Annotated in this window: 43 protein-coding genes (2 of these 43 only partly in view); 21 read left to right on the top strand and 22 right to left on the bottom strand. The window is 50.0% G+C overall.

What is annotated here, in order from left to right; all coding sequences use genetic code 11:
* The 3 genes in view from H8L47_RS17180 to H8L47_RS17170 are tightly spaced (at most 36 nt apart) and all read right to left on the bottom strand, a layout consistent with a single transcriptional unit that may run on beyond the window.
* Positions 1-246, bottom strand: partial view of a LytR/AlgR family response regulator transcription factor gene (locus H8L47_RS17180; protein WP_186954820.1) — the 5' end (the start) only. The gene continues 540 nt to the left of window position 1, outside the view; only the first 246 of its 786 coding nucleotides appear in the window; the start codon lies at positions 244-246; its stop codon lies beyond the left edge, outside the window.
* Positions 247-282: 36 nt separating this feature from the next.
* Positions 283-1,407, bottom strand: coding sequence for a sensor histidine kinase (locus H8L47_RS17175; protein WP_186954819.1), 1,125 nt, complete (start codon positions 1,405-1,407; stop codon positions 283-285).
* 7 nt (positions 1,408-1,414) lie between these two features.
* A complete protein-coding gene (locus H8L47_RS17170; RefSeq protein WP_186954818.1) occupies positions 1,415-2,509 on the bottom strand; it encodes a histidine kinase in 1,095 nt (364 codons plus the stop codon).
* A 373-nt stretch (positions 2,510-2,882) separates the two neighbouring features.
* On the opposite strand from H8L47_RS17170, the gene H8L47_RS17165 reads away from it, so the two are divergent.
* The 4 genes from H8L47_RS17165 (at position 2,883) to H8L47_RS17150 (ending at position 8,786) form a co-directional block, all read left to right on the top strand.
* On the top strand, positions 2,883-3,053 hold the full coding sequence (locus H8L47_RS17165) for a hypothetical protein (protein ID WP_186954817.1): 171 nt from the start codon (positions 2,883-2,885) through the stop codon (positions 3,051-3,053).
* A 104-nt stretch (positions 3,054-3,157) separates the two neighbouring features.
* On the top strand, positions 3,158-5,587 hold the full coding sequence (gene nirB, locus H8L47_RS17160) for a nitrite reductase large subunit NirB (protein ID WP_186954816.1): 2,430 nt from the start codon (positions 3,158-3,160) through the stop codon (positions 5,585-5,587).
* A gap of 24 nt (positions 5,588-5,611) precedes the next feature.
* Complete coding sequence (gene nirD, locus H8L47_RS17155) at positions 5,612-5,956, top strand: nitrite reductase small subunit NirD (protein WP_186954815.1); 345 nt, start codon at positions 5,612-5,614, stop codon at positions 5,954-5,956.
* Positions 5,957-6,011: 55 nt separating this feature from the next.
* Positions 6,012-8,786 (top strand): nitrate reductase, encoded by a 2,775-nt coding sequence (locus tag H8L47_RS17150; RefSeq protein ID WP_186954814.1) that lies wholly within the window; start codon positions 6,012-6,014, stop codon positions 8,784-8,786.
* A 195-nt stretch (positions 8,787-8,981) separates the two neighbouring features.
* Here H8L47_RS17150 and H8L47_RS17145 read toward each other — a convergent pair whose 3' ends face one another.
* Together H8L47_RS17145 and H8L47_RS17140 are read right to left on the bottom strand one after the other, a co-directional pair.
* Complete coding sequence (locus tag H8L47_RS17145; protein ID WP_186954813.1) at positions 8,982-9,623, bottom strand: LysE family translocator; 642 nt, start codon at positions 9,621-9,623, stop codon at positions 8,982-8,984.
* A gap of 37 nt (positions 9,624-9,660) precedes the next feature.
* Positions 9,661-10,008: a GFA family protein gene (locus tag H8L47_RS17140; RefSeq protein WP_186954812.1), complete on the bottom strand. Its 348-nt coding sequence runs from the start codon at positions 10,006-10,008 to the stop codon at positions 9,661-9,663.
* 327 nt (positions 10,009-10,335) lie between these two features.
* On the opposite strand from H8L47_RS17140, the gene H8L47_RS17135 reads away from it, so the two are divergent.
* From H8L47_RS17135 to H8L47_RS17115, 5 genes are read left to right on the top strand one after another with little or no spacing between them, the layout of a single operon-like run.
* On the top strand, positions 10,336-11,991 hold the full coding sequence (locus H8L47_RS17135) for a ShlB/FhaC/HecB family hemolysin secretion/activation protein (RefSeq protein ID WP_186954811.1): 1,656 nt from the start codon (positions 10,336-10,338) through the stop codon (positions 11,989-11,991).
* Between the two features lie 17 nt (positions 11,992-12,008).
* Positions 12,009-14,333 (top strand): CHAT domain-containing protein, encoded by a 2,325-nt coding sequence (locus tag H8L47_RS17130; RefSeq protein ID WP_186954810.1) that lies wholly within the window; start codon positions 12,009-12,011, stop codon positions 14,331-14,333.
* The gene (locus H8L47_RS17125; RefSeq protein WP_186954809.1) at positions 14,330-17,521 is read left to right on the top strand and encodes a two-partner secretion domain-containing protein; all 3,192 of its coding nucleotides are present in this window, start codon (positions 14,330-14,332) and stop codon (positions 17,519-17,521) included. The genes H8L47_RS17130 and H8L47_RS17125 overlap by 4 nt, the downstream gene beginning before the upstream one ends.
* Before the next feature lie 21 nt (positions 17,522-17,542).
* The gene (locus H8L47_RS17120) at positions 17,543-19,369 is read left to right on the top strand and encodes a CHASE2 domain-containing protein (RefSeq protein WP_186954808.1); all 1,827 of its coding nucleotides are present in this window, start codon (positions 17,543-17,545) and stop codon (positions 19,367-19,369) included.
* Positions 19,370-19,389: 20 nt separating this feature from the next.
* Entirely contained in the window at positions 19,390-20,244 is an 855-nt protein-coding gene (locus tag H8L47_RS17115; protein WP_186954807.1) for a hypothetical protein, read from the top strand.
* Between the two features lie 35 nt (positions 20,245-20,279).
* On the opposite strand, the gene H8L47_RS17110 is transcribed toward H8L47_RS17115, so the two are convergent.
* The 5 genes from H8L47_RS17110 to H8L47_RS17090 form a co-directional block, all read right to left on the bottom strand.
* Positions 20,280-21,575, bottom strand: a complete 1,296-nt coding sequence (locus tag H8L47_RS17110) for a GspE/PulE/PilB domain-containing protein (RefSeq protein WP_186954806.1) — start codon at positions 21,573-21,575, stop codon at positions 20,280-20,282.
* Between the two features lie 200 nt (positions 21,576-21,775).
* Positions 21,776-23,851, bottom strand: coding sequence for a M13 family metallopeptidase (locus H8L47_RS17105; protein ID WP_186954805.1), 2,076 nt, complete (start codon positions 23,849-23,851; stop codon positions 21,776-21,778).
* A gap of 140 nt (positions 23,852-23,991) precedes the next feature.
* On the bottom strand, positions 23,992-24,456 hold the full coding sequence (locus H8L47_RS17100) for a GNAT family N-acetyltransferase (RefSeq protein WP_186954804.1): 465 nt from the start codon (positions 24,454-24,456) through the stop codon (positions 23,992-23,994).
* 23 nt (positions 24,457-24,479) lie between these two features.
* Positions 24,480-25,130, bottom strand: coding sequence for an FMN-binding negative transcriptional regulator (locus tag H8L47_RS17095; protein WP_186954803.1), 651 nt, complete (start codon positions 25,128-25,130; stop codon positions 24,480-24,482).
* 3 nt (positions 25,131-25,133) lie between these two features.
* Positions 25,134-25,595: an OsmC family protein gene (locus H8L47_RS17090; protein ID WP_186954802.1), complete on the bottom strand. Its 462-nt coding sequence runs from the start codon at positions 25,593-25,595 to the stop codon at positions 25,134-25,136.
* Between the two features lie 102 nt (positions 25,596-25,697).
* Here H8L47_RS17090 and pdxR point away from each other — a divergent pair, with 102 nt between their 5' ends.
* Positions 25,698-27,200, top strand: a complete 1,503-nt coding sequence (gene pdxR, locus H8L47_RS17085) for a MocR-like pyridoxine biosynthesis transcription factor PdxR (RefSeq protein ID WP_186954801.1) — start codon at positions 25,698-25,700, stop codon at positions 27,198-27,200.
* Here pdxR and leuA read toward each other — a convergent pair whose 3' ends face one another.
* From leuA to H8L47_RS17060, 5 genes are all read right to left on the bottom strand, one after another.
* Positions 27,201-28,913 carry a 2-isopropylmalate synthase gene (gene leuA / locus H8L47_RS17080; RefSeq protein WP_186954892.1) on the bottom strand — a complete coding sequence of 571 codons (1,713 nt, stop codon included), beginning with the start codon at positions 28,911-28,913 and terminating at the stop codon, positions 27,201-27,203.
* A 562-nt stretch (positions 28,914-29,475) separates the two neighbouring features.
* Complete coding sequence (locus H8L47_RS17075; RefSeq protein ID WP_186954800.1) at positions 29,476-30,222, bottom strand: substrate-binding periplasmic protein; 747 nt, start codon at positions 30,220-30,222, stop codon at positions 29,476-29,478.
* A 116-nt stretch (positions 30,223-30,338) separates the two neighbouring features.
* Positions 30,339-31,133 (bottom strand): prolipoprotein diacylglyceryl transferase, encoded by a 795-nt coding sequence (gene lgt / locus H8L47_RS17070; protein WP_186954799.1) that lies wholly within the window; start codon positions 31,131-31,133, stop codon positions 30,339-30,341.
* Positions 31,111-32,043, bottom strand: a complete 933-nt coding sequence (locus H8L47_RS17065; protein ID WP_186954798.1) for a LysR family transcriptional regulator — start codon at positions 32,041-32,043, stop codon at positions 31,111-31,113. The genes lgt and H8L47_RS17065 overlap by 23 nt, the downstream gene beginning before the upstream one ends.
* Before the next feature lie 53 nt (positions 32,044-32,096).
* The gene (locus tag H8L47_RS17060) at positions 32,097-32,330 is read right to left on the bottom strand and encodes a TIGR04438 family Trp-rich protein (protein ID WP_186954797.1); all 234 of its coding nucleotides are present in this window, start codon (positions 32,328-32,330) and stop codon (positions 32,097-32,099) included.
* 130 nt (positions 32,331-32,460) lie between these two features.
* Here H8L47_RS17060 and H8L47_RS17055 point away from each other — a divergent pair, with 130 nt between their 5' ends.
* Positions 32,461-32,769, top strand: a complete 309-nt coding sequence (locus H8L47_RS17055) for a c-type cytochrome (protein ID WP_186954796.1) — start codon at positions 32,461-32,463, stop codon at positions 32,767-32,769.
* Between the two features lie 128 nt (positions 32,770-32,897).
* On the opposite strand, the gene H8L47_RS17050 is transcribed toward H8L47_RS17055, so the two are convergent.
* Positions 32,898-34,043 (bottom strand): branched-chain amino acid ABC transporter substrate-binding protein, encoded by a 1,146-nt coding sequence (locus H8L47_RS17050; protein ID WP_186954795.1) that lies wholly within the window; start codon positions 34,041-34,043, stop codon positions 32,898-32,900.
* 146 nt (positions 34,044-34,189) lie between these two features.
* On the opposite strand from H8L47_RS17050, the gene H8L47_RS17045 reads away from it, so the two are divergent.
* Entirely contained in the window at positions 34,190-34,702 is a 513-nt protein-coding gene (locus tag H8L47_RS17045; protein ID WP_186954794.1) for an Lrp/AsnC family transcriptional regulator, read from the top strand.
* A gap of 198 nt (positions 34,703-34,900) precedes the next feature.
* On the opposite strand, the gene H8L47_RS17040 is transcribed toward H8L47_RS17045, so the two are convergent.
* The 6 genes from H8L47_RS17040 to folD form a co-directional block, all read right to left on the bottom strand.
* Positions 34,901-36,205, bottom strand: coding sequence for a D-amino acid dehydrogenase (locus tag H8L47_RS17040; RefSeq protein WP_186954793.1), 1,305 nt, complete (start codon positions 36,203-36,205; stop codon positions 34,901-34,903).
* 155 nt (positions 36,206-36,360) lie between these two features.
* Positions 36,361-36,759 carry a hypothetical protein gene (locus tag H8L47_RS17035; protein WP_186954792.1) on the bottom strand — a complete coding sequence of 133 codons (399 nt, stop codon included), beginning with the start codon at positions 36,757-36,759 and terminating at the stop codon, positions 36,361-36,363.
* 1 nt (position 36,760) lies between these two features.
* Positions 36,761-37,180 (bottom strand): DNA polymerase III subunit chi, encoded by a 420-nt coding sequence (locus H8L47_RS17030; RefSeq protein WP_186954791.1) that lies wholly within the window; start codon positions 37,178-37,180, stop codon positions 36,761-36,763.
* A 6-nt stretch (positions 37,181-37,186) separates the two neighbouring features.
* Entirely contained in the window at positions 37,187-37,786 is a 600-nt protein-coding gene (locus tag H8L47_RS17025; RefSeq protein WP_186954790.1) for a glutaredoxin family protein, read from the bottom strand.
* Between the two features lie 17 nt (positions 37,787-37,803).
* Complete coding sequence (locus H8L47_RS17020) at positions 37,804-39,867, bottom strand: M3 family metallopeptidase (RefSeq protein ID WP_186954789.1); 2,064 nt, start codon at positions 39,865-39,867, stop codon at positions 37,804-37,806.
* A gap of 1 nt (position 39,868) precedes the next feature.
* The gene (folD, locus tag H8L47_RS17015; RefSeq protein WP_186954788.1) at positions 39,869-40,714 is read right to left on the bottom strand and encodes a bifunctional methylenetetrahydrofolate dehydrogenase/methenyltetrahydrofolate cyclohydrolase FolD; all 846 of its coding nucleotides are present in this window, start codon (positions 40,712-40,714) and stop codon (positions 39,869-39,871) included.
* Positions 40,715-41,058: 344 nt separating this feature from the next.
* Here folD and H8L47_RS17010 point away from each other — a divergent pair, with 344 nt between their 5' ends.
* From H8L47_RS17010 to H8L47_RS16970, 9 genes are all read left to right on the top strand, one after another.
* Positions 41,059-43,848, top strand: a complete 2,790-nt coding sequence (locus H8L47_RS17010; RefSeq protein WP_230413794.1) for a TonB-dependent receptor — start codon at positions 41,059-41,061, stop codon at positions 43,846-43,848.
* 415 nt (positions 43,849-44,263) lie between these two features.
* Positions 44,264-46,960 carry a pyruvate dehydrogenase (acetyl-transferring), homodimeric type gene (gene aceE, locus H8L47_RS17005; RefSeq protein WP_186954787.1) on the top strand — a complete coding sequence of 899 codons (2,697 nt, stop codon included), beginning with the start codon at positions 44,264-44,266 and terminating at the stop codon, positions 46,958-46,960.
* Between the two features lie 135 nt (positions 46,961-47,095).
* On the top strand, positions 47,096-48,421 hold the full coding sequence (gene aceF, locus H8L47_RS17000; RefSeq protein WP_186954786.1) for a dihydrolipoyllysine-residue acetyltransferase: 1,326 nt from the start codon (positions 47,096-47,098) through the stop codon (positions 48,419-48,421).
* Positions 48,422-48,435: 14 nt separating this feature from the next.
* Positions 48,436-50,550, top strand: a complete 2,115-nt coding sequence (gene lpdA, locus H8L47_RS16995; RefSeq protein ID WP_186954785.1) for a dihydrolipoyl dehydrogenase — start codon at positions 48,436-48,438, stop codon at positions 50,548-50,550.
* A gap of 160 nt (positions 50,551-50,710) precedes the next feature.
* The gene (locus tag H8L47_RS16990; protein ID WP_230413793.1) at positions 50,711-53,599 is read left to right on the top strand and encodes a M16 family metallopeptidase; all 2,889 of its coding nucleotides are present in this window, start codon (positions 50,711-50,713) and stop codon (positions 53,597-53,599) included.
* 183 nt (positions 53,600-53,782) lie between these two features.
* The gene (locus H8L47_RS16985) at positions 53,783-54,871 is read left to right on the top strand and encodes a DKNYY domain-containing protein (RefSeq protein WP_186954784.1); all 1,089 of its coding nucleotides are present in this window, start codon (positions 53,783-53,785) and stop codon (positions 54,869-54,871) included.
* A 113-nt stretch (positions 54,872-54,984) separates the two neighbouring features.
* The gene (locus tag H8L47_RS16980) at positions 54,985-56,091 is read left to right on the top strand and encodes an HD-GYP domain-containing protein (RefSeq protein ID WP_186954783.1); all 1,107 of its coding nucleotides are present in this window, start codon (positions 54,985-54,987) and stop codon (positions 56,089-56,091) included.
* A 62-nt stretch (positions 56,092-56,153) separates the two neighbouring features.
* Positions 56,154-56,657, top strand: coding sequence for a GNAT family N-acetyltransferase (locus tag H8L47_RS16975; RefSeq protein ID WP_222616577.1), 504 nt, complete (start codon positions 56,154-56,156; stop codon positions 56,655-56,657).
* Between the two features lie 185 nt (positions 56,658-56,842).
* Positions 56,843-57,671 carry the 5' portion of a GGDEF domain-containing protein gene (locus H8L47_RS16970; RefSeq protein WP_186954782.1) on the top strand. 140 nt of this gene lie beyond the right edge of the window, so 829 of the gene's 969 nt are visible here — the first part of the coding sequence; its start codon is at positions 56,843-56,845; the stop codon falls past the right edge of the window.

Below are 57,671 nucleotides of genomic sequence, written 5' to 3'. Positions count from 1 at the left end.
GAAGACGATCAACGGTGCATCTGGCAAGTTGCATAGTTCACGCGCAAAATCCAGACCATTCTGGTCCGGCATTTCTATATCCAGCAATATCAAGTCTACATGCGTTTTTTGCATGAATTCCCTGGCGAGGGCAGTCGAATAGCAACTACCGACCAATTGCCAGTCAGGATTACCTGTCAAGACATATTGCATGTTGACGAGTGCTGGCAATTCATCGTCAACCAGTAGGACTTTTTTGAGGCTCATGTTTGTAATGAAGACAAAAGGTTCAGTTTGTATGTTTCATGCATGCTTTAAAAGAAGCAAAGGAAATTCCAGTATCGCTGTATAGCTATCTGTTGCTGCCGTGGTTTTTAGTGTTGCCCGTGATCCATAAAGAATGGCAAGCCTGTCCCGGCTAGCAGATAAACCCAGTCCGTGACCTTTCTTGTTGCATGTCTGTTTGAACAGTGGGTTGCTGATGCGAAATTCCAGCATATCGTTTTTTCTGGCAAGTTCAATTTGCAGGTGGCAAATTTCATGATTTTGTTCTACTCCGTGGTGTATGGCATTTTCCACTAGTGGTTGAAATAGTAAAGGTGGGCAGGCCAGGTCTTGCCAGGCTTCATTTGCCATATTCCAGCTCATACTGGCTCGCTCACCATAGCGTAGCATTTGCATATCGAGGTAGGCTTTGGTAAACGCGATTTCGTCGGCGACACTGAGCCATTCATGTTTTCCTGAATGAACCACGTAGCGCAACAGCTCACTGAGTTTTTCCAGTGCGCTGGATGCCAGTTGCCGGTCTGCGGTTCTGACAAGTGCGCTGATACTATTGAGTGCATTGAACAAAAAGTGGGGTTTTAGCTGACCCTGCAAAAGGCGCAGTCGCAATGCCAGACTCTCATTGTTTTGCTGAATATAGGCCAGATTTTCTGCCTGACTTTTTAGCCAGAATGCATAGGCGGCTTGCATCAGATAGGAGAACAGTAACAAAGCGGCATCGGTGAAGTAGAAAAAGCCAGGGCGCTTGCTGAGGGCTGCTTGCATGGTGTAGGCAGGATGATTGAGTGTTGTATCCATGAAAACCGCAAGGCCAGACAGTACCGGAAGCCCCAGTACTATAGTCAGGCATGCTGAAAGCAGCATGTCTTTGCTGCTCGGCCAGTTCTCATTTTTTGTTGAGAACGCGATGGCGAAGCCGCAGCTGATTGCAGCCAATAGAATATATCCAGGCAGTATGGTGATGTACTCAAAAGACATCTTCGCATCTGGGCGGGTACGCAATGTGTCTTTGTAAAAAGCCAGGCAATGCAGGCTGGCAATCAATAACCAGATCAACAATGTAAATGCCAAAGTAAGGTAAATGGCCTTGTTGCCAGGCTTATCACCGTGGATTTTCCGTACAGAGTTTGTGATGATACGCATGGGCTGCTTATCCATCCTGATACTCCCCAGCCGGAATGCACATACTGAGATCGATTTGCGCATTATTTTGCGTCATCTCAAGACTGGCCATACCTGCATACAGGATATCCAACCTCTCCCTGATAGCGGCGATTTGTGTCATATCGGGTTCTGCTATTGCAGTCTCCAGTGCGAGGCTGACGTGAAACAGAATCATGCCGGCATTTTGCCTCAGGTTCGCTTGCAAGAGATGGTTTTTCTGTTGAAACATGACTGACCAATGCAGGGCCAGGTCCAGTATTGCATGTAGCAATAAAGGAGGGCAAGAAACGGTGCACCAGTGATACTCAGATAATGTCCATTTGACTTGCAGATACTGGCCATGGCGTAATTCTTGCAAACTCAGGTAGGCTTTTGCAAAACCTAATTCGTCAGCCATTGATGGTTTTTCATCCCCGCTAAAGCGCAGGACATAGCGCAGTAAATCACTAAGGCGGGCCAGGGCCGTGGTCGCAAGACTGCGCTCTGCTACCCGGATAAGATTTCCTATGCCGTCTAGCGAGCTGAGCAGGAAATAAGGTTCAAGTTGACACTCCATCAGAGACAGGCGCAGCATCAGATTTTTTTGACGTAATTCCTGGGTACGCCTGGCTTGTTCCCGGCTGCGCTGCCAGAGAGTAGCCGCAACTTGCATGAAATAAGCAACACTGGCTTGAAAACCCAATAACCACCACCCCATGGCAGCCATGTTTGTCAACATCTGCAAAACAGATGGAGGAGTTTTTTTTCTTGCAAAATGATAATTGGTGCTAATTTCATAGCAAACTTCCAGCGGCAGAAAGATGCCTATCATCAGCACGTAGATGATCAATAAATGTGTTGCAGTCAGCCAGCGGCTGGGCAAATTTTCGAAGATGATCAGAAGGGTGGTACTCAGCAGGATGTAACTTAAGAATGACATCGCACTGAACTTCAACAAAGTACTAAACGCGGCAGGTTTACTTGCTTTAATAGAATCTACATATTCGGCAAGGCTGAAGAAGAAAATAACCAGCATCCATGCCAGCAGGATGAAGAGAAAATGCTTCCAGTCAGGAAGTTTCCATTTTTTTTGGGGCATCATGGATAGTGCAAGATGTAATGCATGGTCATCCGGGTCGTCTGGCTCGACGCTTATTTTGCTTTATGCGTGGCATATCTGCAATTCATAAAGCAGGAATGATTTGCCAGTTCCATAGAGGTGTTGCTGACTATTGCACAAATTCACAGTGTATCCCAGCAAGTAGGGATCAATCTGGTAAAAGCCGGGATGAAATGGGGCCTGGCCTGCTATCGGTATCTGCAACATCAACAACATCAGCACATTGGCGATAATTGGCAAGACTGCCAGACTGCCAGACTGCCAGGTTGACAGGCAATACAGGTAGTTTCTTCGATCCGGGGGAGATATCCAGAGGATATAAGCGTACTACTGCTCATTCGGCCGGCTATCTTTCATGCGCGAAAAACGTGCGTTATCTGGTTTCAATGACGTAATGCACCAGAATGGCTGGATTTTGTATGACGGTAGTGAGGATTTTGCGGGCTTGCTTCAAGAAGTGGCATCGGCCTCGTTGCCACCTGGAGAATTGTTAGTTTTTTATAGCGAAAACCATATTTATGCTTAGTCAAATTGGTGCAAGTTGATAAAAACAGGGTGCACTGCCCTCTCGGAAAATTGAACTGGCATTGCTCTTGCTTAGAGTCTGGGGAGACAAGCAAAGGAGCAGCCATGAAGAAACTCAAGCTAGTGATGGTAGGGAATGGTATGGCAGGTGTGCGTACCCTGGAAGAATTAATCAAGATCGCCCCCGACCTGTATGATATTACCGTATTTGGTGCAGAACCTTATGCCAATTACAACCGCATTCTGCTATCACCTGTATTGGCAGGCGAGCAAACCATCAAAGACATCATGCTTAATGATGTGGACTGGTATGAAGAAAATAATATCACGCTGCACCTGGGCAAGAAAATCGTCAAGATAGAAAGGGCGCGTCGCCTGGTGATCGCCGAAGATGGTACCCAGACCGAATACGACCGTCTGTTGCTGGCGACAGGCTCCACACCTTTCATGCTGCCTGTGCCTGGCAAGGACCTCAAGGGCGTGATTGCCTACCGTGATATTCATGACACCAATGCCATGATAGACGCAGCCGAAAAGCACACGCATGCTGTCGTTATTGGTGGTGGACTGCTGGGCCTGGAAGCCGCCAATGGCTTGAAAATGCGCGGCATGAGCGTCTCTGTCGTGCATTTGCCTGGCTGGTTGATGGAGCGTCAGCTTGATCCCGTTGCTGGCAAGATGCTGCAAAAATCGCTTGAAGACCGGGGCCTGAACTTCCTGCTTGAAAAAAATACCGAAGCCATCATTGGAGATGATGCTGGTCATGTGAAATCCATACGCTTTACAGATGGACTGGAAATCCCTGCGCAACTGATCGTCATGGCAGTTGGCATACGCCCCAATACTGCGCTGGCTGAATCTGCTGGCCTGTACTGCAATCGCGGCATTACTGTCAATGACACCATGCAGACCTATGACCCGCGCATTTACTCTGTCGGCGAATGCGTCAATCATCGCGGTACAGTGTATGGTCTGGTTGCACCTTTGTTTGAAATGGCCAAGGTTTGCGCCAATCACCTGGCGAATTTTGGCATAGGCCGTTACCAGGGTTCAGTCACCTCCACCAAACTGAAAGTGACAGGTATCGATCTGTTTTCTGCTGGTGAATTCATGGGCGGCAAAGACACTGAAGAAATTATCTTGTCCGATCCCATAGGTGGCGTCTACAAGAAGCTGGTGGTGAAAGACGACAAGCTCATCGGTGCCTGCCTGTATGGCGATACCGTCGATGGCAGCTGGTATTTCAAACTGCTGCGCGAAGGCAAGAATATTTCTGAAATCCGCGATTCCCTGATGTTTGGTGAATCAAACACTGGTGACGTCGGCCATGAAGGCCACACCAAGGCTGCCGCCATGCCGGACGAGGCCGAGGTCTGTGGCTGTAATGGGGTCTGCAAGGGCACCATCGTCAAGGCCATTAAGGAAAAAGGCCTGTTCACGCTGGATGATGTGCGCAAGCATACCAAGGCATCGGCATCTTGCGGCTCCTGTACTGGCTTGGTAGAGCAGATCATCATGTTCACTGCGGGTGGTGATTATTCGACTGCCTCTAAAGTCAAACCCATGTGCGCTTGTACTGATCATAGCCATCAGCAAGTGCGTGATGCCATCAAGGCCAACAAGCTGTTGACAGTATCAGGTGTACAGGAATTCATGGAATGGCGCACACCTAACGGTTGCTCCAGCTGCCGCCCGGCCATCAATTATTATCTGATTTCTACATGGCCACGTGAAGCCAAGGATGATCCACAATCACGCTTCATCAATGAGCGTTCCCATGCGAATATACAGAAAGATGGTACGTACTCCGTCATCCCGCGTATGTGGGGCGGCGAGACCAATGCCAGCGAATTGCGCAGGATTGCCGATGTCGTCGAAAAATTCAAGATACCGACAGTCAAGGTCACTGGTGGTCAGCGTATTGATTTGCTGGGCGTGAAGAAAGAAGACTTGCGCGCTGTTTGGCAAGATCTGGGCATGCCATCCGGCCTGGCTTATGCCAAGGGTCTGCGTACCGTGAAAACTTGTGTGGGCAGTGAATGGTGCCGTTTCGGTACGCAAAATTCCACCCTCATGGGGCAACAACTGGAACGTGAGCTGGCACGCATGTATGCGCCGCACAAGGTCAAACTGGCCGTGTCCGGTTGCCCGCGAAATTGCGCAGAGGCAGGTATCAAAGACGTTGGTGTGATTGGTGTTGATTCTGGCTGGGAAATTTATGTCGGCGGCAATGGCGGTATCAAAACCGAAGTCGCACAATTCCTGGTCAAACTGAAAACCCATGAAGAGGTCATGGAATACACCGGTGCGTTCCTGCAGTTATATAGGGAAGAAGGATGGTATCTGGAACGCACTGTGCATTACCTCGCCCGCGTCGGTCTTGATTATGTGAAGAAGATTATCCTGGAAGACCATGGTCGTCGCAAAGACCTGTATCAGCATCTGCTGTTTGCGCTGGAAGGTGAATCTGATCCATGGCATGAACCAGAAAAAGCGCAGGTCGACACCCGCCAGTTTGAACGCTTGCCAGCATAAAGCCATTATTTGAGAGGAAAAAACATGAGTCAGGAATGGCAAGTTATTTGTCGCGTTGATGATATCCCCGTATTGGGCGCACGCGTGGTTGCACGTGCAGCCAAGCCGGATGTGGCTATCTTCAGGAATACAGAAAACAAGGTCTTCGCCCTGCTGGATAAATGCCCGCACAAAGGAGGCCCTTTATCACAAGGCATCGTCTTTGGCGAAAGAGTGGCCTGCCCCTTGCATAACTGGAATATAGAGTTACCCACGGGTTGTGCAATTTCTCCAGATGAGGGCTGTACCCAAAAATTCAGCTTGAAAGTGGAAGAAGATCAGGTCTATCTGGATGCGAATGAATTATCGACACTGGCAGTAGAAGCATAGAAAAAATACGCTGCATCACTAAGTATAGTGATGCAGCGTGCACTTAAAGGCATGTATGACTGAAACCAAATCTACCTGTTGTTATTGCGGCGTTGGTTGCGGTGTAGTAATTGAAAGCGAAGGCGGGCAGGTTACAGGGGTACGTGGTGACCCGGATCACCCAGCCAATTTTGGCCGTCTGTGCAGCAAGGGCAGTACCTTACATCTGTCGGCTGATGCGAAAATACAGCAGCAGGTCAGGGCACTTTATCCAGAAATGCGCGATCCATTCGCCGGACGTGAAGTATCGCGCCAGCGCAGTGGCTGGGATACCGTCATCGCCAGCATGGCGGGCAAGTTTGCTGACACCATCAAGGCACATGGCCCGGACAGTGTGGCATTTTATATTTCTGGTCAATTGCTGACCGAAGATTATTACGTCTTCAACAAACTTGCCAAAGGTTTGATCGGCACCAATAATATCGATAGCAACTCGCGTCTGTGCATGTCCAGTGCGGTGGCTGGCTATAAGCAGACCCTGGGCGCTGATGCGCCGCCCGCATGTTATGAAGATATAGATCTGGCAGAAGTCATTTTTATTGTCGGGTCCAACACGGCCTATGCACATCCGGTTTTATATCGCCGATTGGAACAGGCCAGGGAAAAAAATCCTGCCTTGAAAGTGATTGTTGCCGATCCGCGCCGTACTGATACCGCGCGTGAAGCAGATCTGTTCCTGCCTATCTTGCCTGGCACCGATGTTGCCCTTTTCAATGGCATGTTGCATCTGTGCCTGTGGGAAGACTTGATCGATCTGGACTATATCCAGGAACATACCGAGGGGTTTGCAGAACTCAAGCAAACCGTGCGTGACTACACGCCTGCAGCCGTGGCCAAGACCTGTGGCATCAAGGAAGCTGACCTGGTACAGGCGGCGCGCTGGTTTGGGCAATCCAAAGCCAGCCTGTCGCTGTATTGCCAGGGGCTCAATCAATCATCTGCCGGTACTGCAAAAAATGCGGCGCTGATCAATTTGCATCTGGCTACCCACCAAATCGGCAAGCCGGGTGCCGGGCCGTTTTCCCTGACCGGGCAGCCAAACGCCATGGGCGGGCGTGAAGTCGGTGGCATGGCCAACCTGATGTCGGGTCATCGCGACCTTGGCAATGCTGAACATAGGGCAGAAATTGCTGCCTACTGGGGGTTAGATGACGTACCTGCAACACCTGGCAAAACCGCAGTGGAAATGTTTGAAACAGTCCGGCAGGGTGAGATCAAGATCATCTGGATAGTCTGCACCAATCCTGCACAATCCATGCCTGAGCAAAACCTGATACGCGAAGCTCTCCTAAAAGCCGATCTGGTGATCGTGCAGGAAGCGTATACAAGTACGGCCACCGTGCCGTATGCAGACATCCTTTTGCCAGCCAGCACCTGGGCTGAGAAGACGGGCACCGTCACCAATTCTGAGCGCCGCATATCCCGTGTGCGCCCCGCCATACCTGCGCCCGGTGAAGCAAAACATGACTGGCAAATCGCCAGCCAGTTTGCGCAGGCACTGGCCCCCTTGCTGGGTAAGTCGCCAGCAAACTTCAAGTACGATAGCGATGAACAGGTATGGAATGAACACCGCGACAGCACCGGTGGCCGTGACCTGGATATCACTGGTTTGTCTTACGGCATACTCGAGCAGCAGGGGCCGCAGCAATGGCCTTACCCTGCCGGTGCCAGCACTGGCAAACAACGTCTGTATGAAGATGGCATCTTCCCCACAGCCAATGGTCGCGCACGTTTCATCAATACCGTGTACCAACCGGTCAAGGACGCAGTTGATGCACGCTATCCATTCTCCCTGAATACCGGCCGCTTGCGTGATCAATGGCATGGCATGAGCCGCACGGGGACTGTGGCACAGTTGTTTGCTCATGTGGCTGAACCCGGCATCTGCATGGAAGCCACGGACATGCAAAGGCGCTTCCTCAAAGCGGGCGACCTGGTACATGTCAGCAGCCGTCGCGGTACTGTCATTTTACCGGTAGTTGAAAGTGATGAGCAGCGAGCAGGTCAGGTCTTCATCGCCATGCACTGGGGCGAGGAATATGTATCTGGTCGTGGTCACGCGCAAAATGCCAGCTATGGGGTGAATGCCCTGACATCACCAGCGATAGATCCCAGCTCAAAACAGCCAGAGCTGAAAGCTGCCGCTGTCAAGATTTTGAAGGCAGAATTGCCATGGCGTTTTGTGGCATTCGCCTGGCTCGACAGTGAGGAGGCTTATACCATCCAAACTGCCTTGCGCCCTTATATGCGCGAGTTTGCCTATGCATCATGCACGCCATTTGGCCGCGACAAAGTGGGCATGATCTTCCGCGCTGGCAATGAAGAAGCGGTAGCAATTGACATTCTTGAAAAAATCGAGCAACTGTTTGGTATAAAGGGTACAGATGTCTTGCGCTATGACGATAAGCGTCGCAGTGTTTCGCGTCATATTCTGGTGAAAGAAGGTGGCCTGGCTGCTGTTGCGCTGGCTGGCGATGTGTCTGCTGAGGCCTGGCTCAAGGACTTCCTGCAGGCACAGGAGCCGGTCGCCAGGCTGGGCCGTCTCTTGCTTATGCCCAGTTCCACGGCACCGCAGGGCTTTGCCGCACGTGGCAAAGTGGTTTGCAGCTGCTTGAATGTCACTGATACCGAAATTAATAAGGCGCTTGGTGTCATGGATGGTTTGGCTGCCGATATCCTGACTGACTTGCAGGGTAAACTCAAATGCGGAACGAATTGTGGTTCCTGTGTACCGGAACTGAAGAAAATGATCGGCTTAAATATGCAGGAAAAAAATTCACTAACAGCATGAAAAGAAAAAATAGACCCAGCGGCACAGGCCGCAGGCAGGCACTCCGATTTTCACTGTTACAGTCCACAGTAATACGGTAACCCGAGGCGCTAGGCTTGTATTTCCGCCTCGGTTATGCCGAAAGAACAGTTTTTGGCAATTATCAGGAAGACTCCTTGAGCGACTTCTTGGCGAAAATTTTATCTGACTGAGTCCTTAGGCAGTTTGCCTGCGCAAATTCAGTAGCATCGCTCCAAATGAGATAAAGGCTGCGCCGACTATCCGGTTTATCCATTTCACAAAACGTGGCTTGACCAGGACGTGCATGGCACGCGCTGCCAGTTGGGCATACATCAGGTGGGTCAGGTAAGACATTGCCATGAAAATACTCATGAGGATGAAAAACTGCGGTGCCAGTGCTTCATTGGCATTGATGAAATGCGGGAACAGGGCGGTAAAAAACATCAGTGCCTTGGGATTGGTAGACGCCGTCAGAAAAGCTTCACCAAATAGTTTCTTTTTGCTGGGTTGCTCTCTCAGGGCATTCGGGGATGCCTCTTGCGCCAATGCGCCATTCTTTCCAAATAATTGTTTGGCACCGATATAAAACAGATACAACGCGCCCATGATCTTGACGGACGCAAACAGAAAGGCAGATGAATTCAGCAAGGCTCCCAAACCCAGGAAGGCTGTCGTTGACAGGCAAAAGATGCCACTGATATTGCCCAGGGCTGACCACATGACAGAGCGGGTGCCATAGCTGGCACCATTCTTCAGGGATAACAGGATGGCCGGACCAGGGCTGAGGATGGATAGTCCGGCTATCGTAGTGAAAGCAAGCAGGGTCTGGGTTTGCATGTTTGATTCCGGGCGTGATAAAAAAATTGTGTTTGGCTTATTGCATTTTTGCTCCTGTTGCCTGGCGCACAGGAATACCGGCAGGATCAAAATTGTCCAGGCAATGCACATTGATACCAAAATTATCCGGCGTCACACGCTTGCGATGAAAAGGGTAAATTCCACAGGTTTTGCAAAAGTAATGATGGGCAGTATGACTATGGAACTGATATTCGCTGAGTGATTCTGCACCCGCCAGCAGTTTGAAATGACTTTCATGTACCTTGACCATCAAGGCATTCTTGCGGCGGCAGATCGAGCAGTCACACATAGTCAGCTCAGGGAAATCTGTCGCAATTTCAAATCTTATAGCGCCACAGTGACAGCTGCCTTGATAAGTTTGCATGGTGCGAGTGCTGTTTGTTTGCATTTGTATACCTGTCATGAAGGATGTTTCAAGCGCATCTTAAAGGACTGCCGCATAGCTGTACCGGTACAATTTTCTGCTACGCACGGCGCTGCCATGGTCATTTCACCATGACAATTTCATGCATATCGATCCCAACTTGCCCTAAAGCCTTTTCTGCCTGTTTCAGGTGTGTCCAAATGTAAGCCATACCTTGGTATCGTTGTAATGAATTAACAATGGTCTTATCATGCCGGGTCTGTGCTTATTTCATTGCTCCCTTTGTTTGCAGCACGCTTGCCTCATCTATTTTTTTTATCCACCTCCATGTGCTTCACTCTTCAGGCTTTGACCGCAAATTACCATGCAAGCAATGGTGGCCATGCATTGCGCCCTGGCCTGATCGCTACTTGTGTGGCTTTGGCATGTCTGCAACCAGGTCTGGTTTTGGCAAATGATGTGGCATCGCCTACGTTTAGCTTGCCCGCAGTACAGGTAAAGAGCAGGGAAGTCCTGGTCACTGAATTTCAATTCAGTGGCAATACAGTGATCAGCAGCGCCGAATTGCGGGAAATGACTGAGGCGTATATTGGCAAACGCGTCAGCTATGCCGAGCTAGAGGATTTGCGCACCCGTATCTCGCGCCTGTATGTCGAGCGTGGCTATTTGAACTCTGGTGCCGTGCTGCAGGTGACGGAGGGCGAGCAGCCTTTTCCATCGGGCATCGTGCCAGTTCGCTTGATAGAAGGGCGGATCAGTGAGGTCAGAATAAAGGGCGAAGGAAGATTGCGACCAGCCTATTTGCAGCAGAGGTTGATCAATGGAGACGAAGCTTTCAATATGCCCATCTTGCAGCAGCGCTTTCAACTCTTGCTGACGGACCCGCTGTTTGAAAAAATCAATAGCCGTGTCATTCCTGGTGAGCAGCCGGGCATGGCGAAACTTGATATTGATGTGGTGCGTGCCAAGGCATATGGTATGAATCTGTACGCCAATAATTATCGTGCGCCCTCCATAGGTTCACAAGTGCTGGGTGTGAGTGGCTGGGTGCGTAATTTGACGGGCTATGGTGACTACCTGGACGCCAGTCTGGCTCATAGTGAAGGGGCTGATCCTGTGCATCTGGGATGGACCATGCCTGTCAACAGCCATGGCACCAGCATCAAGCTGGGCATAGACAAGGGCAGTTCCTCAGTGGTTGGTGAATCCCTGGCTGCAGTGGATATTAAAAGTAGCAGTTCTGGCTATGAACTGGGCGTCAATCAGGCTCTGGTCCACCGCTTGCAAAGAAAAGTCGAGTTGGGCTTGACGTATAGTCAGCGCGATAGTCAGACTAGTTTGCTGGGCGAAGCATTTTCCTTCACGCCTGGAGAGCCGGATGGTTATTCAAAAATCAAGGTAGTACGGTTTTCCCAGGAGTGGACGGAGCGTTGGGAAACCCAGGCACTGGCCATGCGTAGTGTCTTTGCTTTTGGTCGCAATAATATAGATAGTCGTGAAACTGGCCCGCAAGTACCAGCTCGGCATTATCGTATCTGGACCGGGCAACTACAGTATGTGAAAAACCTGGATAAGTCAGGCCAGCAAATAGTCTTGCGGGCATCCGCCCAGCAAACGCCAGATCGCTTGTTACCGCTGGAGCGATTTTCTCTTGGTGGGGTAGCGACTGTTCGTGGATATAGAGAAAATGCAGTGGTACGCGACCGCGCCTGGCTAGTGAATATGGAATACCATTATCCTTTGCCTGCCTGGCAAGATGCCGGGCAGTTCAAGCTCATTGCGTTTACCGATATGGCCAGTGCCAGCAACAAGGATGAATCTGCCCAAAGACTGGCTTCGGTGGGCGCAGGCTTGAACTGGCACAGGCAAAAATGGAGTGCTGACATGTTCCTGGCAAAGAAGCTCATCAGCCTGCCAGGGCAAAACAGCGGCAACTTGCAAGACCATGGTCTGCATTTTCAATTGACTTACCATTTATTTTGAGAGTGCGGCATATGATCATGAAATTTGCCCCACCTGCCATGCGCATGCTGAAACTCGGTCTGTTCGCATTGTATTCGATAAGCACCGTTGCTTTTTCCAGCGAACCCACGCTGGAAAAGGGTTTGCGTGACTGTGCCAGTGGTAATTACAACCAGGCACTGAGTGTCTTGCAAACGGCTTATGCCAAGGCAGGAAAAAACAGCGATAAAGTTAAAGCCGCGTCTGCCCTGGCCCAGACCTATATACAAACGCATCAGACGATCAAGGCGGAGCCTTATTTAAGTTTTGCCTTTGAAAATGCAGAAAACAAACTGGATAAAGCGGGCTATGCCATCGATTTTGGAAACTGGCAGCAGCAACAGGGACATGCAGGGCAGGCACGCTATTATTACGACGCTGCATTGAAACTGGCTGGAAATGATGCTGCAATTGCCGTCAGTGCAGGGCTCAACCAACATAAGCTGGATGCAAAAAAACAAGCTCCTGTTGATCAATTGAAAAACCTGCAAACACTGTGGCAGCGGTTACAGCAAGTTGGTGACAGCGTACAAGTGGCGCGCTATAGCTTGAATCTGGGCGTGCAGGCCAAGTCTTTAGGTGCAGTAGGGCAGGCGCTGGCTTTCCAGGCGTTTGAGCAAGCCCGTGTATTGACAACTAAACCTGGTCAGGTGCGATTGCAGTTGGAAGCGCTGGACCAACTGGCGCAGATGTATGAAGATGCCCGGCGCTTTGACGAAGCACTGGCTTTGACAGACCAGGCACTGCTGGCAGCACAAGGCCAGGAAGTGCATGACTTGCTCATCAATATCGAATGGCGACATGGTCGCATTCTGCGCACACAAGCCAAAGCTGCTGAAGCTATCGCGGCATACCAAAGAGCAGTCGAACACATTGAAGCTATACGCACCGACATACCGGTGGAATACCAGGATGGCCGTTCCTCTTTCCGTGAAACCCTGGAACCTGTCTATCTTGGGCTGGCAGATTTGCTATTGCAAACTTCTGATCCGCTTGATGTTGAACGCAAAAACGCACAATTGCGCCGTGCCCGCGATATATTGGAATTACTGAAGCAAACCGAATTGCAGGATTATCTGGGTGACCGTTGTGCAGTTGATACCGCCAGGGCAAATCGTAAAAGCACCATGCTCGCCAGCGATACAGCAATACTTTATCCTATCGTCTTGCCAGACCGGCTGGAACTCTTGCTGGAAACTGGCAAGGGCATGTACCGCCATAGTTTACCTATGTCTGCGAATAAACTGCGTGCGGACGTCATTGATTTTGGCAACAACCTGAAAGATAATTTATCCTTCCAGCCACAGGCAAAACGCCTGTATCTAGCCCTGTTGACACCTGTCGATGCAGAGTTGACTCAGCAAGGCATACGTACCCTGGTCATCGTTCCTGATGGCGTCTTGCGCCTGTTGCCCTTCGCCGCCTTGCATGACGGACAGCGCTTTGCCATAGAGAAATATGCTATCGCGGTCGTGCCAGCCCTGAGCCTCACGAATACCAATGCCCGCGTTCGTCAAAAGGGTGGTTTCAAGACGCTGCTGGCGGGTATGAGTGAACCTGGAACTGTAGTGGATAAATTGCCGAATGCCATGGTAGAGCAATTGTTGAATGCCAACCAGCAGAGCGCCGCCATGAACGGGCGACAAGTCGCCAGGGCGGTGCTGACCCGTAGCTTGCGCAATATCCCCAAGCCTGCAGATACCAGTATGACAGGGAAACTGCCTCAACCCTACGTCAGCAAGCCAGAACAACATCAGCAATTACAGCAAATGCTGGCACTGGCTGGTGTCGATGAAGAAATCCGTACGCTGGAAAAACTCACCATTAGCCAGACCTTGTTAAATGACGGCTTTACCGTGGCTGCATTCAGCCAGAAAGTAAAAACTGGCGACTACCAAATCGTGCATATTGCTTCGCATGGCGTCTTTGGTGGGACAGCAGATACCAGCTTTGTGATGGCCCATGATGATGTGATCACCATGGATAATCTACAACTATTCTTAAGGGCTGGGAATATGAAAAGCCAGGAGCTGGAATTATTGACACTGTCCGCCTGTGAAACCGCAGAAGGTGATGACAGGGCACCACTGGGTCTGAGTGGGGCTGCCTTGAAAGCGAGAGCCAGAAGCGCACTGGGTTCACTCTGGCCAGTGTCCGACGATGCAGCCACCTTGTTGATGGGGCAGTTTTATCGCAGCCTGGCAGAGCCAGCGACGAGCAAGGCGCAGGCATTGCAAAAAGCCCAGTTGAAGTTGATGAAGAATAACAATTTCAATCATCCTTTTTACTGGGCACCATTCATCATGGTAGGGAGCTGGTTATGAGTAAGGTCGGTTCACACTCCTTGAGCTTGCTCAGATTAAGTATCTTGCTGGCTTTTGGAAGCATGTCTGCATGCGCATGGGCGGGTGCTACCACTGATGGCACTGTCGGTGCAGTGCAAAATCTCAGCGGTAATTTTGTCGTCCCGCAAAATCTGGGGACGACAAAAGGCGGAAACTTATTTCACAGCTTCAAAAAATTCAGTATAGAGAGCGGTGAGTCGGCAAACTTCACGACAACAACTGCTTTGCAAAACGTGATAGCACGCGTCACTGGCGGCACCGCATCGAATATCAATGGTTTGCTGAAGTTGAGTGCTGCTACAGGCAGCCAGCCACATTTTTATTTCATCAATCCTGCTGGTGTGATCTTTGGCGCAGGGGCGGCCGTTGATGTACCTGCTGGTTTGCACATCAGTACGGCCGATTATGTGAAATTCGCTGATGGCAATTTTCATGTCGATACTGCCAAAGCCAGCACATTGTCAGCCGCGGCACCTGAAGCTTTTGGTTTCCTGGGGAACAACTCAGCTGCTCTAGAAATCAAGAATGGTGCGATTATGAGCCTGCTCCCGCAACAGGCATTGACACTTGCCGCAGGCGATATCAGCATTAACGACGCCACTGTACTGGTCCCCGGCGCAGCAGTGCGCCTGCTCGCCGTGGGAAAAAACAAGCTTGAGGCTGGCTTCAATGGTGACTTACCCAAAGCAGATGGCAGCCTGAACATACTTAACGGCGGCAGTATCAATGCTACTGTCAATGGCAATGTGGATGGTAATCTGTTGCGCATACAGGCAGGCCAGATTCTGATCGATGCCCAGGACAATCGTCAGCCTACTGGTATTTTCAGCAACGCCAAAGAAGGTGGTGGCAAATCCGGTGACATGCTGATTGCCGCCAGCCAGCAACTCAGCATACAAAATGGTGGCCGCATTTCTTCCTCTACTTTCACTACAGGCGATGCAGGAGCGATCAAAATAGATGCTGGCGCTGTCAATATGAATGGCCAGGGCAGGCTCAGCGGGATTTTCAGCCAGACCAATGAGGATAGTGGTCATGCTGGTAATCTCGATATCAATGTGACTGGTAAACTCGCAGTTCTGAACGGTGCGCTTGTTTCTTCATCGACTTACACGGCGGGCAATGGTGGTAATGTGCGCGTCAGCGCCAACGAGATTTTGCTTGATGGCGCAGAGGCTAACGGGCCATCGACTGGTTTCTTGAGTACCACTAATAGCGGGACAGGTAATGCCGGTAACATTGAGGTAAGCGCCAAGGGTAAATTGAGCATCCTCAATAGCGCGCAGATATCGACAGCGACCTACTCCGCAGGGAAGGGTGCCGATATCAAGCTTAATGCCGCAGAATTGCTGATTAACGGCAATGCAGTTTCTACCGGCATTAACAGTATTTCTGGTGGCGCTGGCAATGCGGGCAATCTGAATGTGAATATCAGTGGTGCCACCAGCATCCTGTCTGAGGGCGGTATTGCGACATCGGCATTTGACACTGGCCAGGCTGGAAAAATCAAATTTACTGGCAATAGCCTGCATATAGATGGGCAGGGACTGGAAGCTGGTATTTATAGTGATGCCGGTGATTTCCGCACCGCTGCCAGTTTTCGTGGTGGTAACGGCGGCGACATTGACGTCAGCGTTGCTGAAAAGTTATCTATCATCGCTGGAGGGCGCATATCGACGACTACGTATACGCGCGGCAATAGTGGCTTCATTCATGTGTCGGCCAAAACCTTGGACTTGTATGGAAATGGCAGCGGTATCATGGCAGAGACCATAGGTGTGGGTAACGCTGGCAGTATTGCAGTCAAAGCAAGCCAGACTATCCAAATGCAAGCGGGGGCAAGAATTTCTTCGGCCACCCGTTTTGTTGGCAATGGCGGCAGTGTCAATATCGATACTGCAAGTCTGGATGTCGATGGCAAGGGAGTTGCAACTGGTATTTATAGCGATGCAGGTACCCAGGCTCAAGGGAATGCTGGAAATGTTGATGTCAATGTTTCAGGTGATCTGTCATTGAAGGATGGCGGTCAGATATCGTCTGCGACCGTTAGTTATACTACTGGTTCGGCTGGCGCCGTCAAAGTGAATGCTGGCAGCATCAAGCTGGATGGAGAGCCAGGCAATGCCGTCAAGGGCGAAGTTGGCAATGTGCAGACATTGAACACCGGGATATTCAGCAGTGCCAATGCAGGTGATGAATATACCAGCAGATCAGCGGGAAATGCCGGTACGGTGAACGTCACTGGAAAGCAACTGCAAATGAGCAATGCTGCGCAAATTTCGTCGAGCGCCTATGCCAAAGGCAAGGCTGGTGAAGTGAATGTGAGTGCAGATAAAATCCGGCTGGACAGCAATGCCATCATCAGTTCAGAAGCGGGTGCTGGTTCCAGCGGCTATACCGGTAATATTAATATCAAGGCGAATGAAAGCCTGAGTATGGAGCAAGGCTTGCTGTCGATACGCAATGCTGCTCAGGTCAGTGCTGGTCAGCTGCCAGTGAAAACCCTGCTGGCTGTTGACGCGCCTGAGATCAAATTGCAGCAATCACAGATCACGGCTTCAGCCAGTGGCAATGTGGCAGCCAGCGATATACAGCTCAGTTTTACCCATCGCCTGCTGGCGAAAGACAGTACGATTAGCACCAGCGCATTTCAGGGGAATGGCGGTGCCATCAATATCAAGGGCAAGGGGCCACTCATACTTGAACGCTCACAAATCACGACTTCGGTCACTGGTATGCAAGCGGGGAATGGTGGCATTGGAGCTAATGGTGGGGATATTGGTGTCACTGCACCAGCACTGATACTGCGTAGTGGCTTCATACAGGCAAACACGGTAGCCAAGGCTGGCAGTGGTGGCAATGTTAATATACAAGTGGACACGACCATCGCCAGTGGCAATCAACTGGTGCTTGGTGGCCCACTGCAGAAGTTTGATGGCAGCGGCAAAAACCTGATACAGGCTGCAGCACCTGATGGCGTGAACGGTGTTATCAGGCTGAGTAGTCCACAAGTCGATTTTTCCGCCAGTCTGTTGAATCTGACGGCGCAAGCCTATGATCTGGGAGACCTGCTGACTGATTTGTGCCGGGTTGGTGGTGGAAGTTCCCTGAGTACTGTCGGGCGCGGCGGAATAATGCCTGGTGCCACCAGTCTGTTAAGACCTTGATTGCTGGTAAGCTGAACTGACATGATCAAGACTCCATCCCTGCCACAATTCTTCACGCCACGCTTGTTGCAAGTGCTGGGCTTGTTGATGCTGCTGGTGCTGGCAATAGTCTTTCTACATCTGCCGGCAGTACATGTGGTTGATAATAAAATCCTTGACCTGCAGTTCAAGTTTTCCCGTGAATATTTTCCCCAGCAGATAAAGATAGACCCTGTTGTGGTCGGTATAGATGAAGCCTTTCTGGATGAAGTGGACGAACCGCTGAGCTTGAACCACATTCATCTGGCCAAATTTTTAAAGCTCATGAATCAGGCCGGAGCCAAGGTGATCGGCATGGATTTGAGTCTGCCAGAAAAACGCTTTGATACCCTGGTCTCAACACGAAAGGATGCCCAGGATTTTCATAAAACCTTGTTGACTGGAATGCTGGAAACCATACAAACAACGCCCGTCGTGGTCGCCAAGGTATGGGACTTGAAGCACGCACATTTTCGCAACATCCAGCTTGACTATGCCGCAGTGCTGGGGATGCAGGGCGATCAGTTTCAGGCCGTGGCTTCGGCAGAGTTTTGTCGGGATAGCGACCAGCGCATACGCCGTTTCCCAGGGGCTGATTGTCAGCCAGACCGCATGGCTCGCGGCCTGGCGACAGAAATCGCAGCAGCTGCGGGCGTGCGTCAGGACTGGTCTGGCCTCATCAATTATCGCCTGGGCGCACGCTACAACTATGTGCCCTTGCAAGAGGTGTTGAAACTCGCGCAACAAGGCAAAGTGGCCGAATTGCAGCAGCGCTTTGGCGGCAAAGTCGTCTTGCTGGGGGCTACCATGGATGCCACTGACCTGGTGGATTTGCCAGTATCTTTGGCTGCCTGGCTGCCTGTAAATGATCCCAATCCCGGTGTGCTGGCTCATGCGCAGTTATTGCGCAGCATCTTGAACCAGCGACTGTTGCAGCAAGCCAGCATGGTCAGTTTGTTTGTCTTGTCAGGCTTGTTTGCGCTGTTCTGGCTGGGGCGCAGCATACGCATCAAAATGATGGTCTTTGTCATGGCAACCTTGGGTTTGCTCTTGGCTAGCACTATCGCCATGCAATATGATTTCTGGTTACCGCCCACCGCTGTCTTGTTGACGGGTTTGCTGGCTTTTGGGAGTAGCTCAGCCTGGCAAGCCTGGCAGCACTATGTCGACAAGCAGCGCCTGAGCAAGGCATTTTCTGGGCGCGTCAGCCCGGCAGTCATGCAGGAAATAGTTGAAGGGCGGATCGATCAGACTTCGCAAAGCCGCCGTTTGCCCGTCTGTGTCTTGTTTTCTGATATACGCGGTTTCACCACGCTGTGCGAACATGCACAGGCAGAGGATGTGGTCAGTCTCTTGAATCGCTATTTCGCCGTCATGAGTAAAATTGTCCATGATCATGGTGGCACCATCGATAAATTTATTGGTGATGGCTTGATGGCTTTTTTTGGGGCTCCTCAAAAACTGGACAATCCTGCGCAAAATGCCTTCAATGCTTCGCGTGACATGCTGGCCGCGCTCAGCATTTTGAATGAGGAATTGCAGGCAGAAGGCAAGGCTAGTTTGCAGATAGGCATAGGCCTGCACGCCGGGGATGCGGTGATTGGCCAGGTCGGCTCAGCCGAACGACATGAATATACCGCAATTGGTGATACCGTCAACACAGCGGCGAGGATCGAAGGCTTGTGCAAGGATGTAGGGTATCCTGTCGTTTGTTCGGCGACGGTGCTCGCCAGTCTGGCAGAAGCAGATGCCTTGATTGCTCTGGGCGATAAAAATCTCAAGGGCCGCTCTGCCATAGCCGTGTATGGCTGGCAACCTTTGTTGGCATAAAATTTTGGAAGGTAATGAAGATGAAGACAATAATGCGTAGTTGGTTGGCGATATCAATGACGGTGTTTGCGCTTATCAGCGGGCAAGCACATGCACAAGCTGCTCTGGGTATGGTTCTGGATGTGCAGGGAAATGGCAAGATGGAAGTCAATGGGGTCAGCTCTAAATTGCAACTGCTGGCCTACCTGCAACCTAAAATGCAAATCACGCTGGATGCAGGTGCCAAGGCTTCATTGTCCCTGTATGCCACACGTGCGGTATATCAGCTGACTGGGCCTGCTACCGTCACAGTAGAGAAAGATGGTGTCGTCAGTGTACAAGGACAAAAAGCCGTGGTTAAACCCATGGCAGAAAAACTGGTGCGCGCCGCAGAAACCAGCAACGTGATTGCCGGTGCGGTACGCATGCGCCAACTGCCACCACGTATTGTTGCCGTTACGCCAGAAAACAATTCTTTATTGATGGGCAGCCGTCCGGTATTCAACTGGATATCCGCAGAGGCGGCAGAATTTGATATCAGCATCCACGACATGGATGAAAAACTTATTTTCAGCGAAAAAATCAGAGAGAATAACTGGCAGTTGCCAGAGAAAGTGAAGCTGGAAGATGGGGCAACTTACCGCTGGCAAGTCAGCTATGTTTCAGCCAAGGATGGCAAGACCAGTACAGCCAAGGCAGAATTTAAACTGGCCAGCAAGGCAGAGATCGCTACCCTTAACGATCTGAAACCTGCAGACGCTGCGGCAGTGGAAGAGTGGGTCATGTATGCGGCCATGTTGCAAGGCAAGCGCGCCTTCACCGAGGCCAGGCAAGTATGGCAATTGATCGCAAAACAGCGCCCCGACTTGCAAAAAATGTCTGAAACCGCACCCTGAGCTACCATAAAAAAACGCCACTAAGTGGCGTTTTTTTATGCAGCTGTATTCATCCCGGTATCGAGGAAATCGACATGGAAATCCACGATGACCTGGCCAGCAATGCGTTGCACTGAACCGTCCTTGTGCATGCGACTAACGGTTTTATCTTCGCGCGAACGCACATCGATCTGGAATTCAGGGTGATTTTTGGCAAAAGCCTCCTGTATGGTTTCCCGGACTTGCGCCAGCAAAGCTTTTTCAGATGCAGACACGGTATCTATCGCATCCTGAACGTTTTGCTCAGCTACTGCAGCAAGATTTTCTGCATCGCCAAAGAACTGATCTACGGTTTGCCTGAACTCTTTTTGCGTCGTCACGCAATACTGGATTTTTGCAATAGGAAAGAGGCTATGAACAATGCGCGAAGCCATGACGCGTTCAGGGTCGGTCGTCATGACAAGCAGACTGTCTGCATTTTCTTCCAGGATCAGCCAGTGATGGTCTTCGACATAGGCACGCTTGAAGTTTTTCAACGCTTCAGGGCGTGGTCGGTCTTCTTTAAATGGCTGGTATTCACATTCAAAGAAAGTCGCCAGAGAATTACCTATATCAGCAGGGCTGACTTCAAATTCATCAATCAGGATTTCTTCCACATCGACACCCTTGCGGCGGGCTGCACGCGCGGCCAGGCCCAGTTCAGGTATGGACAGTATCGACGATTTGATCAGTGAATCAAACTTGGTATGGATGACCTGCGGTGACATCAGGCGCTGGGCAAAGGCGACAGCCAGGGTATTGCGCAGGTATTTGAAGCCTTCTTCCAGCAATGGCGGGAACTGGCAGTCATTGCGGTTATTAATCAGTTGCAGCACACCCAGCAATTCATTGCTTTGCTCATGAATCAGCGGGCCAACCAGCATATGCTTGGTACGAAAACCGGTACGTTGATCAACACGGCGCAAGAATTCCAGTTTTGGGGAGTGTTTTCTGAGTTCGGCTTCGTCATACACATTCAGAATATTGACGGTCTGTTTGCTCATCGCGACAAAGCCAGCGACGCTTTTCTCTGAAATAGGCAGGGCAAAATCCTTGAATGAGGTCAAGCCAGTCTTGACCTTGGATTCTATGGCATTTTTCTTGTAATTGACTGAGTATAGAGTGAGGCGCTCACAATCAAACAGTTCACAAATGCTTTGTGATAAATCAAGCATGATCTGCTCGATATTACTGGTTGAATGAATGGCATTCGTGATGGTTTGCAGATTCTTGAAGAAATGTAAGCGAGCATGCACGTCCTCTTTATCATAGACATCATACTGATCTTGCTGGATACGGCGTACAAAACTCATAAATATGCTTTCATCGATGGATTTTCAATCCCAGCTATTTTGCCACAGACAGGCCGTGTCGTCATTGCGACACTGATAAGCTTCAGCGCGTTTTTTGTAAAAGTCTGTTGTTAATAATTGGCTTGGTGGAAAGTATGGAGATCTTATGGTTTTCTTCTCAATAAAGGGAGCGTTCCTTGCTCCCTTTGCTTGATTTTTAGTTACCAGATGGTGATACGCTTTTCTGGCGCGACATACATCTTGTCACCTTCCTTGACACCAAAGGCAGAATAGAATTCTGGCAGATTCACCAGCGGGCCATTACCACGGAACATGGAGGGTGAATGTGGGTCAGTATTCACTCTGAGTATGGTTTCGCCGTCGCGTGACTTGCCACGCCAGACTTGTGCCCAACCCATGAAGACGCGCTGGTTGCCAGTGTAGCCATCAATCACGGGAGCAGGTTTGCCGCCCAGTGAAATCTGATAGGCCTTGTAGGCAATCGATAAGCCTGAATTGTCAGCAATATTCTCACCCAGGGTCAGCGCGCCGTTAACTTTGTAGCCAGGTAGCGGGCTATAGGCATTGTATTGGGCGATCATGGCTGCCGTCAGTTTACCAAAATTGGCCTTGTCATCCTTGGTCCACCAGTCACGCAAATTACCGTCGCCATCTGACTGGCTGCCAGAATCATCAAAACCATGGCTGATTTCATGCCCTATGACGGCACCTATGCCACCATAATTGACGGCGTCATCGGCTGCCACATTAAAGAAAGGTGGCTGCAATATCGCTGCCGGGAAGACAATTTCATTCTGGCGTGAATTGTAATAAGCGTTCACGGTTTGCGGACTCATGCCCCAGTCAGTGCGGCTGACAGGCTTGCCCAGTTTTGCCAACTGACGCTGATATTCATGCTCGCGGCCACGTATGATATTGCCGACCAGATCATCCTTGGCGATGTCCAGCTTGCTATAGTCACGCCATTTATCCGGGTAACCTATCTTGGGATTGAATTTGGCCAGTTTTGCCAGCGCTTCTTTCTTGGTTTCAGGGCTCATCCAGCTCAGGGTTTCTATACTTTGCTTATAGGCCAACATCAAATTGTTGACCATGGTTTGCATGCGCGCCTTGTTCTCAGGAGGGAAGTATTTTTCTACATACAATTGCCCCAGTGCTTCTGACAGGGCTTCTTCCACACGGCCGACGCCGCGCTTCCAGCGTACCTGGTTAGCAGGGACGCTGCGCAAGGTCTTGCTGGAAAATTCAAAATCCTGATCGACGAAACGCTGGCTGAGGAAAGGCGCGTAGGCATTCAGGGTTTGCCATTTCAGGTAAGTCTTCCAGTTATCGAGCGGCGTGGCGGCGATGATCTTGCCCAGGCCGCTGAAAAATTCAGGCTGACGCACGATGACATAATCCATTTTGCCTGCCATGCCATTGGCGCTGAAATAGGCGGCCCAGTCAAAGCCAGGTAGTAATTGCTCAAGCTGTTTCAGGTCTGCCTTGTTATAGGTTTTGACTGGGTTACGGTTTTCTACCTTGGTCCACTGCACCTTGGCAATCTCGGTTTCGAGCGCCATGATGGCTGCGGCCCCCTGTTCAGGCTTGGCCTGCCCACTCATGCCCAGCATTTTTTCCAGATGCTTGAGATAGGCTTCGCGGAAACCCTGCAACTTGGCATCATCCTGCTTCAGATAATAGTCACGGTCTGGCATGGTCAGGCCATTCTGGTTCAGATATACCGCGTACCGGCTAGAGTCACGCGCATCCTGATTAATGCCGATCGCAACGGGCATGTTCACGCCCAGTTTACTGAGTTCTGCCATCAAGGTGGGCAGTTTTGCCTTGTCTGTGAGTGCATCAATGCGGGCGAAATGGCCTTGCAATGGCTTGATATCAAGTGCATTTGCACGAGCCTCATCCATGAAGCTATTGAACAGATCAGCAATTTTTTTCTGGTTTGAACCAGCGGCGAGCTGCTTATTCGCAGCCAGGGTCTGGATGATGTCATAAGACCTTTGCTCAGAGAGATCACGCAACTGGTCAAATGAACCAAAACGGCCACGGTCCGCCGGTATCTCAGCAGTTGCCAGCCACTTGCCGGACATATGCAGGTAAAAATCATCCTGAGGTCTGACGGACTTGTCTATCCACTGCAAGTCTATGCCAGATTGCAGTTTGTGCGCAGCGACCGTGCTGTCAGTTCCAGAACTTGCATTTTGTGCAAGGGCGGGTGTTGCCAGCATATTTGTAAACAGGCTGGCAAGAGCGAGAGAAATCAGGGTACGTGACATGGTATGTCCTGGCTATGAAGCTTGTTGAGAGGAAAGAGTGGTAGATGCTTGAATTTCTCTAAAGTTCAGAGAATTTAGAGAAACTTATGCTGCAGAACGGCAAAAGTGAGGTTGACAGCAATATTTGTGTTCACCCTTATTTATTGGGCCAGGCTTTTTCGGTAAACAATAAATCCTGACCTGTCTGCTACCTGGCTATACAGTTTTTGCGCCGTCTCATTGGTTTCATGCGTTTGCCAATACACCACGGTAGAACCAGCCAGCTTTGCCTGTTCATATACCGCCTCTATCAAGGCGCGGCCTACCCCTTGACCACGCACATCCGGGCTGGTGAATAAATCATTCAAATAACAACTGGCTTCAATGCGGCTGGTAGTCCTGTGGTACAGATAGTGTGCCAGCCCGACCAGGCGGCCATCCAACTCAGCCACCAGGGCATGCACCGGTTCATAGCCATCAAAAAACCTGCTCCATGTCCTGAGTGTGACTGCTTCTGGCAAGGCATTTGGGCCTGTACGTTCATAGAACTGGTTATAGCCTTCCCACAAGACGGACCAGTTGGCGAAATCTTCTTTGGTGACGGCACGGACCGCGACTTTACTCATTTCTTTTCCTTATGATTTGATTTTTATTCAGATTCAAACAATTGCTGCTCCATGACATCCGCCAGCGCGTGCGAGGCAGGGTCCTGCTTTTCACGTAAACCATCCACCATATTCACTCTGTCTTGCGTGCTTTTGTTCTGGCTGGTTTTCCATTTTCCGCTGATGCGGCGTACCGGGATTTCTATGCCAACGATCATGTCCATCATTCTGTCTACATATTCTGCTGGGGCATCGCTGACTTTCCAGGGTTGGTCGAACTTCCGCTCAAAATTGTCACTGAGATCGCTAAGCAGGCGCAAAAATTCTTGTCTGTCTTCGACGATGCGCATGGGGCCATGCGCATGCACGACTGCATAGTTATAGGTCGGCACGACAGAACCACTGCGCTGCTTTTCTTCATACCAGCGCGGGCTGATATAAGCTTGCGCACCCTGGAAAATCAATAGCGCATCCTGACTGGAAGCTGCACTTTGCCAGACCGGGTTATTGCGGGCGACATGACAACGCAAGACGCCATGCGGTGCCTCTGCCGTTGGTGCTGAGATGAGGAAGGGAATGTGATTCGCCTCCAGTTCGCCATCCTGCAAGCTGACCAGTGCAGCCAGTGGGTGCGCCTGTATCAGGGCATGCAAGACTTCAATACGTTCTTCAGAAAAATGACTGGGCATGTACATGGGCTACTCGATTTCTATGATGACTTCGGCATTAATGGAATTGGCGATATAACAGTGTTCATGCGCCATATGATGCAATTCTTCACGTTCCTGCAAGCCTGGTTGCTTGTCTCCACCGTAGTTCTCCTGCGGACGCAGATGGATGCAGGTAATGGCGGTCTTCCCTTGGGGATTTTTTTCCATGACGCCTATCGCCAGGTCGCGATATTGGTCTAGCACATAGCCACGTTTGGCAACAAAGGATAAATAGAACAGCATGTGACAAGAAGCTAGCGCGGCGACCAGCGCTTCTTCCGGATCAACATTTTTTTCTACCGACATGGGTACAGGGACGGATAAGGGGGATGAAGACGCTGGCACCACCAGGCCGCCATCAAATTCCCATGCATGCGCACGGCTATAGCGATTGTCGCTAAATACCTGTTCGCCACGGTCCCATAAAATTGTTGCCTGGTATTGATGCATTTGTTACTCCTATGCGGTGAATTTGCGTTAATCTTATTCCTGGTATTGGTTATTGAAAAGTACCAATTTTATTAAAAATAAGAATGCCAATTTGGTGTAAGCATGCATATTTCTCAGATGATTGCCGGTATTGTTCTCGATAGAAAAAGTGAGCTGCCCTTGTACCGGCAGTTGTATGCCGAAATACGAAGAGCCATTTTGGTAGGCCAGATGCTGCCTGGTATGCAGCTCCCACCCAGCCGGGAGTTTTGTCAGGTGCTGAGTATTTCCCGGCAAACGGTCTTGAATGCCTATGACCAATTACTGGCAGAAGGTTATTTGCGTGGGTCAGTAGGGCAGGGTACTTTTGTGAATGAAGACTTACCTGCTATTGCCGAACGTAGCAAAGCACAGCTTACCAATCTGCCTGCGACACAGGTGATGGGCAGGATTTCAAAACGCGGACTTCAGCATATAGACCCCCGCGGCAGCACGCGCTTTCATCAGGGCAGTGTAAGAGCATTCAGGGTCAGCATGCCTGACCTGGATCTATTTCCTTTCGATATCTGGGCGAGGCTGGAAGCACGCCATTGTCGTCACCCAAAAGGACAACTAGGCTATGGCGATCCTGCTGGTCACCAGGCTTTGCGTGAGCTACTGGCGGTTTACTTGAAGGCGGCGCGTGGTGTGAACTGTGCGCCAGAACAAATCCTCATCACATCTGGCTCGCAACAGGCCTTGTATTTACTGAGTACCATGTTGCTGGACCCGGGTGAGAAGGCAGTCGTTGAACACCCGTGCTATCGTGGCACGACGGCTGCTTTGCATGCCGCGCAAGCCGATATTTGCGCCGTACCTGTCGATGATGAAGGCATGGATGTTGCGTATGCAGCGATGCATTATCCCGATGCGAAAGTCGCTTTCGTCACACCATCGCACCAAATGCCATTGGGTATGACCATGAGCCTGCAAAGGCGCATGGCCTTGCTCGAATGGGCACAGGCAAATGCAGTATGGATAGTCGAAGATGACTATGACAGTGAATATCGTTTTGGCAGCTCACCGCTGGCATCCTTGCAAAGTCTGGATACACATCAAAGCGTCATTTATGTCGGCACTTTGTCCAAGGTACTGTTTCCTGGCCTGCGGCTCGGCTATCTGGTTTTGCCAGAAAAATTGCTGGAGCCCATGATACAGGCCAAGGCTGTCATCGATAAACACACCAGCATCATGCCGCAAATGACGCTAGCCGACTTTATTGCAGAAGGCCATTTCGGCAGGCATATCAAGCGTACCAGAAAAGTATATGCCGAACGCCAGGCATGCCTGGTGAGCTGTCTGGAAAAAGAATTGGGAGATGAATTGCTTTGTGGTGCGCAAGATGGCGGGCTTGATCTGGCTGTGCATTTTAAAATGGCTTTTGATGAAGAGCAGATCATAGAAGCCGGGCAAGAAATTGGACTGGAGTTGCGTGGCTTGGGGCACTACGCTGATGTGCCCGGGAAAACAAACAGACCGGCCGAAAGTCATGGCGGCCTGTTACTTGGTTTTGCTTCACTGACTTGTGCTGAGATAGAGCACAGCGTCAGCAAGCTCGCTACGCTCTTCAAAGTCACTGCTTTGTGATCAGGCAGCGATCATCTGCATGACAGCACCAGAATTGGCATGACGATTGATCACACTGATGATGGCGCGCATGGTGGCCGTTGCTGCATCGTCTGCAATGCCTGCGCCATGCTGGCTACTACCATCATTGACGCGTGCTTCGATGATGCTGATGTACTGTGAACGAGCATGCTGTGTCACTTGCTGCTCTTGCTTGTCAATGATCCTGACTTGGTAGCCAAGTACTTGGCAGGCATTGATCTGTGCTTCAACAATACCATGACCTGTACCCTGGATAGCTTGTGGCTGTCCGTGGTGCAGCAGATCGACATGCAAGGATACTTGTGCCGGATCAGATGGTGATGTCCTGTGATGCAGGACAGGGTTTGCATGATGAGCTTGATAATTGATGGGTGTTGCTGGCGCGAGATAGCTGTCGCTGAAAATCTGGTATATCTGCTGTGCTGTCATTTCTTTGCCGCTATCATCGGCTACTGCCTGGACGACGCGGCTGAATTCAATTTGCATGCGCCTTGGCATGCTGATGCCATATTCCTGCTCTAGCAAGAAAGCCATGCCACCCTTGCCAGACTGGCTGTTCACGCGTATCACAGCGTCATAACTGCGACCAAGATCAGCCGGGTCTATCGGTAAATAAGGCACTTCCCAGATAGCGTTTTTTTGTTGCTGAGCGAAGCCTTTTTTAATCGCATCCTGGTGTGAGCCCGAGAACGCGGTGAACACCAGATCGCCCACATAAGGGTGGCGTGGATGCACAGGCAATTGATTACATTCTTCCACGCACTGCCTGACGCTATCGATGTCAGAAAAATCGAGGCCGGGATCAACACCCTGGGTGTACAAATTCAAGGCAAGTGTGACGAGATCAACATTGCCAGTGCGTTCGCCATTTCCAAACAAACAGCCTTCAACCCTGTCAGCACCGGCCATGACAGCAAGCTCTGCGGCGGCGACTGCCGTGCCCCTGTCATTGTGTGGATGTACGCTGAGGATGATGGCATCGCGTTGCGCAAGATTCCTGTTCATCCATTCGATCTGGTCGGCATACACATTTGGCGTCGCGCATTCGACCGTGGTCGGCAAGTTGATGATCATCTTGCGTTCAACGGTAGGCTGCCAGATGGCGGCAACGGCGTCACAGACTTCCTTGGAAAAATCCAGCTCAGCCATGCTGAAGGTTTCTGGTGAATATTCAAATACCCATTCGGTCTCAGGCATGGCATCTGTGAGTTGCTTGATGAGGCGTGTACCTTCAGTGGCAATCTGTTTGACTTCTTCGCGCGATTTTCCAAAGACGATGCGACGGAAAGCCGGTGCTATCGGATTGTACAAATGCACGATCGCACGCTTGGCACCGCGCACAGAATCTATAGTGCGGCGTATCAGGTCTTCGCGTGATTGCGTCAATACTTCTATCGTCACGTCATCCGGTATGCGTTGCTCTTCTATGAGTTTACGCACAAAGGCAAAATCAGTTTCTGATGCAGAAGGGAATGCGACTTCAATTTCTTTGAGGCCTATCTTCACCAGCATTTCAAAGAATCTGAGTTTTTTCTTTGCATCCATAGGTTCTATCAGCGCCTGGTTACCATCGCGCAGATCCGTGCTCATCCATATCGGCGCTTTGGTGATGCTGCGGCTGGGCCATTGCCTGTCGTGCAAAGCGATAGTGGGGAATGGTTGATATTTTTTAGCTGGATTACTCATCATGATGTTCTTTTCCTTGGGCTGGCACAGTGCCTCAGCAAGGCGCTGATATTTTCAATTTGTTGAATGGATGGTGATGTGGCGGCGCTAAGCTAACCGGCTGCCACAGAGATACGCGAGGCCGGTCAACCGATCAGTAGTCGTAGCGCTAGTAGATCGTGACTACGTTGCAGCGCAGACTGTGGGCGGGCAAAGTCAGACATGACGCTGATAGCGTCTGCTGAATTCTTTGCTGATGTGCCTGATGGTGTCATGCTGTTTTTCCTGATGTCAGGAAGCCTGTGCTGGGTACGGCTGGGATATAAAGGTAATTTTTGATACTGGAGTTTCAGGCCGGCAGGTATGCCGCTTAAAACTGGACAAGACGCAACTTATAGTAGCGAGCTTGCTAGAGATGGTAGTAGAACTAGGGATGCTGGCACAGTCATCAGCGCTGCTTGCAGCTTGGCGCTGTCAGCAGTTTTTCTTGCAGATGTCGATGTCAAAAAAGAGTTCATATAAAGACTGTAAGAGAAATTGCCGGTATTCGTCAAGCGAAATTTTCCTCATCGTAAAGAATATTCAAAATTCAGCGGTAAGCATTGATCAGTTTTTGCCAGATAGGGTCATTGACAGCATTCCTCAAAATGACATTGATCTGCTGTTGGACCTTGGGCATGTTTAAGGGAACCAGAATTTGTCTGTCATACTGGTCATGCGGTTTTTTCGAGATGTAAAACTGATCTTTCAAGTCAGGATGATTCTTCATTTCATAATCGTAGTTGGAGCGACTGACGATGGCCGCATCTATGCGACCTGCCATCAGTTTGCGAAAACTGTGCTCTTCACTACTGGCATCGTCGCGTTGAATTTTTCCTTCCGCGATGAGTTCATTGATACCGTAATAGTAATAGCCCAGCACCAGCCCTATGCGCAGGCCAGTCATCGACTTTGCACCTGTGAACTCGAAAGGATGATTTTTTGATGAGACGACATCGTCGATATCGTTCATGACCGGCAGGGTCCACAGGAATTTTTGTTCTTCCTTGTCGTTAAACCAGACCGGGTTGACACCAATCACCAGACCATCCAGATTACCGGAGTTGACCAGCAGGTCAAGACGGCGGCGTGGTAGATAAATGAGTTCGAAGCGATATGCTGTGTTTTGTTTATTCAGATAGCTCAGCATATCGTTATACAGGCCCCGACCTGTGACTTGATCGAGTATCAAAGGCTGCTTCAGATGGTAGCTATACACTTTCACCATCTCGACAGCACCAGAATTCTGCCAGCACAGGCAAAACATGAGTAACAATGCTGAGCAGATTTTATGCATAGTCGCGGTCTTGTTCCTATAGACGGATACGCGAAAAATACGATGAAGTGCGTATTCCCAATATGCTTAGGAGTTTATATGAATTTGACAAAGGAAATAGTTAAATCTGGCAGGGCCTATTTTTTATTAAATTTATAAGAAAATGTTAATAAAAGGAGGCCGCCAATAATCATGGGGAAAGACAGCATCTGCCCTGCCGAAATTGTCGCGCCAAGAATATTGACTTCATAATCCGGGGTGCGGAAATATTCAGTGAAGAAGCGGGCGCAGCCGTACAGGGTTACGTATAAGGCACCCACGGCCAGCCTCGGCCTGGCTTTGGACGCGAATATCCACAATATGATGAATGCCAACAGACCATCGACCAATGCCTGGTAAATTGGTGAAGGATGGACAGGGTGGTCGATACCCGGCCAGATCATCGCCCATGGCAGGTCTGCTGATGCGATGCGGCCTGGTAACTCATGGTTGATAAAGTTCCCAAGGCGACCAGCTGCATACCCTAGCGGTACCAGGGGAGCGATGAAGTCATACACATCCGCAAGATGAAATTTGGCTTTGCGTGCCCATAAGAACATGGCGATCAGTACGCCGATGAAACCACCGTGAAAGGACATGCCGCCTTTCCAGACAGCCAATATTTCCAGCGGATGCTCCATATAATATGAAAAACCGTAGAAAAATACCTCGCCCAGGCGGCCTCCAATGATGACTCCAAGCACGCCGAAAAACAGCATATCGTCGATGTGTTCACTCGTCCATCCTTGCGCTGCAATATGTGGTTGCCTGATCCTGATACGACCAAGTGCAATAAACTGGGCAAAGGCGATCAGGTACATGATGCCATACCAGTGCACAGAGACAGGGCCAAGATGGAAGGCAACGGGATCAGGATTTGGATGAGTCAGCATAGATGAATGGATGGTTAAACAGATGGGCAAAGGCGGCCAGTACGGCGGAATGATTATCCTTGCGCCATGCCAGGCCAATTTCTACGGTGGCACTTGCATCTGGCAAATCAAAATACAGCACGCCAGGACGCTGCAAGTTTGAGACGGATTGTGGCACAAGTGCGATACCCATGCCAGCCGATACCAAGCCAACGATGGTTTGCATCTGTATGGCTTCCTGGCCTATGGCTGGAGTCAGCCCCGCAGCATGGAAGCAACCCAGGATGGCATCATGCAAGGCGGGGGCGATTTTACGTGGGAACAGTATCAGTGGCAAGTCTGCACAATCCATCAAACGCAATTGCTGGCGTCCCATGGACTGGCTTTCTGGGACTGCCAGTATCAGTGGTTCTGACAATACTTTTTGATAGTTGAGCAAGCCCTGCAGTTTTTCTGGAATGGGGGGGATTAAAAAACCTGCGTCAATTTCACTGTTTTCCAGCGCCAGCAACTGCACATCGCTGGTCGCTTCGCGCAAATCTATATGTACATCGGTATGGTGACGACGAAACTCCCTGAGTGCAGGCGGCAGGATGCTGTAGTCGGCGATGGAAACAAAGGCCAGCGACAAATGTCCGCAGGCACCACTTGCTGCTCTTTGTGCGAGTTCTGGCAGTGCCTGGGCTTGAAGGAGTAGTCGCCGTACTTCTGGCAAGAGTGCCAAGCCAGCGGAGGACAATGAGATATTGCGCGTGTTGCGGATAAACAGTTCGGCCCCTAGAATGGCTTCCAGGGCTTGTATGGCCTGCGAGAGTGGGGGTTGGGTCATGTGCAGCCGCGCCGCAGCACGGCCAAAATGCATTTCTTCTGCAACCGCCAGGAAATAGCGCAATTGGCGCAATTCCAGATTTCTTATTTCAGGTAATGACATCTGGGACTATAGCCCTGGTGAATCATTGTCGGCAAATATTGCTTTCATCGTCATTAGCGTCGTTTTGTCGTCTTGTCAAAAGTGCGCTTTACCCTTTCTTTCTGGATTTTCTCAAAATGCGCATGGTCTTTACGCTTATCCAGTCCAAGCATGCGCTCAAGGAATTCAAACCAGACAAATGCCGCTCCCGCTGCACCGATAATCCACCACCAGGACATGCTGGCGAATATCCATACATCTCCTACTTTTAATAGCAGCACAATAAATAGAGGTACGATGATAAACATAAGATGCTTTCTTTTTCAGGAAGGAACAGTCCTGGACTAATTTTACTGCAGGTCAACCCCGGCAGGTAGATAAACGTTAAAATCTACAAAAGGCGGTAAAATGCTTGCAGTTTTTAACCTGGAGAAAGCAATGAAATATTCTTTGTTGGTAGGTGCTGTGTTGGCAGTGATGGTTTCAGGCTCTGCAATGGCTAATGCAGATTTGGCTAAAGCCAAGAACTGCATGGGTTGCCATGCGGTAGATAACAAGGTCCTGGGGCCTTCTTATAAAGATGTGGCGAAGAAATACGCAAATGATAAAACGGCAGAAGCCAAGCTCGCACAAAAAGTGATCAAAGGTGGTACCGGTGTTTGGGGTGCAATTCCCATGCCTGCGAATGCCCAGGTGTCTGAAGCTGAGGCAAAAACCTTGGTGAAATGGATTTTGAGCTTGAAATAAGCTCTAAATGAAGTTGCCTTGAGCTGCATCAAACAAAAAAAAACCTGACAAATGTCAGGTTTTTTTATTCGCAAGAGCTGTTTTCATCAAAATTGCCAGCTTGGCTGGCAATTTTGATATGTTAACTATTACTTAACAACTTGCAGCAGTTCGCGTTTGCCGCCTTTGTATGTGTACAAAGTCAGAGTACCATCTTTGATGTCGCCTTTGTCATCAAATGCGATATCGCCTGTAACACCTTTGTATTTGATTTTTTTCAGTTCTGGCAGGTATTTTGCTGGTTCTGCAGATTTCGCTGCTTTCATCGCTTCAACCATGACCATGACTGAATCATAAACATACGGTGCATAGATTTGTACATCTATACCGAATTTCTTCTTGTATGCAGCTTTCCAGTCATCATTGATTTTCTTCTGAGCATCCAGAACACCGCCTGCCTCAGCACAAACTACCTGGCCTTCGCCAATGCCGTTGTCAGCCAGTTTAACCAAGTCAGCTGTACAGATACCATCGCCGCCCATGAACTTGGCTGTAATGCCCAGCGCTTTCATTTGACGCAGCATAGGACCGGCAACCGCATCCATACCACCGAAGAAAATAACGTCTGGGTTTTTAGCTTTGATTGTGGTCAGGATGGCGCTGAAATCTGTGGATTTGTCAGTTGTATGTTCTTGCACGACAACTTCTGCACCCTTGCCTTTGGCACCTTTGATAAACTCAGCAGCTACGCCTTCACCGTAGGCTGTTTTGTCATCAATAACAGCGACTTTTTTCGCTTTGTTGATTTGTACAGCGAAGCGGCCCAGTGTGCCACCCAGTTGACCGTCATTGGCCACTACACGGAACGCGCCTTTGAAGCCTTGTTGTGTATATTTAGGATTAGTTGCAGATGGGGAGATTTGAACGATACCAGCATCATTGTAGATTTTGGAAGCCGGGATGGTTGTACCGGAGTTCAAGTGACCGATAACGCCGTTTACTTTCGCGTCAACCAGTTTTTGTGCTACGGTTGTGCCTTGTTTTGGATCGGCACCGTCATCTTCAGCCAGCAATTCGAATTTGGCTTTCTTGCCGCCGATCATCACGCCTTTGGCGTTCAGTTCTTCGATCGCCATTTTGGCGCCGTTTTCATTGTCTTTACCCAAGTGGGCGATCGCGCCGGAAATAGGGCCAACGTGACCAATTTTTACTACCAGATCTTGAGCTGCCGCAGCACCAGCGAAAGCGAAAGCAATTGCGCCAGCCAGTGGAATCATTTTAGTTTTGAACGACATGAACATACTCCTAAGGGATTAAAAAGTAGGATAACAATACTGCATCTCTGACTTATTCAGATAACTGAACAGCAAGAAGGTACAACAGAAAAAATATTTCGCAAAGCTATTTTGTGTGGTTTTTTCTCAAAACAGACGTTTTTTATATGCCCCAATATCGCACTCTTGATAAGCTTGATCGCAAGCTTTTGAACCTCCTTCAAAAAGACAATCAAACCCCGACCAGGGTACTGGCGGACAAGCTGCACATTTCCCAGCCTACCTGCCTGCGCCGCATACGTGAATTGCGCGAAGCGGGGGTCATTAGCGCAGAAGTGGCAATGGTCGACAGCTTTGCCCTTGGCTATGGCATGCTGGCTTTTCTGGAGGTATCGCTGATCAATCAGTCGGACGAATTCATGCGTGAATTTGAAGCGCGCATGAACAAGGAGGCCGAGGTCATGCAGTGCTATTTTGTGTCTGGGGAGTATGACTATTTTCTGGTCGTCCATATCATTGACATGGATGCCTACTACCAGTTTGTGCGGCGCGCCATATCCGGCTCTGGCAATGTAAGACATTTCCATTCCCGTTTCCCCATGAAGCGTGCCAAATTTACGACACGCATTGCGTTTGATGAAAAAGCCGAAGAGTTACCTGTACGTATCAAAGGCAAATGACTCAGCCTGTTTATCCTTAAACGCAGAGCTGGGGAAATGGATGACAAAAAAAACGCAAGTTGGTGCAGATAGAAATTCCATCTGGCAACTTGCGTGAGGGGAAACGGGTTTTTACCCTTGCGGGACAAGGGTTTTTAGCTGGAGATGCAGCTGCTTTTATTTTTTGCGTCTGCTTGTATTGAACTGAAAGGTGCTGTATCAGGCAGGCAAAAGTAAATTTTTGTTCGTTTTGCGTTCCATACCGGTAAATGCAAAATCCACGGCGGGTTGCAGACCTGAGACGATGTCTGCAATAGCGCGGCCCGAGCCAGCTCCCATGGTCCAGCCCAATGTACCGTGTCCAGTATTGAGGTAAAGATTGCTGATGCGGGATTTACCTATATATGGCACGTTGGACGGTGTCAGTGGACGCAAACCTGTCCAGTACACGGGATTTTCATAGTCACAGGCGCCTGGGAACAACTCGCGGGTGCGTCTGGTGATGGCTTCGCAACGGGCAGTATTCAGTTCTCGGCCATAGCCATTGATTTCACAAGTGCCAGCCACCCTAAGGCGGTCACCCAGGCGCGACACTACCAGCTTATAGCCATCGTCAGTCAAGGAGACGACAGGTGCCAGTTCCGGATTGGTGATTTGATACGTCGCTGAGTATCCTTTCCCGGGATAAATCATCAAGGAGATGCCCAGAGGTTTCAGTAAAGTTTGAGAGTGGCTTCCCATCGCCACAACAAAGGCATCTGCCCGCAAGGTTTTGTGTCGTCCAGCCGCATCGATGATTTCTACGGCGGTAATTTTGGCGCTGGCACCCGTACCTTCAGACAGAAGACGCGTGACCGTCGTGTTGAACTGGAATTGCACGCCTGCTGCGGCTGCCATGTCGGCCAGGCCTGTGGTGAATTGATAGACATCGCCCGATTCATCGGTTTCTGTGTAATCGCCGCCGACGATTTTATCGCGTATGCTTGCCAGTGCAGGTTCTCTGCGTACCACTTCATCTGCATCGATAGAATCGCGTGGACAACCCAGGTCGCGCATGAGTTTTGCCGCAGGCAGGGAAATATCAAATTCTCTTTGATCAGTATAAAAGTGCAGTATGCCTTTACTGAGGCTGTCATATTGTATGCCGGTTTCTTCCCGCAAACTGCGTAGCGTCAGGCGGCTATATTCGGAAATGGCAACGATCTGACGGATATTTTCTGCGGTGCGGCCAGGCGTGCATTCCCGCAGGAAATTCAAGCCCCATACCCATTGCAACCACTCGGCACGCGGACGAAACAACAGCGGCGCATCCTCTTTCCCCAGCCATTTCAAGACTTTCATCGGAGCCGATGGATTGGCCCATGGCTCGGCATGGGAGACAGATATCTGGCCGCCGTTGGCAAAACTGGTTTCTTGCGCGGCACCGGGCTGGCGATCAATGACGATGACCTCATGACCCTGTTTTTTTAAAAACCATGCGGAGGACGTGCCGACGATGCCGGAACCGAGAACAATGACTTTCATGGGGTAAATCTCCTGTGTCTCATCTTATGTGCGATGAAGGAGATTGTAGAAATACTTTGCTTGCGCAGGTAATCAGAAATGCATTCAGTATTTTTATTTTTAAACGAAAATTTGTTCTTTATGTTTAAAAATAAAAATATTATTAATTATTTTGATTATTTAGGTGTTTTTACCTTGGTGATTTCCTGAGTAACGGCACGCGTGATTACTTCTTCCAGGGTTTTGTGCAAACCTGAACGTATTTCAGTTGATAAATTTGCCACTGCAATTTGCAAGACATCTGCAAGATTGTCACGAATCCGGTGTTCCAGCACAAAGTCGATGCGCGTCAACACCTGGCGCAAGACGTTCTCTCTCAGGCTTTGTTCCAGTGCCTGCCAGTCTTCTTCTGTTTTTCCAGGATAGTTATTGCTGGCAGTTTCTTTTTCAATTGATGGAGATGCATTTGTGCTTGCGATTTCCATTGTAGCCGCAGGCTTGGTGGAGGCCAGCAGTTCTTCCGGCTTGATGACTTCAGTCAATACTGGAATGCTGGCATCTATTTGATTATTCATTTTATTTCGCCACGGAGTGGGTAAGGGTATAGCCTTGCTGCTGATAGAGGCGATAGCGTTCACGCCCGGCCAGTTTGTCCGCGTCATCGGCAGAAATCACTTCTATCATGCGTTGAAACTGGCTTAAATTGGCAGGTGCTGCCGCCGTCAGATTGATCAGCAATTCATAGTGTGGGCAAGTGGCATGCTCGTCGTGACTGAGGATAATGGGAGTCATGGCTGACAGTGGATCAGTCAGCATGACGTGGGGCAAAAAATCAGCTTCAGTCAGCGTCCACAAGCTGTCATCGAGCTTTTGCAGATAGGCGCGATCATGGTGGTATACCACCATTTTGCAATTGGCGGCATAAGCCTTGCGTATGAGGCGGCAAGTGTAGTTGAACTTGTCCACCACGTTGCTATGAAAATCGATGCGTGTCATGCCGGATCAAAATTGGAAACCAGTATCTGGTTTCTTTGTTGCTGGCTGAGCAGGCCTGGCCGGTTCTGCCTTGGGTGCAGGAGGCGGAGGTGGTGGTGAAGCCGGTTCTGCTTGTGGGTAACGATAATCCTTGGGTAGTTTGTTGCTGGAAGGATAGCCTGCCTTGGAGATCGCATCTTTCCATTCATCCGCGCTATAACCGCGAAACTTCACATTGGCAATAACCAGCAAAGGCATTTGCGTATCGCCGCTGACTTGCTTGAGCTTTTCCTGATCTGCAGCCGTATTGACTGTTTTTTCTGAAAATGGCACGCCCGCAGCTTTCAACATATTACGCCCGTCATTGCATGGCGAACAGCCAGTTGCTGTGTATAGTGTCACAGGATTTTTAGCGACGACGATTGCAAGTTCAGGCGGGAAATTATTACTCTCGGCGATGCCTGGCAGATTCTTCTTTTCTACCTGTTTCTGGTTGGCTGGCGGCTGGTCACTATAGGTGACTTTGCCATCTGGTCCGACGGATTTATATAATTGTGCCTGCGCTGTCGCCACCATGAAGAAGCTGGAAAACAAGCTACAGATCAGGACCTTTTTATTGGATGTCATCATTTTCTCCTAAAGACTCAGGCACTCATGCCATTGTGACGCAACAAGGCATCAATATTGGGTTCACGACCACGGAAAGCCTTGAACGAAGCCAGGGCAGGGCGGGAACCGCCGGCTTCCAGGACTTCAGTTTGAAATTTTTCACCTACAGCACGTGACAGGGTGCTACCTGATTCACTTGCATGTTCTTCAAAGGCGGCATAGGCGTCGGCTGATAAAACTTCTGCCCACTTATAACTATAATAGCCAGCCGCATAGCCACCAGAAAAGATATGGCTGAAAGAGTGCTGGAAACGATTGAATTCCGGCGGCTGCATGACAGCAACCTGAGCGCGTACTTCATTGACGATGTCTTGCACGCTTTGCTTGCCATTCGGTTCAAAGGCATCATGCAGGCGCATGTCGAACAGAGAAAATTCAACCTGGCGTAGCATTTGCAGTCCAGACTGGAAATTTTTTGCAGCGATCATTTTGTCGTAGAGTGCACGTGGCAGGGCTGCACCGGTATCAACATGGGCAGTCATGTGCTGCAGCACATCCCATTCCCAGCAAAAATTTTCCATGAATTGCGAAGGCAATTCAACAGCATCCCATTCAACACCGGAAAGGCCGGATACAGACAGATCATCCACCTTTGTCAGCAAGTGGTGCAGACCATGACCAAATTCATGGAACAGAGTAATCACCTCGTCATGGCTGAACAGGGCAGGTTTTTCTACACCATTCATGGTGACGGGGGCACTGAAATTGCAGACCAGGTAGGCAACAGGCGTTTGCACACCTTGCGTCGTCAATCTGCGACCGCGCGCATCATTCATCCAGGCGCCACCACTTTTGCCATTGCGGGCATACAGGTCGAGATAAAACTGACCGACCAGTGAGCCATTTTTCTCAATCCGGTAAAACTTCACATCCTTGTGCCATGTGCCTGCTTGATCAGGTTTGATGTCAACAGCAAACAAGGTCTGTATGACGCGGAACAGGCCATCAATGACCTTGTGTTCCGGGAAGTATTCTTTGACTTCCTGTTCAGAAAAAGCATAACGCTGCTGGCGCAATTTTTCAGAAGCAAAAGCAGTATCCCAGGCCTGCATATCACTGATGCCCAGTTCTTCGGCAGCAAAGGTGCGCAATTCTGCCAGATCTTTTTCTGCAAAAGGGCGGGCGCGTTGTGCTAGATCTTCGAGGAATTGATTGACTAAGGCTGGTGACTCGGCCATTTTGGTGACCAGGGACACTTCAGCGTAATTCTTGTATCCCAGCAAGGATGATTCTTCTTTACGCAGGCGCAGCAGTTCCGCCATGATGTCACTATTATCCCACTCCGGTTTGATGCCAAGTTCAGATGCCCTGGTGGCGTAGGCGCGATAAATCGTTTCGCGAATCTGACGATTTTCGGCGTATTGCAGCAAGGGGAAATAAGATGGAAATTGCAGGGTGAATTTAAAGCCAGGCTTGCTATCCGCTTCCGCTGCAGTTTTTGCCGCTTGTATTACATCTTCAGGCAAGCCTATTAAATCAGTGGCGTTTTCGATGAACAGGCTAAAGCCATTTGTTGTATCAAGCAGGTTTTCCGAAAATTTAGTCGACAAGGCAGCGTGTTTTTCCTGAATTTCCGCATAGCGGAGCTTTTTGTCCTCAGCCAGTTCAGCACCACTGAGGCGGAAACCTCGTATCTCGTTCTGAATAATAGTTTTTCTGGCTTGAGGCAGGTTGCTGAAATCAGGAGACTGTTGCAAGGATTTATAGCCTGCAAACAAGTTTAGATTTTGCCCCACCTCTGTCGAGAATTCAGTAATTGCCGGCTGATTTTCATTGTAGGCCGCGCGCATTTCAGGTGTGTCGACAACTGAGTGTAAATGACTGACGATACTCCAGGCACGGTTTAATTTTTCACCAGCATCTTCCAGCGGCTCTACAAACTTGTCCCATGTTACCGGGCCAGTGTTTTTTTCAAGTTCAGCTATGACAGCACGATTTTCCTCCAGCAGGGCCGCTATGGCAGGGCCAACATGCTCGGCGCGGATATCGGCAAAACGTGGCAAATCGCTAAAGTCCAGCAGAGGATTATCTTGAGTCATATTAAATTCTTTCGGCAGCTTCTATGGTGTTGACCAGTAACATGGTGATGGTCATGGGACCAACACCGCCTGGTACAGGCGTAATATAACCCGCAACTTCTTTACTTGGCAGATAATCAACGTCACCGCACAGTTTGCCTTCATCATCGCGGTTCATGCCTACGTCGATGACGACAGCGCCTGGCTTGATCATGTCTGCCGTGACGATATTGCGCTTGCCTGTCGCCACTACCAGAATGTCGGCATTGCGGGTATGTGCTGCCAGGTCGCGGGTCTTGGAGTTACAGATGGTGACAGTAGCACCCGCTTGCAAGAGCAACATGGCTTGCGGCTTGCCAACGATATTCGAGGCTCCGACTACCACGGCATTCGCCCCACGTACCGGATAATCGATCGATTCCAGCATTTTCATGACGCCGTAAGGCGTGCAGGGGCGGAACAGAGGCTGGCCTGTCATCAAGAGACCGGCGTTGCTAATATGAAAGCCATCCACATCTTTTTCTGCCGCAATCGCTTCGATGACCTTGTTGGCATTGATGTGCGCGGGCAAGGGCAGTTGTACCAGGATGCCATTGATTTTTTGATCATTGTTCAGGCGGGCAATGTGTTCAAGCAAGGCCTGCTCAGTCAAATCTGCATCATATTTTTCCAAAACCGAGTAGAAACCACAGTCTTCACAAGCCTTTACCTTGTTGCGCACATACACCTGTGAGGCCGGATTTTCACCAACCAGGATGACTGCCAGGCCAGGTTGTTTGCCTTGGGCTGTTAGTGTAGCCGCGCGTTGAGTGACATCGGCACGAATTTGTAGGGAGAGCTCGGTTCCACTGATAATTTGGGCAGTCATATAGGGCTTTGTTAGTAAGAGATAAGTCAAGATTATAAATGATGCTGGCACAAGGGCTAAAGTCTAAGGGTTGGGCATCTTGATTTTGATCACTCAGAAAACAGTGTACTTATTAATTAAATAATTTATTTATCTTTTTCATTACCCTTATGTAATTTTTTAAATTGATTTAGTTATGAGTTTGCGGTGGTATGTTGTTTTCTGGATGCAGTCTTTGACTAGTGATTGACTTCAAAATTCAAGAATGGCTTGATACCAGTTGTGAAAAATAATTTTCAAAATATTTTGTGATTGGTTAAGGTGCAACAAGGCAGCAGCAGGGCTAATTCTAAGGAGAGAAATAAATGTTGAAAGAAAAAGTAATTTCAAGATCGCTGCGTATAATGTTTTCTGGTGGCCTGATGGTGACTGCGGGCATGCTCGTGCAACCAGCATTTGCTCAGGAAGAGGCCAAAGTTCAGCGGGTTGAAGTAACCGGCACCAGTATCAAACGCGCAGAAGCTGAAACTGCCTCACCGATACAAATCATTAGCCGTGCCGATATCGACAAGGCCGGTAAAACAACTGTTGCTGAATATCTGCAAACCTTGACTTCTGATGGTGCTGGCTCGCTGCCAACCAGCTTTGGTAATGGTTTTGCTGCCGGATCGACTGCAATTTCTCTGCGTGGACTGGGTGCTACCTCCACACTGGTTTTGTTGAACGGCCGCCGCATGGCGCAGTTTGGTCGCGCGGATGACGGTCAAAAAGCTTTTACTGATATTTCCACCATTCCCATGGAAGTGGTTGAGCGTATCGAAATCCTGAAAGATGGTGCGTCTTCCATCTACGGTGCAGATGCAATTGCCGGTGTCGTCAATATCATCCTGAAAAAGAATTATGAGGGCGTGACTGTCAGCACCACTGCTGGCACTTCCGGTTCTCGTGACGCGAATCAGATAAAAGGTTCTATCACCGCTGGTTTTGGTAATCTCGACAAGGACAAATACAATATCATCCTCAATGCCGAGGCTTACAAGTCTAACGAGTTGATGAACAAGGACCGCGCTGACCGTGACTGGATTGGTACAGGTGACTGGCGTCGTTGGGGTTACCCTATGGTGACGGTGGGTTCTTTCACTTCCGGTTACATCGCTGGTAACAACAGCGCGCAACCAAATCCTGCTGGTTCCCTGCGCGATCCCAAGACACTGAACTATGTCTCTCTGCCAGGCTGCTCGTCCTTGTCCAGCACCAAAGTGCAAGATCCGGGTGGTGGCTGTTTGTGGTACGCAGATCAGTTCCGTACCATGCTGCCTCAAATCGACGGCGTGAACCTGTTTGCCCGCGGTACCTGGCAGCTGAATGATGATTTGCAGGCATATGCGGAGTTTGGTTATTCCCAGCGCAAGGCAGCGTTTACTGTCATTCCACCTGCAACATCTTCCAATTTGTTCTTTCCGCCTAACGCGAAAAGCCCAACGGGTAATATCAACTACGGCAATACTATCCTGATGTCGGCATCGCATCCGCAAAATCCGTACGGTGCTGATGTTCGTCTGCGTTATTCCATGTTTGATGTTGGCGCAAATCGCCGTATCGCTGACAACTCATTCTATCGTGCTGTCGCAGGATTGAAAGGTTCAGTCGCCGGCTGGGATTTTGATACTGCCATCCTGCATTCAGAGTCCAAGCTGCATCTGGACTACACCAACATGATCAATATGAACGTGTTGAAATCTGCTCTGGGTGATCCCAAGAGCCCTTACTTCCCTTACTATATAGGCGCTCAGGCTGGCAAAAACCCAGCGTCTTTGTATGCTGCCATGGTCAAGACTGCGACTCTCGATGCGCCCACCAAAATGGATGTCATCGACTTCAAGGCTTCGCGTGAATTGATGGCTTTACCTGGCGGTATGATGGGCCTGGCGGTAGGTGCTGAATATCGTAGAGAATCCTATGACATGCCATCCCTTGATGGTTCCAGAGACGGTTCCATCAACAGCAGCTATGTGGCCGCCAAGGGTGACGAAACAGTTTCTGCGATTTACGCTGAATTGCTGGCACCGGTACTCAAGTCAGTGGAATTGTCCGGAGCACTGCGTTACGACAAATACTCTCACTTCTCTTCTGTGACACCCAAGGTTGGTGCCAAGTGGACTCCAGTGAAGACATTTGCCCTGCGCGGTACTTACTCTGAAGGCTTCCGTGCACCGAGTGCGCCAGAATCTGGTACAGAGAGTTTCAGTGCCGGTACAGCTGCCGTCCGTGATCCGGTTCGCTGCCCTAACGGCACAGCACTGCCAGGCGCACAGGCATCTGATTGCAACACGACCTTTACAGGCTTCAAAGTAGGTAACCCTAATCTGCAACCTGAAAAATCCAAGGGCTATACCCTGGGTCTGGTCTGGGATCCATTGCCAGACACCAGCATGGCGGTGGATGGCTGGTTGATTCGTCGCAACAACGAAATCAACTCCATGTCCTTCCAGACAGCAGCCAGCTTGCCAGGCGTTCTGCGTCAGGACAACAACCTGACCATCAATGGCGTGGTAACTCCTGGTACAGGCACCATCATCGGTGGCGCAGCACCATATGCCAACTCCAGCTACACCGAAGTCAAAGGTGTGGATTTCAATGCCAAACAGCGTTTCAATCTGGGCGAGTATGGCAAGCTGACTGCGGACGTCAACTGGACGCATGTTATTTCATGGTTGCGTGTGGATGGCGCGGTTCAGCATCAATATGCTGGTACCCACGGTAATTGCGACACGTCCAATTGCGTAGGTACACCAAAGGATAAAGTCAACTTTGTGCTGGGTTGGGACAGGGGTAACTGGAACGTGACTGGCGTGGTTGCCTATCGCGGTTCCTTGAAAAACATAGGTGAAGAAGGTCAGCCATGCTCCAACAAGTTTGCCAACGGCACTGAAGCCCCGGCAGGTTGCACACTGGAATCCTTCACGACTCTGGATGTGTCTTTCCGCTACAAGGCAATGAAAAACCTGGAAATCTTCGGTTCCATCGCCAACCTGTTTGACAAGGTCGCACCACTGGATCCCCTGACTTACGGCTCCATGGGTTACAACCCGATGGACGGCAGCGGCGCAATTGGCCGTTACTTCAAAGTTGGTTTGAAATATCAGTTTAAATAATAATTAGTTGCAATAAGTGTTACGCTGATTCAGGCGATTTTAAGGGCGATGATTTATTCATCGCCCTTTTTGTTTGAGCTAAAAAAGACAAAACGCTAATGCATACCTCTCGCAAAAATTAATAAACGCGTAAGAGTGGCAAGCAAGATCCATGCTTGTTTGGTTATGCCCAGTTTTTGCACTGCACAGCAAGGATTTCTGAATGCTTGCAATAGAAGGCTTATCGAGAAGATAAAGAAATCTGTCGGCATAATTGCTGCGCTGCGGCGTAAATTTCACATTATGAAATCATTTATCGCTATTTGAAAAAATAAAAAGTCCTGTTAAAATACTTGCGAGAACAAAAAACTAGCCGTAATTTGTCGATTCGCCCCGCGCGTTTCACCCTGACGCGCAATAACAGGAGACCCCTTCTATGTCACCCCAGATAGACCAGGTGCTGGCCCAGGCCGCCAATGATCCCGATGTAGTTGAAACAAATGAGTGGCTGGATGCACTTGAAGCAGTCATAGAGGCCGAAGGCCCTGAACGTGCGCATTACCTGATGGAGCGCATGGTTGACCTGGCGCGCCGCCGTGGTGCCCATATTCCGTTTTCCAGCAATACTGCCTACGTGAATACCATTCCGGCTGACCAGGGTGAGCATTGCCCGGGCAACCTGGAAATTGAAGAGCGCCTGCGCTCTTATATGCGCTGGAATGCCATGGCCATGGTGGTCAAGGCTAACCGTGTGGATGGCGATCTTGGTGGTCACCTGTCCAGCTTTGCCTCGCTGGCGAATATGCTGGGCATAGGCTTCAATCATTTCTGGCATGCGCCGACTGAAGATCACGGTGGTGATCTGCTCTACATTCAAGGGCATTCTTCTCCTGGTATCTATGCGCGCGCCTTCCTCGAAGGTCGTCTGACTGAAGACCAGTTGCTGCATTTCCGTCGTGAAGTTGATGGCAAGGGTCTGTCTTCTTACCCGCATCCAAAACTGATGCCTGATTTCTGGCAGTTCCCGACGGTATCGATGGGTCTGGGCCCGTTGATGGCGATTTACCAGGCCCGTTTCCTGAAGTATTTGCATGCACGTGGTATTGCTGATACTGAAAAACGTAAAGTTTGGGCGTTCTGCGGTGATGGTGAGATGGATGAACCAGAATCCATGGGCGCAATCGGCATGGCAGGGCGCGAACAGCTGGATAATCTGGTTATGGTCGTTAACTGTAACCTGCAACGTCTGGACGGCCCTGTACGTGGCAATGGCAAGATCATCCAGGAACTGGAATCCGATTTCCGTGGTGCAGGCTGGAATGTCGTCAAAGTCATCTGGGGCAGCGGCTGGGATGAGTTGCTGGCGAAAGACAAAGACGGCATCCTGCAAAAAGTGATGATGGAAACCGTTGATGGCGAATACCAGAACTACAAAGCCAAGGATGGTGCCTATGTACGCGCCAACTTCTTTGGCAAGCACCCAAAATTGCTGGAAATGGTCAGCAAAATGTCGGACGACGACATCTGGCGTCTGACCCGTGGTGGCCATGACCCACACAAGATTTATGCTGCATTTAAAGTCGCCCAGGAAAACAAGGGCCAGCCTACCGTTATCCTGGCAAAGAGTATCAAGGGCTTTGGCTTTGGCAAGTCCGGCGAAGCACGCAACACTGCGCACAATACCAAGAAGCTTGACGACGAAGCCATCAAGGCTATGCGTGACCGCTTCCAGTTGCCGATTGCGGATGCTGAATTGCCAGCCATCCCGTTCTTCAAACCGGGTGACGACACGCCAGAAATGCAATACCTGCATGCGCGCCGTAAAGAGCTTGGTGGCTATTTGCCACAACGTCGTCAAAAAGCCGACGAGGCTTTGGTGGTGCCTGAACTGACAGCCTTCCAGGCCATGCTGGAACCAACGGCAGAAGGCCGTGAAATTTCCACGACTGCTGCTTATGTGCGTATCCTGACCGCCTTGTTGCGCGATGCCAGCCTGGGTCAGCGCGTGGTGCCTATCATGGTCGATGAATCCCGTACATTTGGTATGGAAGGCCTGTTCCGTCAGATCGGTATCTTCAGCCAGGTTGGTCAGTTGTATGAACCTGTCGATAAAGACCAGGTCATGTACTACCGCGAAGACAAAGCCGGTCAGATTTTGCAAGAGGGTATCAATGAAGCTGGTGGCATGAGTTCATGGATCGCTGCCGCGACTTCCTACTCGACCAATAACCGCGTCATGATCCCGTTCTATACCTATTACTCGATGTTCGGTCTGCAACGTATTGGTGATCTGGCCTGGGCTGCTGGCGACATGCGTGCACGCGGCTTCTTGCTGGGTGGTACTGCTGGTCGTACGACACTGAATGGTGAAGGCTTGCAGCATGAAGATGGTCACAGCCATGTACTGGCATCCACCATCCCTAACTGTATTCCTTACGACCCGACCTTTGCGCATGAAGTGGCAGTCATCATGCATGATGGCCTGCGCCGCATGGTGACCGATCAGGAAGATGTGTTCTACTACATTACCCTGATGAATGAAAACTATAGCCACCCAGGTTTGAAAGCTGGGCAGGAAGAGGGCATCATCAAGGGTCTGTACCAGTTGCAAAAATCCGAGCAAACCACCAAGCACCGCGTGCAACTGATGGGCTCAGGCACTATCTTGCGTGAAGTGATTGCCGGTGCTGAATTGCTGCAAAATGACTGGGGCATTGCTGCCGATGTCTGGTCTGCACCATCCTTCACACTGCTGGCCCGTGACGGCCAGGATGCTGAACGCTGGAACATGCTGCACCCGACTGCAGAACCACGCGTACCTTACATCGCTCAATGCCTGAAAGACACGGCTGGCCCTATCGTTGTCGCAACCGACTATATGCGCACTTTCGCTGAACAGGTACGCGCCTTCATACCTAAAAACCGTAGCTACAAGGTTTTGGGTACAGATGGTTTTGGCCGCTCAGATTCCCGCGCCAAACTGCGTGAGTTCTTTGAGGTCAACCGTTACTTCGTCGTTATCGCGGCGTTGAAGACACTGGCTGATGAAGGCGCCTTGTCCGCATCCGTGGTGGCGCAGGCGATTGCCAAATACGGTATCAATGCAGATAAACCTAATCCGGTTACTGTGTAATTTTACGTCTGACACCCACTAACATTTCCTGCCACTTTCATTTTTAGGGGGAGACAGGATGAGCGTGAAGATAGGGTAAAACCTGGCTTCACCCCAACCGCCCTGTGATAGCGCAGAGCGACAATGGAGAAAACTATGAGTAGCGTAGAAGTCAAAGTACCGGATATTGGTGATTTCAAGGAAGTTGAAGTCATTGAGCTGATGGTCAAAGTCGGCGACACCATCAAGGTCGATCAGTCACTGATCACCGTAGAGTCAGATAAAGCCAGCATGGAGATTCCATCCAGCCATGCTGGTGTGGTCACAGAAATTAAAGTCAAGGTCGGCGACAAGGTTGCTGAAGGTTCCTTGCTGGTCGTGGTTGATGCTGCGGCAAGTGCATCAGCGCCAGCCGCCGCTCCAGCATCTGCACCTGCTGCTCCGGCAGCAGCACCAGCGCCTGTAGTTGCAACGCCTGCACCAGCGGCTCCAGCACCTGCTGCCGCTCCTGTTGCAGCACCGACTGCTCCTGTAGCAACAGCCAGCGCAGGCAAGGCCCATGCCTCACCATCCATACGCAAATTTGCGCGTGAACTGGGTGTTGATCTTAGCCGCGTTGCCGGTTCCGGCCAAAAAGGCCGTATCACGCAAGAAGACGTACAAAACTTCGTCAAGGGCATCATGGCAGGCAGCACAGCTGTTGCTGCGGTTTCTGCTCCGGCAAAAAATGGCAGTGGCGTTGGCCTCGATGTATTGCCATGGCCATCGCTGGATTTCAGCAAGTTTGGCGCGACCACAACATCGCCTTTGTCACGTATCAAAAAACTCAGCGGCCCGAACCTGCACCGCAACTGGGTCATGATTCCGCATGTCACGCAATTTGATGAAGCTGATATCAGCGATCTTGAAGAGTTCCGTAAATCTTCGAATGAAGCCCTGGTCAAATCCGGCGTCAAACTGACGATGTTGGCTTTTGTCATCAAGGCCAGCGTTGCCGCACTCAAAAAATTCCCGGCATTTAATTCTTCGCTCGATGCAACAGGTGAAAACCTGATCCTGAAGCAGTACTACAACGTCGGTTTTGCTGCTGATACACCGAATGGCCTGGTGGTGCCTGTCGTTAAAAATGCAGACCAGAAAACCCTGTCGCAAATCGCTGTTGAAATGGGGGAATTGTCAGCCCAGGCACGCGATGGCAAACTGAAACCTGCTGACATGCAGGGCGCAACCTTCACGATCTCTTCGCTCGGTGGTATCGGTGGCACGGCGTTCACGCCTATCATCAATGCACCTGAAGTGGCGATTCTGGGTTTGTCCAAATCCAGTATCAAACCAGTCTGGGACGGCAAGCAATTCCAGCCGCGCCTGATGCTGCCCTTGTCGTTGTCATATGACCATCGCGTTATTGATGGTGCCATGGCTGCCAAGTTCACCGCTTATCTGGCTGATGTACTGGCTGATCTGCGTAAAACCTTGCTGTGAACGGAGAACAGACTATGAGCACTATCGAAGTCAAAGTACCCGATATCGGTGATTTCAAGGAAGTTGAAGTCATAGAATTGCTGGTCAAGGTGGGTGATACCATCAAAGTCGATCAATCTCTGGTGACGGTCGAGTCCGACAAGGCCAGCATGGAAATCCCATCCAGCCATGCCGGTGTCATCAAGGAATTGAAAGTCAAACTCGGTGACAAAATTGCTGAAGGCAGCTTGTTGCTGGTGATCGAAGCAGAAGGTGCTGCGGCAAATGCAGCACCTGCAGTTGCGGCAGCTCCAGCAGTTACGGCTGCTCCAGCACCAGCAGCCCCCGTTGTCGCTGCGCCAGTCGCCGCTGCACCTGCTGGTCCGGTCGGCATCGTCGAAGTCAAAGTACCAGATATTGGGGATTTCAAGGAAGTTGAAGTCATCGAAGTCATGGTCAAAGTCGGCGACAACATCAAGGTAGATCAATCTCTGATTACTGTCGAATCTGACAAGGCCAGTATGGAAATTCCATCCAGCCATGCCGGTACGGTAAAAGAAATCAAGGTCAAGGTTGGTGACAAGGTTGCCGAAGGCAGCTTGCTGTTACTGGTAGAAGCCGCAGGCCAGGCAGCGTCTGCTCCTGCTGCTGCCACCCCAGCAGCAACTGCACCCGCTGTAGCACCTGTCGTCCCTGCGCCAGTTGCTTCTGGTTACACAGGCAAGGTCGATGTCGAATGCGACATGATGGTATTGGGTGCTGGCCCTGGCGGATATTCTGCTGCCTTCCGTTCTGCCGATCTGGGCATGAATACAGTGTTGGTTGAGCGTTATTCCACACTGGGTGGTGTCTGCCTGAACGTGGGCTGTATCCCATCCAAGGCGCTGTTGCACGTAGCAGCAGTGATTGATGAAACTGCATCCATGGCTGCGCATGGCGTGACCTTTACCAAGCCGGAAATCGATATCGACAAACTGCGAGGCTACAAGGAAAGCGTCATCAAGAAAATGACGACTGGCCTTAATGGCATGGCAAAAGCCCGCAAGGTCAATGTAGTGCAGGGCGTAGGCCAGTTCCTGAGCCCTAACCATATTGAAGTCACAGCGGCTGATGGCAGCAAGAAAACCGTGCAATTCAAGCAGGCGATTATTGCCGCTGGCTCTTCTGTCGTGAACTTGCCTTTTGTACCAGCTGACCCGCGCATTGTTGATAGTACAGGCGCACTGGAATTGCGTCAGATACCAAAACGCATGCTGGTCATCGGTGGCGGCATCATCGGCCTGGAAATGGCAACTGTGTATTCCACCCTGGGTTCACGCATAGATGTCGTAGAAATGCTGGATGGCCTGATGCAGGGCGCAGACCGTGACATGGTCAAGGTCTGGCAAAAATTCAATGAAAAACGTTTTGACAACATCATGTTGAAAACCAAAACGGTTGCGGTTGAAGCCCTGCCTGAAGGTATCAAGGTCACATTCGAAGCCGCAGAAGCTGGGGCAACAGCTCCTGCACCACAAGTCTATGACCTGGTGCTGGTTGCAGTAGGCCGCAGCCCGAACGGCAAGAAGATTGCTGCCGACAAGGCAGGCGTGGCCGTGACTGACCGTGGTTTCATTAACGTCGACAAACAAATGCGCACCAATGTGCCGCATATTTTTGCGATTGGTGATCTGGTTGGCCAACCCATGCTAGCACACAAGGCCGTGCATGAAGCTCATGTGGCAGCAGAAGCCGCAGCCGGTGAAAAAGCTTACTTTGATGCCAGCGTGATCCCATCCGTTGCCTACACCGACCCTGAAGTCGCATGGGTAGGTATGACGGAAGATGAAGCCAAGGCCAAGGGCGTCAAGCTCGAAAAAGGACATTTCCCATGGGCAGCTTCTGGCCGTGCAGTGGCGAATGGCCGTGACGAAGGCTTCACCAAGTTGCTGTTCGATGTAGAAACCAAGCGCATCGTCGGTGGTGGCATCGTCGGCACGCATGCTGGTGACATGATAGGCGAGATAGCCCTGGCGATTGAAATGGGTGCAGATGCGGTGGATATAGGCAAGACCATCCATCCTCATCCTACTCTGGGTGAATCGATAGGTATGGCAGCTGAGGTGTACAAAGGTGTTTGTACAGATTTGCCACCACAACGCAAGAAGTAAGCATGTAATTAATAAGCAGGACCAGACAAAGCCCGGATACAGGAAACTGTATCCGGGCTTTGTTTTTTGTCCTTGAACCTTTCCTCAGAATCTGAACTAGCTCTTGTATTTGCAGTCATAGACTCATAAGATCGCTTACATCTATTAACCGGGGGATACAATGAAATTTTTTGCACCTTGTGCCATGACGCTGGCGCTAGCCAGCATCGTCTATCCAGCATTCGCACAAAATCAGGGCGCGGCTACACAAGCACCAGCGCCAGCACATAAGCCTGCTGGCAAGGCGCAGGCAGGCAAGGATTTGCTGCCTTTCCAGGCAACCGAGAAGCTCTTGCCAAATGGCTTGAAAATCATCATCGTGCCTACTGGTTTGCCAAATTTGGTATCCTTGCAAATCCCGGTGCAGACTGGTTCCCGTAATGAAGTTGAGCCAGGCAAATCGGGCTTTGCTCACTTCTTCGAACACATGATGTTCCGTGGCACCAAGGAAATTCCGGCAGACAAGTACAAGGATATCCTGACCGCCACAGGTGCAAGGCAAAATGCCTATACCAGCGATGACCTGACCAACTACCACACGACTTTTTCCAAGGAAGACCTGGAAACCATACTACGGGTAGAAGCTGATCGCTTTCAGAATCTGTCATATAGCGAAGCTGATTTCAAGACAGAGTCCCGCGCCGTACTGGGTGAATACAATAAAAATAGCGCCAACCCTATCAGCAAGTTGTTCGAAGTCACGCGTGACACGGCTTTCCAGAAGCATACTTACAAACATACCACCATGGGTTTCCTCAAGGATATTGAGGACATGCCCAATCAGTTTGCCTACTCCAAAATATTCTTCGATCGCTGGTACAGGCCCGAATATACAACGCTGATTGTTGCTGGCGATGTCGATCCCAAGGCGACCATCACCCTGATAGAGAAATACTGGGGCAAGTGGCAGCGTGGCAAAATGCAGGCGCCTGTACCTGTAGAACCGCCAGCAAATGGTCCTTACTACAAACACGTGCCCTGGCCCAGTTCGACCCTGCCCTATGTGACAGTGTCTTTCCATGCACCGGCCTTCTCAGTCACCAATAAGGAGCATGCTGCACTGCGCATGTTGTTGTCGCTGTCTTTCGGTGCGACTTCGGAGTTGTACAAACGCTTGCAGCAGGATGAACAAAAAGTTGATCAGTTGTTTGATTACACGCCAGATAACGTAGACCCCGGTCTGGCGACTATCGCTGCCCGCGTCAAGAAGCCAGAAGATGTGGTCTATGTCAGGGATGCGATATTGAAAAAAATCGCCGTATTGTCGCATGCACCTTTGTCTGGCAAGGAATTGGACGACGCCAAGTCCGCGCTCAAATATGGCGTGATACGCAGTCTCGATAATACTGATCAGATTGCCGGTACGCTGGCGCGTTTTGTTCATTATAAGCGCTCCTATGCCACCATGAATCAGTTCTATCAAGTCATCGACAGCCTGACACCTGCCGACTTGCAAGCTGCTGCGAAAAAATATCTGGTCGATGAAGGCATGATAATCAGCACGCTGTCCAGCAATGCCTTGCCTGCTGAAATTGCAACCCTGCCAAAATTGGCCAGCTTGATAGAAAAGCCTGACTACAGCAAATACAATGTGCTGGTGCAGGCATCCAAATTGCCACAGGTACGCTTCAAGCTGGTATTCAATGCCGGTTCTGCACAAGACCCGGCAGGCAAGGAAGGCCTGGCGCGTATGACGGCAGCGATGATAGACAATGCCGGTTCCAAAGAGCGCAAGATAGATGAAGTCAAGAAAGCCCTGTTCCCCATGGCGGCCAGCTTCTCAGCCCAGACCGACAAGGAAATGACCAGCTTCACTGGCTCCGTGCACAAGGATAAATGGCAAGAATATATGCGCATCGCCATGCCGCAATTGCTGGAACCGGGTTTCCGCGAAGAAGACTTCCGCCGTATCAAGGATGAGCAAAAGAATGCTCTCTTGCTTGATCTGAAAGACAACAATGAAGAAGAGTTTGCCAAGGAACGCCTGCAAACCAAAGTCTTTGCTGGTTCTGCTTATGCCCATCCGGTATTGGGTACGCTGAAAGGCATAGAAGCCATCACCCTGGATGACGTCAAACAATTCTGGAAGCAGGCTTATACCAGTGGCGCACTTAATGTTGGTATTTCGGGTGACGTCAATGATGAGATGGTGAATGCCCTTAAACAGGTTGTCGCCAAGCTGCCAGCAGGCAAGGGCTTGCCGGCGATTGCTGCGCCAGCTGGTAAGGCTACGCAAGGTCTGGATGTAGAAATTATAGAAAAAAATACCAGAGCAACAGCAATTTCTTTGGGTTTGCCTATCACGGTGACGCGCGCTCATCCTGACTTCGTATCGCTATGGGTAGCCAAGACCTGGCTGGGTGAACACAGGGCCAGTTCATCCCACCTGTATCAGCGCATACGTGAAATACGTGGCATGAACTATGGTGATTATGCGTATATTGAAGCCTTCCCTGGTGGCATGTTCCAGTTCTTCCCAACTGCCAACCGTGCCCGACAATCGCAATTGTTTGAAATCTGGATACGTCCGGTCGCACCTGAAAACGCACACATGGCCTTGCGCGTGGCAATTACCGAACTAGATAAAATGGTCAAGCAAGGCTTGAGCAAAGAACAGTTCGAGATGACCCGCGCCTACCTCATGAAGAATGTCTTCATGATGACGGCCACCCAGGACCAGCAACTCGGTTATGCACTCGATGCGCAATGGCATCGCACGCCAGAGTTCACAAAAATGATGCGCGATAAGCTGGCGACACTGACTGCGGATGAAGTCAATGCTGCCATCAAAAAGCATCTGAGTTCTGAAAATCTGTCCGTCGTCATGATCGCCAAAGACGCCGCTGATTTGAAAGAGAAATTGGTCGCCGATGCCTTCTCGCCTATCAAATACAATTCCGACAAACCTAAAGACTTGCTGGATGAAGATCAGGTCATTGGCAAGCGAAAGCTGAACATCAAGGCTGAGTCAGTCAATATTATCCCTGCGAGCAAGGTGTTTGCAGAGTAAAAACACGTCAGATCGTCAAAATCAAGCTTAAAAGCCCGTCAATCCTTAGTGATTGTCGGGCTTTTAAGTTGATGTACCCCAAAAACTCAGGGTAGAGGCGTGTTTTTCTGCCATTTTCTGAAAATGATGATAGATTTATCGTATGACGAGTTGTTAGGCGGCTCTAAGACTTTGAAAGTGAAAATGAAATTATTCCTGGATATTCTGAGTACCCTGGGCCTACTGATATGGCCCTTGCTTATGATGATGTCTCCGATGCTGTTTGATGCGCCTGGTTCAGAGAGTAGTAAATCCAATCTGGCATTTCTGTTGCTGGTTATCTTTTACCCTGTCATTATCTTTATCGGTTACAAGCTGTTTGGGATGACTTATTTTCGCATTTCTGCGGATCGGGCGTTGCTAACAAGTGTAGTGCTGACGGTGTTGGTGGCGCTGGTGTTTGGTTATCCGCGCTTCATTATGAATGTCGTGTCTGGTATTTCGGGCAACGGCTATTTTGTGAAAGGAGACAAGGTATATTACGATGGCAAGAGTATCGCTGGCGCTCAGGGATCCACCTTCAAGACCATAGGTGAGAAGTATGCGCGCTACGCCGTTGATGAGAAGCATGTTTATTTTGATGGTCTGATGATAGTTGGGGCCGAAGCCGCCAGCTTTACTGGTGTCAGCAATCCAAACAATCAGACTGGTGACGTGCGATCTCCCTTGTTTTGGAAAGACCAGGCCCATGTTTATCTGGAGGGGCGCCAACTGCCTGATGCCAAACCTGCAGAATTCCGGCATTTGGGTGGCCGTTATGGTAGTGATAGCCAGCAAGTCTACTATGGCTGGCAAGTGCTGCAGGGCGCGAATCCGGTGAGTTTTCAATTGCTAAGTCCCGATATCGCCAAGGATGATAAGCAGGTATTTGTTTTCGACAAGGTCTGCAGGCTAAGCGTTTCTACTGCGGAGTTTCGCTTGTTGTCAAACCAGGATCTGGCTGTCTATGCTACAGATGGACAGCACCTTTTTGTGGTGTTTTTTGGTACGCCTGAGCCCCTGCAAATTGTTGCAGATGCTGATCCTGCTACATTTACATTGCTGGAACGGGCTTATTTCAAAGACAATAAACGAGTTTACTACAGAGATTCCAGCCTGAACAAAGTGATCTGGCTTGAAGCAGCCGATGCTAGCAGTTTTGTGGCTGGCAATTATGACGTGAACACCGATTCAGATGCACATGATGTTTCACGCTATTATCTGGGTGGCAAGCTGGTAGCTGCAAAAAAATAGGCAGCTACCTATACATCTACCTATTCATCTACATATATACCTGCATATTTTGCAGAAGTTGATCCTATAATTTTTTAACAATATTGACCTACGACAACCAGGGGCATTGAGAAATGAATACAGCCAGTAGCGTTGACAGTTTCACTTGTCCTGAATTTTTGGGGATGGAGCGTACCATCATCGATGACTTTGTCGATTGCACGCGGGAAGCTTGCGAAGAAGCCGAAGCCTGTGTCAAAGAACTCAATAATGATGGTGGTACTGCGTATGTGCACAGATTGTTCCGCGCCATGCATTCGCTGAAAGGCAATTGCCAGATGGTGGGATTGACGCCCTTTGTTGAGCTATTGCACCGTGTTGAAGAGATCGTCGCCAGAGTGAGGGCAGAGCAAGCTCCTTATTTTCGGGAGTTGGGTGAGTTTCTATTGCTGGCCATCGATGAAGTTGAGGATTTGCTCAATGATTTGATTGCCAACGGCAGCACCAGCGATGTCAGACGCAAAAAACTGTATGAATTGTGCGATGCCCTGCAAAAAAGTGGCAATCAGGATTTTCAGCCGCAGCAATTCAAGGATGCGATTGCTTTGCTGGATGGTAAAGTCAGCAGCAAGGAGGCTTCCGGCAAAGCCCCGAAGGTGCTGCTGGAGTTGCAGGATGACATGCTCATGATGCACAGATTTGCGCAGCAAATCGACCACCTCAGTATTTATAGAAAAAATCGCAGTGAACAGGCGGCTCAGTTGACAGAGTCTTTGAATGAAGCTTTGGGTTTTCCCGTCGATGCGCGGCAATTGCAGGCAGCTTCTTTAATGCATGACGTCGGGATGAGCTTTATCCCGCACAGCATTTTCAATAAAGAAGGGGGCTTGTCCAGGGAGGAGCTGAAAATAGTGCAAGAGCATGTGGTCACTGGCAGCCAGATGTTGTTGCGTTTTGGTGGCTGGGATGAGGCTGCACGCATCGTACTGGATCATCATGAGCGGTATGACGGTTACGGCTATCCAAATGGATTGAAGGGGCAGGAGATACATGCTGGTGCGCGTATGCTGGCGATAGTGGATACTTTTTGCTCTATCACCAATGAACGCTCAGATCGTAGCTATAAGCGTAGTTTGTTGAGTGCGATTTCTGAGATTAATGCCAATATAGAAAGTCAGTTTGATCCCCGGATGGTAGAGACGTTCAATGATGTGGTGCGCAAGTTGATTGCCCGGCAATAAGCATTCGCGCACATCTTATCCAGATAAACAAAATACCGACAGTTCCGATCAGAGACATAGGCTTGCGCAATATACGCCGTAGCGATGCACAAGCCTGGTACAGTTACCTCAAGAATCCGGATGTGATCAGGCATACCAGCTGGAATTTGCGCAATGAGGACGATTTACTTGTACAGTTCGGCGCCTTTGAAAGTAAGGAACTTAACTCGCCCATCCGTCTTGCCATCGTCAATCATTCAGATGACAAGCTGATAGGCACAGTTGGTTTTCATACCATCTCGGAAATCAATCGCAGTGCAGAGCTGGCCTATGATCTGGCACCAGAATATTGGGGGAAGGGCATCATGCAGCCCTCTGCAATGGCGCTCTGTGACTGGGGGTTTCAACAAGCTGGCTACAACCGTATTCAAGCGACCGTGCTGGACAGTAATTCTCCTTCCATACAATTGCTGGAACGCATGGGTTCCCGGCGTGAGGGCTATTTGCGGGCTTTTCGCATGGTGCGTGGCAATCCCGGCAATTTTTGGATGTATGCCCTTTTGGATCCTGATATTGTTGATAAATAAACTAATTTCAGTAGTGAATTAGCAAGACTGTTTTTTTCCTGCAAAGCTTGTTGCTTAGTGTTGGACATTTGCTTATAGCTTGAGTTAGGCTGGCATTGAACCGCCTCTCAATTCTTGTTGAGCTGCGCTGCTACTCAATTACCAGCAATCGTCAGCAACGGCCAGCAAAGACCAGGAACGCAAGCATGTTGTTAAAACGCTCAAAAGAAGAAGTTGTCTTGCTCATGCTGTGTGGTTTGAGTATACCCAGCATTCTCCCCTTTGGTATCGTCCGCTTGTTTCAGGGCAATTTTTTGATGGCAGCGGTTGATCTCTTGATCGTGCTTGGCATGTTGTGCATTATGGTGTTTGTCTGGCGTACCCGGCGCGTCCGTCTTGCTGGTATTGCTGTCACGGTGTTTTATTCGCTGGGCATGCTAGCCGCCATCTATGTCAAAGGCGTGCCTATCGTGTACTGGGTGTATCCCACCATGATTGCTGCCTTTTTCATACTCAGGGCTAGAGAAGCCTTGTTGATCAATAGCGTATCACTGTTATGTCTGATCGCGATATTGCATGGTGCGATGCAGATACTGGATTTGTCCAGTCTGGTCGTGACTCTGGTGCTCGTCAATTTGTTTTCTTATATCTTTTCCGACCGTACCAGCCTTCAGCATTTTGAATTGAACCAGCAAGCCGAAAAAGATTTTTTAACCGGTGCTGGAAATCGCCGTGCTTTTGACAAACAACTGCAAACCCTCTGCGCCAAGGATGTGGTCCAGACAGATGCATGCATACTGATACTAGATCTTGATCATTTTAAGAAAATCAATGATCAGTTTGGTCATACTGTGGGTGACCAGGTCTTGATACAATTTTGCTCGCTGATGCGCTCACGTATACGTAATGCCGACAGTTTTTTCCGTTATGGAGGTGAAGAGTTCGTCATCGTTGCCATGGGGGCTGATGTTTTTGCTGCAGCACGTTTTGCCGAAGAATTGCGCTCCCTGATCGAGAAAGCGCAATTGTTACGCG

The organism is Undibacterium umbellatum (assembly GCF_014284125.1).
Lineage (GTDB): Bacteria > Pseudomonadota > Gammaproteobacteria > Burkholderiales > Burkholderiaceae_D > Undibacterium > Undibacterium umbellatum.
Note: the sequence above shows the minus strand (reverse complement) of the source record. Positions and strands in the feature narration are given on the sequence as shown.

Bases quoted from the DNA above. Each gene is read 5' to 3' on its own strand.
- H8L47_RS17175 (WP_186954819.1), bottom strand. From the start codon at position 1,407: ATGCGTATCATCACAAACTCTGTACGGAAAATCCACGGTGATAAGCCT.
- H8L47_RS17170 (WP_186954818.1), bottom strand. From the start codon at position 2,509: ATGATGCCCCAAAAAAAATGGAAACTTCCTGACTGGAAGCATTTTCTC.
- H8L47_RS17165 (WP_186954817.1), top strand. From the start codon at position 2,883: ATGCGCGAAAAACGTGCGTTATCTGGTTTCAATGACGTAATGCACCAG.
- nirB (WP_186954816.1), top strand. From the start codon at position 3,158: ATGAAGAAACTCAAGCTAGTGATGGTAGGGAATGGTATGGCAGGTGTG.
- nirD (WP_186954815.1), top strand. From the start codon at position 5,612: ATGAGTCAGGAATGGCAAGTTATTTGTCGCGTTGATGATATCCCCGTA.
- H8L47_RS17150 (WP_186954814.1), top strand. From the start codon at position 6,012: ATGACTGAAACCAAATCTACCTGTTGTTATTGCGGCGTTGGTTGCGGT.
- H8L47_RS17145 (WP_186954813.1), bottom strand. From the start codon at position 9,623: ATGCAAACCCAGACCCTGCTTGCTTTCACTACGATAGCCGGACTATCC.
- H8L47_RS17140 (WP_186954812.1), bottom strand. From the start codon at position 10,008: ATGCAAACTTATCAAGGCAGCTGTCACTGTGGCGCTATAAGATTTGAA.
- H8L47_RS17135 (WP_186954811.1), top strand. From the start codon at position 10,336: ATGTGCTTCACTCTTCAGGCTTTGACCGCAAATTACCATGCAAGCAAT.
- H8L47_RS17130 (WP_186954810.1), top strand. From the start codon at position 12,009: ATGAAATTTGCCCCACCTGCCATGCGCATGCTGAAACTCGGTCTGTTC.
- H8L47_RS17125 (WP_186954809.1), top strand. From the start codon at position 14,330: ATGAGTAAGGTCGGTTCACACTCCTTGAGCTTGCTCAGATTAAGTATC.
- H8L47_RS17120 (WP_186954808.1), top strand. From the start codon at position 17,543: ATGATCAAGACTCCATCCCTGCCACAATTCTTCACGCCACGCTTGTTG.
- H8L47_RS17115 (WP_186954807.1), top strand. From the start codon at position 19,390: ATGAAGACAATAATGCGTAGTTGGTTGGCGATATCAATGACGGTGTTT.
- H8L47_RS17110 (WP_186954806.1), bottom strand. From the start codon at position 21,575: ATGAGTTTTGTACGCCGTATCCAGCAAGATCAGTATGATGTCTATGAT.
- H8L47_RS17105 (WP_186954805.1), bottom strand. From the start codon at position 23,851: ATGTCACGTACCCTGATTTCTCTCGCTCTTGCCAGCCTGTTTACAAAT.
- H8L47_RS17100 (WP_186954804.1), bottom strand. From the start codon at position 24,456: ATGAGTAAAGTCGCGGTCCGTGCCGTCACCAAAGAAGATTTCGCCAAC.
- H8L47_RS17095 (WP_186954803.1), bottom strand. From the start codon at position 25,130: ATGTACATGCCCAGTCATTTTTCTGAAGAACGTATTGAAGTCTTGCAT.
- H8L47_RS17090 (WP_186954802.1), bottom strand. From the start codon at position 25,595: ATGCATCAATACCAGGCAACAATTTTATGGGACCGTGGCGAACAGGTA.
- pdxR (WP_186954801.1), top strand. From the start codon at position 25,698: ATGCATATTTCTCAGATGATTGCCGGTATTGTTCTCGATAGAAAAAGT.
- H8L47_RS17075 (WP_186954800.1), bottom strand. From the start codon at position 30,222: ATGCATAAAATCTGCTCAGCATTGTTACTCATGTTTTGCCTGTGCTGG.
- lgt (WP_186954799.1), bottom strand. From the start codon at position 31,133: ATGCTGACTCATCCAAATCCTGATCCCGTTGCCTTCCATCTTGGCCCT.
- H8L47_RS17065 (WP_186954798.1), bottom strand. From the start codon at position 32,043: ATGTCATTACCTGAAATAAGAAATCTGGAATTGCGCCAATTGCGCTAT.
- H8L47_RS17060 (WP_186954797.1), bottom strand. From the start codon at position 32,330: ATGTTTATCATCGTACCTCTATTTATTGTGCTGCTATTAAAAGTAGGA.
- H8L47_RS17055 (WP_186954796.1), top strand. From the start codon at position 32,461: ATGAAATATTCTTTGTTGGTAGGTGCTGTGTTGGCAGTGATGGTTTCA.
- H8L47_RS17050 (WP_186954795.1), bottom strand. From the start codon at position 34,043: ATGTCGTTCAAAACTAAAATGATTCCACTGGCTGGCGCAATTGCTTTC.
- H8L47_RS17045 (WP_186954794.1), top strand. From the start codon at position 34,190: ATGCCCCAATATCGCACTCTTGATAAGCTTGATCGCAAGCTTTTGAAC.
- H8L47_RS17040 (WP_186954793.1), bottom strand. From the start codon at position 36,205: ATGAAAGTCATTGTTCTCGGTTCCGGCATCGTCGGCACGTCCTCCGCA.
- H8L47_RS17035 (WP_186954792.1), bottom strand. From the start codon at position 36,759: ATGAATAATCAAATAGATGCCAGCATTCCAGTATTGACTGAAGTCATC.
- H8L47_RS17030 (WP_186954791.1), bottom strand. From the start codon at position 37,180: ATGACACGCATCGATTTTCATAGCAACGTGGTGGACAAGTTCAACTAC.
- H8L47_RS17025 (WP_186954790.1), bottom strand. From the start codon at position 37,786: ATGACATCCAATAAAAAGGTCCTGATCTGTAGCTTGTTTTCCAGCTTC.
- H8L47_RS17020 (WP_186954789.1), bottom strand. From the start codon at position 39,867: ATGACTCAAGATAATCCTCTGCTGGACTTTAGCGATTTGCCACGTTTT.
- folD (WP_186954788.1), bottom strand. From the start codon at position 40,714: ATGACTGCCCAAATTATCAGTGGAACCGAGCTCTCCCTACAAATTCGT.
- H8L47_RS17010 (WP_230413794.1), top strand. From the start codon at position 41,059: ATGTTGAAAGAAAAAGTAATTTCAAGATCGCTGCGTATAATGTTTTCT.
- aceE (WP_186954787.1), top strand. From the start codon at position 44,264: ATGTCACCCCAGATAGACCAGGTGCTGGCCCAGGCCGCCAATGATCCC.
- aceF (WP_186954786.1), top strand. From the start codon at position 47,096: ATGAGTAGCGTAGAAGTCAAAGTACCGGATATTGGTGATTTCAAGGAA.
- lpdA (WP_186954785.1), top strand. From the start codon at position 48,436: ATGAGCACTATCGAAGTCAAAGTACCCGATATCGGTGATTTCAAGGAA.
- H8L47_RS16990 (WP_230413793.1), top strand. From the start codon at position 50,711: ATGAAATTTTTTGCACCTTGTGCCATGACGCTGGCGCTAGCCAGCATC.
- H8L47_RS16985 (WP_186954784.1), top strand. From the start codon at position 53,783: ATGAAATTATTCCTGGATATTCTGAGTACCCTGGGCCTACTGATATGG.
- H8L47_RS16980 (WP_186954783.1), top strand. From the start codon at position 54,985: ATGAATACAGCCAGTAGCGTTGACAGTTTCACTTGTCCTGAATTTTTG.